Annotated in this window: 54 protein-coding genes and 1 tRNA gene (2 of these 55 cut by a window edge); 24 read left to right on the top strand and 31 right to left on the bottom strand. The window is 71.1% G+C overall.

What is annotated here, in order from left to right; translation table 11 throughout:
- Both ASD11_RS01885 and ASD11_RS01880 read right to left on the bottom strand, forming a co-directional pair.
- Positions 1–1,255, bottom strand: the 5' portion of a protein-coding gene (locus ASD11_RS01885) for an alpha/beta hydrolase (protein WP_056282545.1). It extends 269 nt beyond the left edge of the window; the window shows 1,255 of its 1,524 coding nt (coding positions 1–1,255); the start codon lies at positions 1,253–1,255; its stop codon lies beyond the left edge, outside the window.
- A gap of 96 nt (positions 1,256–1,351) precedes the next feature.
- Positions 1,352–2,167: an SDR family oxidoreductase gene (locus tag ASD11_RS01880; protein ID WP_056282542.1), complete on the bottom strand. Its 816-nt coding sequence runs from the start codon at positions 2,165–2,167 to the stop codon at positions 1,352–1,354.
- A gap of 58 nt (positions 2,168–2,225) precedes the next feature.
- Here ASD11_RS01880 and ASD11_RS01875 point away from each other — a divergent pair, with 58 nt between their 5' ends.
- Positions 2,226–2,687, top strand: a complete 462-nt coding sequence (locus tag ASD11_RS01875) for a winged helix-turn-helix transcriptional regulator (protein WP_056282538.1) — start codon at positions 2,226–2,228, stop codon at positions 2,685–2,687.
- A gap of 18 nt (positions 2,688–2,705) precedes the next feature.
- Here the strand turns inward: ASD11_RS01875 and ASD11_RS01870 are convergent, their stop codons facing one another.
- Positions 2,706–4,088, bottom strand: coding sequence for an NAD-dependent malic enzyme (locus ASD11_RS01870; protein ID WP_056282533.1), 1,383 nt, complete (start codon positions 4,086–4,088; stop codon positions 2,706–2,708).
- 153 nt (positions 4,089–4,241) lie between these two features.
- Between ASD11_RS01870 and ASD11_RS01865 the strand changes: the two genes are divergently transcribed.
- From ASD11_RS01865 to ASD11_RS01850, 4 genes are all read left to right on the top strand, one after another.
- Positions 4,242–5,018 carry an NAD(P)-binding domain-containing protein gene (locus ASD11_RS01865; RefSeq protein ID WP_056282529.1) on the top strand — a complete coding sequence of 259 codons (777 nt, stop codon included), beginning with the start codon at positions 4,242–4,244 and terminating at the stop codon, positions 5,016–5,018.
- Positions 5,019–5,136: 118 nt separating this feature from the next.
- Positions 5,137–5,427 carry a WhiB family transcriptional regulator gene (locus tag ASD11_RS01860; RefSeq protein WP_056282526.1) on the top strand — a complete coding sequence of 97 codons (291 nt, stop codon included), beginning with the start codon at positions 5,137–5,139 and terminating at the stop codon, positions 5,425–5,427.
- A 46-nt stretch (positions 5,428–5,473) separates the two neighbouring features.
- Positions 5,474–5,905 (top strand): ATP-binding protein, encoded by a 432-nt coding sequence (locus tag ASD11_RS01855; protein ID WP_056282521.1) that lies wholly within the window; start codon positions 5,474–5,476, stop codon positions 5,903–5,905.
- 28 nt (positions 5,906–5,933) lie between these two features.
- A complete protein-coding gene (locus ASD11_RS01850; RefSeq protein WP_056282518.1) occupies positions 5,934–7,586 on the top strand; it encodes an ABC-F family ATP-binding cassette domain-containing protein in 1,653 nt (550 codons plus the stop codon).
- On the opposite strand, the gene ASD11_RS01845 is transcribed toward ASD11_RS01850, so the two are convergent.
- Both ASD11_RS01845 and ASD11_RS01840 read right to left on the bottom strand, forming a co-directional pair.
- Positions 7,566–8,432 (bottom strand): alpha/beta fold hydrolase, encoded by an 867-nt coding sequence (locus ASD11_RS01845; RefSeq protein WP_056282516.1) that lies wholly within the window; start codon positions 8,430–8,432, stop codon positions 7,566–7,568. The genes ASD11_RS01850 and ASD11_RS01845 overlap by 21 nt on opposite strands.
- An 85-nt stretch (positions 8,433–8,517) precedes the next feature.
- Positions 8,518–8,590 (bottom strand) — tRNA-Thr (locus tag ASD11_RS01840).
- A 232-nt stretch (positions 8,591–8,822) separates the two neighbouring features.
- Between ASD11_RS01840 and ASD11_RS01835 the strand changes: the two genes are divergently transcribed.
- From ASD11_RS01835 to galE, 3 genes are all read left to right on the top strand, one after another.
- Positions 8,823–9,986 carry an amino acid deaminase/aldolase gene (locus tag ASD11_RS01835; RefSeq protein WP_056282511.1) on the top strand — a complete coding sequence of 388 codons (1,164 nt, stop codon included), beginning with the start codon at positions 8,823–8,825 and terminating at the stop codon, positions 9,984–9,986.
- Complete coding sequence (locus ASD11_RS01830) at positions 9,983–11,290, top strand: D-arabinono-1,4-lactone oxidase (protein ID WP_056282508.1); 1,308 nt, start codon at positions 9,983–9,985, stop codon at positions 11,288–11,290. Before ASD11_RS01835 ends, ASD11_RS01830 begins: the two co-directional genes overlap by 4 nt.
- A gap of 395 nt (positions 11,291–11,685) precedes the next feature.
- Positions 11,686–12,705 (top strand): UDP-glucose 4-epimerase GalE, encoded by a 1,020-nt coding sequence (galE, locus tag ASD11_RS01825; protein WP_200940032.1) that lies wholly within the window; start codon positions 11,686–11,688, stop codon positions 12,703–12,705.
- A 76-nt stretch (positions 12,706–12,781) separates the two neighbouring features.
- Here the strand turns inward: galE and rlmB are convergent, their stop codons facing one another.
- Both rlmB and cysS read right to left on the bottom strand, forming a co-directional pair.
- Entirely contained in the window at positions 12,782–13,729 is a 948-nt protein-coding gene (gene rlmB / locus ASD11_RS01820; protein WP_056282502.1) for a 23S rRNA (guanosine(2251)-2'-O)-methyltransferase RlmB, read from the bottom strand.
- The gene (gene cysS / locus ASD11_RS01815; protein ID WP_056282498.1) at positions 13,729–15,141 is read right to left on the bottom strand and encodes a cysteine--tRNA ligase; all 1,413 of its coding nucleotides are present in this window, start codon (positions 15,139–15,141) and stop codon (positions 13,729–13,731) included. The genes rlmB and cysS overlap by 1 nt, the downstream gene beginning before the upstream one ends.
- Positions 15,142–15,233: 92 nt before the next feature.
- Between cysS and ASD11_RS01810 the strand changes: the two genes are divergently transcribed.
- Positions 15,234–16,493: a C39 family peptidase gene (locus ASD11_RS01810; protein ID WP_056282495.1), complete on the top strand. Its 1,260-nt coding sequence runs from the start codon at positions 15,234–15,236 to the stop codon at positions 16,491–16,493.
- Here ASD11_RS01810 and ASD11_RS01805 read toward each other — a convergent pair.
- Positions 16,488–17,993, bottom strand: coding sequence for a molybdopterin-dependent oxidoreductase (locus ASD11_RS01805; protein ID WP_235503220.1), 1,506 nt, complete (start codon positions 17,991–17,993; stop codon positions 16,488–16,490). The genes ASD11_RS01810 and ASD11_RS01805 overlap by 6 nt on opposite strands.
- Positions 17,994–18,028: 35 nt before the next feature.
- On the opposite strand from ASD11_RS01805, the gene ispF reads away from it, so the two are divergent.
- Positions 18,029–18,505 carry a 2-C-methyl-D-erythritol 2,4-cyclodiphosphate synthase gene (gene ispF, locus ASD11_RS01800; protein WP_056282489.1) on the top strand — a complete coding sequence of 159 codons (477 nt, stop codon included), beginning with the start codon at positions 18,029–18,031 and terminating at the stop codon, positions 18,503–18,505.
- 69 nt (positions 18,506–18,574) lie between these two features.
- On the opposite strand, the gene ASD11_RS01795 is transcribed toward ispF, so the two are convergent.
- A complete protein-coding gene (locus ASD11_RS01795; protein ID WP_056282485.1) occupies positions 18,575–19,060 on the bottom strand; it encodes a CarD family transcriptional regulator in 486 nt (161 codons plus the stop codon).
- Between the two features lie 165 nt (positions 19,061–19,225).
- Between ASD11_RS01795 and ASD11_RS01790 the strand changes: the two genes are divergently transcribed.
- Entirely contained in the window at positions 19,226–19,819 is a 594-nt protein-coding gene (locus ASD11_RS01790; protein WP_056282482.1) for a hypothetical protein, read from the top strand.
- 76 nt (positions 19,820–19,895) lie between these two features.
- Here the strand turns inward: ASD11_RS01790 and phoU are convergent, their stop codons facing one another.
- Positions 19,896–20,540 carry a phosphate signaling complex protein PhoU gene (phoU, locus tag ASD11_RS01785; RefSeq protein ID WP_056282479.1) on the bottom strand — a complete coding sequence of 215 codons (645 nt, stop codon included), beginning with the start codon at positions 20,538–20,540 and terminating at the stop codon, positions 19,896–19,898.
- Positions 20,541–20,674: 134 nt separating this feature from the next.
- Between phoU and ASD11_RS01780 the strand changes: the two genes are divergently transcribed.
- The gene (locus tag ASD11_RS01780) at positions 20,675–21,814 is read left to right on the top strand and encodes a sensor histidine kinase (protein WP_056282478.1); all 1,140 of its coding nucleotides are present in this window, start codon (positions 20,675–20,677) and stop codon (positions 21,812–21,814) included.
- Positions 21,811–22,491, top strand: coding sequence for a response regulator transcription factor (locus ASD11_RS01775; RefSeq protein WP_056282475.1), 681 nt, complete (start codon positions 21,811–21,813; stop codon positions 22,489–22,491). Before ASD11_RS01780 ends, ASD11_RS01775 begins: the two co-directional genes overlap by 4 nt.
- A 93-nt stretch (positions 22,492–22,584) precedes the next feature.
- Here ASD11_RS01775 and ASD11_RS01770 read toward each other — a convergent pair whose 3' ends face one another.
- Both ASD11_RS01770 and ASD11_RS01765 read right to left on the bottom strand, forming a co-directional pair.
- Entirely contained in the window at positions 22,585–23,331 is a 747-nt protein-coding gene (locus ASD11_RS01770; protein WP_056282473.1) for a phosphoglyceromutase, read from the bottom strand.
- A gap of 13 nt (positions 23,332–23,344) precedes the next feature.
- A complete protein-coding gene (locus ASD11_RS01765) occupies positions 23,345–23,929 on the bottom strand; it encodes a DsbA family oxidoreductase (RefSeq protein ID WP_056282470.1) in 585 nt (194 codons plus the stop codon).
- Between the two features lie 144 nt (positions 23,930–24,073).
- Between ASD11_RS01765 and sfnG the strand changes: the two genes are divergently transcribed.
- The 3 genes from sfnG to ASD11_RS01750 all read left to right on the top strand — a co-directional run bounded on the left by sfnG (position 24,074) and on the right by ASD11_RS01750 (position 27,751).
- Complete coding sequence (gene sfnG, locus ASD11_RS01760) at positions 24,074–25,207, top strand: dimethylsulfone monooxygenase SfnG (RefSeq protein WP_056282466.1); 1,134 nt, start codon at positions 24,074–24,076, stop codon at positions 25,205–25,207.
- An 83-nt stretch (positions 25,208–25,290) separates the two neighbouring features.
- On the top strand, positions 25,291–26,553 hold the full coding sequence (locus ASD11_RS01755; protein WP_056282463.1) for an acyl-CoA dehydrogenase family protein: 1,263 nt from the start codon (positions 25,291–25,293) through the stop codon (positions 26,551–26,553).
- A 67-nt stretch (positions 26,554–26,620) separates the two neighbouring features.
- On the top strand, positions 26,621–27,751 hold the full coding sequence (locus ASD11_RS01750; RefSeq protein ID WP_056282460.1) for an LLM class flavin-dependent oxidoreductase: 1,131 nt from the start codon (positions 26,621–26,623) through the stop codon (positions 27,749–27,751).
- A 16-nt stretch (positions 27,752–27,767) separates the two neighbouring features.
- On the opposite strand, the gene ASD11_RS01745 is transcribed toward ASD11_RS01750, so the two are convergent.
- The 3 genes from ASD11_RS01745 to mshA form a co-directional block, all read right to left on the bottom strand.
- Positions 27,768–28,268, bottom strand: a complete 501-nt coding sequence (locus tag ASD11_RS01745; RefSeq protein WP_056282457.1) for a flavin reductase family protein — start codon at positions 28,266–28,268, stop codon at positions 27,768–27,770.
- Positions 28,269–28,426: 158 nt separating this feature from the next.
- Positions 28,427–28,939, bottom strand: coding sequence for a YbjN domain-containing protein (locus ASD11_RS01740; RefSeq protein ID WP_056282454.1), 513 nt, complete (start codon positions 28,937–28,939; stop codon positions 28,427–28,429).
- Positions 28,936–30,183 (bottom strand): D-inositol-3-phosphate glycosyltransferase, encoded by a 1,248-nt coding sequence (gene mshA / locus ASD11_RS01735; protein WP_056282451.1) that lies wholly within the window; start codon positions 30,181–30,183, stop codon positions 28,936–28,938. The genes ASD11_RS01740 and mshA overlap by 4 nt, the downstream gene beginning before the upstream one ends.
- Before the next feature lie 50 nt (positions 30,184–30,233).
- On the opposite strand from mshA, the gene ASD11_RS01730 reads away from it, so the two are divergent.
- A complete protein-coding gene (locus ASD11_RS01730; protein ID WP_056282446.1) occupies positions 30,234–30,977 on the top strand; it encodes an SDR family NAD(P)-dependent oxidoreductase in 744 nt (247 codons plus the stop codon).
- Between the two features lie 65 nt (positions 30,978–31,042).
- Here ASD11_RS01730 and ASD11_RS01725 read toward each other — a convergent pair whose 3' ends face one another.
- Complete coding sequence (locus ASD11_RS01725) at positions 31,043–32,632, bottom strand: DHA2 family efflux MFS transporter permease subunit (protein ID WP_056282441.1); 1,590 nt, start codon at positions 32,630–32,632, stop codon at positions 31,043–31,045.
- Positions 32,625–33,092, bottom strand: coding sequence for a MarR family winged helix-turn-helix transcriptional regulator (locus tag ASD11_RS01720; RefSeq protein ID WP_056282439.1), 468 nt, complete (start codon positions 33,090–33,092; stop codon positions 32,625–32,627). Before ASD11_RS01720 ends, ASD11_RS01725 begins: the two co-directional genes overlap by 8 nt.
- Positions 33,093–33,259: 167 nt before the next feature.
- Between ASD11_RS01720 and typA the strand changes: the two genes are divergently transcribed.
- Entirely contained in the window at positions 33,260–35,146 is a 1,887-nt protein-coding gene (typA, locus tag ASD11_RS01715; protein ID WP_056282434.1) for a translational GTPase TypA, read from the top strand.
- Positions 35,147–35,219: 73 nt separating this feature from the next.
- Here the strand turns inward: typA and ASD11_RS01710 are convergent, their stop codons facing one another.
- The 4 genes from ASD11_RS01710 to ASD11_RS01695 all read right to left on the bottom strand — a co-directional run bounded on the left by ASD11_RS01710 (position 35,220) and on the right by ASD11_RS01695 (position 38,452).
- Positions 35,220–35,624, bottom strand: a complete 405-nt coding sequence (locus ASD11_RS01710; protein ID WP_056282433.1) for a hypothetical protein — start codon at positions 35,622–35,624, stop codon at positions 35,220–35,222.
- Positions 35,621–36,361 (bottom strand): YqjF family protein, encoded by a 741-nt coding sequence (locus ASD11_RS01705; RefSeq protein ID WP_235503219.1) that lies wholly within the window; start codon positions 36,359–36,361, stop codon positions 35,621–35,623. Before ASD11_RS01705 ends, ASD11_RS01710 begins: the two co-directional genes overlap by 4 nt.
- Before the next feature lie 227 nt (positions 36,362–36,588).
- Positions 36,589–37,581, bottom strand: coding sequence for a hypothetical protein (locus ASD11_RS01700; RefSeq protein ID WP_056282430.1), 993 nt, complete (start codon positions 37,579–37,581; stop codon positions 36,589–36,591).
- 247 nt (positions 37,582–37,828) lie between these two features.
- Positions 37,829–38,452 (bottom strand): alpha-ketoglutarate-dependent dioxygenase AlkB, encoded by a 624-nt coding sequence (locus ASD11_RS01695; RefSeq protein WP_056282427.1) that lies wholly within the window; start codon positions 38,450–38,452, stop codon positions 37,829–37,831.
- A gap of 77 nt (positions 38,453–38,529) precedes the next feature.
- Between ASD11_RS01695 and ASD11_RS01690 the strand changes: the two genes are divergently transcribed.
- The gene (locus ASD11_RS01690; protein ID WP_056282424.1) at positions 38,530–38,811 is read left to right on the top strand and encodes a hypothetical protein; all 282 of its coding nucleotides are present in this window, start codon (positions 38,530–38,532) and stop codon (positions 38,809–38,811) included.
- Between the two features lie 78 nt (positions 38,812–38,889).
- On the opposite strand, the gene ASD11_RS01685 is transcribed toward ASD11_RS01690, so the two are convergent.
- The 5 genes from ASD11_RS01685 to ASD11_RS01665 form a co-directional block, all read right to left on the bottom strand.
- Entirely contained in the window at positions 38,890–40,602 is a 1,713-nt protein-coding gene (locus ASD11_RS01685) for a BCCT family transporter (protein ID WP_056282422.1), read from the bottom strand.
- Positions 40,603–40,747: 145 nt separating this feature from the next.
- On the bottom strand, positions 40,748–41,017 hold the full coding sequence (locus tag ASD11_RS01680) for a DUF2516 family protein (RefSeq protein ID WP_056282420.1): 270 nt from the start codon (positions 41,015–41,017) through the stop codon (positions 40,748–40,750).
- Between the two features lie 74 nt (positions 41,018–41,091).
- Positions 41,092–41,796, bottom strand: coding sequence for a hypothetical protein (locus tag ASD11_RS18445; RefSeq protein WP_200940030.1), 705 nt, complete (start codon positions 41,794–41,796; stop codon positions 41,092–41,094).
- The gene (locus ASD11_RS01670) at positions 41,793–42,203 is read right to left on the bottom strand and encodes a helix-turn-helix domain-containing protein (RefSeq protein ID WP_056282417.1); all 411 of its coding nucleotides are present in this window, start codon (positions 42,201–42,203) and stop codon (positions 41,793–41,795) included. The genes ASD11_RS18445 and ASD11_RS01670 overlap by 4 nt, the downstream gene beginning before the upstream one ends.
- 97 nt (positions 42,204–42,300) lie before the next feature.
- Positions 42,301–43,230 (bottom strand): asparaginase, encoded by a 930-nt coding sequence (locus ASD11_RS01665; RefSeq protein ID WP_056282414.1) that lies wholly within the window; start codon positions 43,228–43,230, stop codon positions 42,301–42,303.
- A 167-nt stretch (positions 43,231–43,397) separates the two neighbouring features.
- On the opposite strand from ASD11_RS01665, the gene ASD11_RS01660 reads away from it, so the two are divergent.
- The 4 genes from ASD11_RS01660 to ASD11_RS01645 all read left to right on the top strand — a co-directional run bounded on the left by ASD11_RS01660 (position 43,398) and on the right by ASD11_RS01645 (position 49,171).
- Positions 43,398–45,161 (top strand): fibronectin type III domain-containing protein, encoded by a 1,764-nt coding sequence (locus ASD11_RS01660; protein WP_056282413.1) that lies wholly within the window; start codon positions 43,398–43,400, stop codon positions 45,159–45,161.
- Positions 45,158–46,405 carry an endonuclease/exonuclease/phosphatase family protein gene (locus tag ASD11_RS01655; RefSeq protein WP_056282410.1) on the top strand — a complete coding sequence of 416 codons (1,248 nt, stop codon included), beginning with the start codon at positions 45,158–45,160 and terminating at the stop codon, positions 46,403–46,405. The genes ASD11_RS01660 and ASD11_RS01655 overlap by 4 nt, the downstream gene beginning before the upstream one ends.
- A gap of 89 nt (positions 46,406–46,494) precedes the next feature.
- A complete protein-coding gene (locus ASD11_RS01650) occupies positions 46,495–48,093 on the top strand; it encodes an endonuclease/exonuclease/phosphatase family protein (protein WP_156464543.1) in 1,599 nt (532 codons plus the stop codon).
- A gap of 13 nt (positions 48,094–48,106) precedes the next feature.
- Complete coding sequence (locus ASD11_RS01645; protein WP_056282406.1) at positions 48,107–49,171, top strand: mannose-1-phosphate guanylyltransferase; 1,065 nt, start codon at positions 48,107–48,109, stop codon at positions 49,169–49,171.
- A 15-nt stretch (positions 49,172–49,186) separates the two neighbouring features.
- On the opposite strand, the gene manA is transcribed toward ASD11_RS01645, so the two are convergent.
- Positions 49,187–50,371 carry a mannose-6-phosphate isomerase, class I gene (gene manA, locus ASD11_RS01640; RefSeq protein WP_056282403.1) on the bottom strand — a complete coding sequence of 395 codons (1,185 nt, stop codon included), beginning with the start codon at positions 50,369–50,371 and terminating at the stop codon, positions 49,187–49,189.
- 79 nt (positions 50,372–50,450) lie between these two features.
- Positions 50,451–52,313: a DEAD/DEAH box helicase gene (locus tag ASD11_RS01635; RefSeq protein WP_056282400.1), complete on the bottom strand. Its 1,863-nt coding sequence runs from the start codon at positions 52,311–52,313 to the stop codon at positions 50,451–50,453.
- Between the two features lie 124 nt (positions 52,314–52,437).
- On the opposite strand from ASD11_RS01635, the gene ASD11_RS01630 reads away from it, so the two are divergent.
- Positions 52,438–53,796, top strand: coding sequence for a polysaccharide biosynthesis tyrosine autokinase (locus ASD11_RS01630; protein ID WP_056282398.1), 1,359 nt, complete (start codon positions 52,438–52,440; stop codon positions 53,794–53,796).
- Positions 53,797–53,802: 6 nt separating this feature from the next.
- Here ASD11_RS01630 and ASD11_RS01625 read toward each other — a convergent pair whose 3' ends face one another.
- The 3 genes in view from ASD11_RS01625 to ASD11_RS01615 are tightly spaced (each overlapping or abutting the next) and all read right to left on the bottom strand, a layout consistent with a single transcriptional unit that may run on beyond the window.
- Positions 53,803–54,342: an arsenate reductase/protein-tyrosine-phosphatase family protein gene (locus tag ASD11_RS01625; RefSeq protein WP_082554094.1), complete on the bottom strand. Its 540-nt coding sequence runs from the start codon at positions 54,340–54,342 to the stop codon at positions 53,803–53,805.
- Entirely contained in the window at positions 54,339–55,313 is a 975-nt protein-coding gene (gene ygfZ / locus ASD11_RS01620; protein WP_082554093.1) for a CAF17-like 4Fe-4S cluster assembly/insertion protein YgfZ, read from the bottom strand. The genes ASD11_RS01625 and ygfZ overlap by 4 nt, the downstream gene beginning before the upstream one ends.
- Positions 55,306–55,529, bottom strand: partial view of an FABP family protein gene (locus ASD11_RS01615; RefSeq protein ID WP_056282392.1) — the 3' end only. Its footprint extends 304 nt past the window's final position; only the last 224 of its 528 coding nucleotides appear in the window; its start codon lies beyond the right edge, outside the window; the stop codon is at positions 55,306–55,308. Before ASD11_RS01615 ends, ygfZ begins: the two co-directional genes overlap by 8 nt.

Below are 55,529 nucleotides of genomic sequence, written 5' to 3'. Positions count from 1 at the left end.
CCAGCGGGATGTCGGTGTACTCCAGGTGGGTCGACGAGCGCGGGACCACCACCATGCTGTCCACGCCTGCGGCCCGCCACGCGTCGAACCCGGTGGCCCGCTCGCGCCCGGGGTCGGGCGCAGCGCCGGGCGAGCTCGGAGCGGGAAGGATGCTGGACCCGCCGCTCAGCACGTACGGAGCCACCGTGAACCCGTACTCGGACTGGATCCCGAGGCCCGGCACCGTGGGGGCGACGGGACCCACGTCGACCGTGGGCAGACCCGGGCCCGTGCCGCCCTGGAGCTTGTCGAGGGCGATGACCGTGGCGACGCGCGGGTCGGTGCCCTGCACCTTGGACACCGCGGCCGCGCCGAGCGAGTGCCCCATGATCGCGAGCCGCGTCGTGCGACCGGGAGTGAACGGCGCCGGGTCCGGGGACCGGTCGAACGAGGCGTGCACGGGGTTGAACGCGTCGACCTCGGTGCCCGCGGCCCCCGGGTTCTTGTAGGGCCGGTCCGGCGTGGAGAGGAAGAAGTCGATCGCGTCCTGCGTGCCGTACACGAAGTTCGAGGGCTGCTGGAACGGGACGCCGGGGCAGCCGGTCATCTCCCCCTCGACCGGTGAGGCGAGCAGGTTGCAGAACGGGAGGGCCGACCCCGTGGTGTGGGGCAGCGTCTCACTCGTCCCCTGGCCCTGGACGTCGAAGACGAAGGTGACGTAGCCGCGCTCCGCGAGGTCCTGGGCGGCCCAGTGGTACATCGGTGCCGAGCCCTGGACCGACCCCGGCGTGATGACGACGCCCGGGAACGGGCCGCGCAGCGTGGCCCCGGTGTACGGGTCCTTGGCGCCGGGCCTCGGCGTGAACATCGTGCCGCGCAGCAGGGCGCCGTAGCGGTTGGTGAAGGCGACCGGCGTCATGACGCCCCGCTTGCCGTTCCAGGAGGAGCGCAGGGGGTTGCCCGCGTTCCAGCCCGGAACCAGCTGGCCCGCGGTGGCCACGACCCGGGTGGGGTTGGCCACCTGTGTGAGCAGCTGGGCGACGGTCACGAGGCTCGAGGTCCGGACGAGCGCCGGCAGGTAGGCCGGGTTGCTCAGCTGTCCGCCCGGCCCCGTGATGCGCCCGTAGGCGTCGAGGACGTTCTTGGCGTCGCGCGCGACGAACTCCACGGATCCGGGCCGGGGCGGATCGGTGGCGGCCTCGGCGCCGGCGGGCAGCAGGACGGCGGTGAGGGCTGCCGCCGCGACGAGGACGGGCGTGAGGCGCGAGCGAGGCATGGGAGCAGACCTTCGGTCGGGAGGTGTGAGTGCGGTCACACCCTACCGACGATCGGGCATTTCTTGTCCGATCGTCCAGGATCTCCTCGAAGCACTTCAGCGCATGCTGCGCAGCTTGGCCCGGTCCGAGGCCTTGTCCGGGAGCGCGTTGAGCAGGGCGATGAGTCCGGCGAAACGGCGCGGGACGAGGTAGCGCGTGCCCGGCGACCGGGCCTCGACCACGCGGACCATGACGTCGGCGACCCGCTCGGGAGAGATCGCCTTCTTCATCTCCCGCTCGACGTACTCGGCGGCCATGGTCTCCACCTCGGCGTAGTCGGGGATCGTCGAGCTCCCCTCGCTCCGACCCGTGTCGAGGTCGGTGTCGGTGAAGCCGGGCTCCACGAGCACCACGTCGATGCCGAGGTGGGCCAGCTCCAGGCGCAGGGCGTCGGAGAGCGCCTCGACCGCGTACTTGGTGCCGCCGTAGACACCGGTCCCCACGACCGTCATGCGGCCGAGCACCGAGCTCACGTTGACGACGGTCCCCGAGCGCCGGGCCCGCATGGCCGGGAGGAAGGCACGCGTCACCTCCACGAGGCCGAGCACGTTGGTGTCGAACTGGTCGCGGATCTCGTCGGCCGAGAGGGTCTCCACCGGGCCGAGGAGCGAGTAGCCGGCGTTGTTGACCAGGACGTCGATGCCCTGGGGGTGGGTCTGCTCCACCGTCCTGACGGCCTGCGCGATGGAGTCGGCGTCGCGGACGTCGAGCTGCACGGGGATCACCGTGCCGGTCGCCTCGGCGGCGAGCGACTCGAGGCGCTCCAGACGGCGGGCCGCGGCGAAGACGGTGTGGCCCCGAGCGGCCAGCCGCAGGGCCGTGGCGCGGCCGATCCCGCTGCTGGCGCCGGTGACGAGGACGGACTTGCTCATGAGCTCTCCTGGTGGATCTGGTTTTCAGACTTACTGGTGGTCCGCTACCGTAGAGCACGTGAGTCCGAAAAGCCAACCCACGGTCGGCCCAGCCGGGCCGGACGACGTCCGGGGCTGCTCCGTCGAGGCCGCACTGTCGGCCTTCGGCGACAAGTGGTCGCTCCTGGCCGTGCGCGAGATCGCCCGCGGCACCACCCGGTTCGACGCCATGCTGCGCGAGACCGGGGCGAGCCGCGACATGCTCACCAACCGCCTGCGCCGGCTCGAGGACGTGGGCGTGGTGCACCGGGTGGCCTACCAGGACCGCCCCCCGCGGCACGACTACCTCCTCACCGCGAGCGGGGCCGACCTCCTGCCCGTGCTGGTGGCCCTGCGCGCCTGGGGCGACAAGCACGTCCCCGGCGTCGCGCCCGACCTGCTCGTGCACGACTGCGGCGCAACGGTCGACCCGGTCACGGCGTGCCGGGCGTGCGGCGAGGAGCTCACGCCGCAGGCCGTCACCTTCGTCGAACGGTCCTGAAGGGCGCTTCGGCTCCGCTCAGCGCTCGGCCACCTGGCGGACCGCGGCGGCCACGCGCTCGTGGACCTCGGGGTGGAACACGCTCGGGATGATGTAGTTCGGGCCGAGCTCCTCCGGCAGGACCGAGGAGGCGATGGCCTCGGCGGCAGCCACCAGGACGTCTATGTCGATGCCACGGCTCTGGGCGTCCAGCAGTCCGCGGAAGATGCCGGGGAACGCCAGCACGTTGTTGATCTGGTTGGGGTGGTCCGACCGGCCGGTCGCCACGACGGCTGCGTGCCGGCGGGCCAGGCCGGGGTCGATCTCGGGGTCCGGGTTGGCCAGTGCGAAGACGATCGAGTCCTCCGCCATGGCCTCCACGTCGGACGCGTCGATCAGGTTGGGGGCCGAGACGCCGATGAAGACGTCGGCGCCCGGCAGGACGTCGCGCAGCGACCCGGTGAGGCCGCCCCGGTTCGTGTGCTCGGCCGTCCACGTGAGGGACGGGGCGAGCCCGGGGCGGCCTGTGTGCACGACGCCCTCGACGTCGCAGACCACCACGTCCGCGGCCCCGGCATGGAGCAGGGTCTTGAGCACTGCGGTGCCGGCCGCACCGGCCCCGACCAGGACGATCCGGGCGGTGCCGAGCTCCTTGCCCACGACCCGCAGGGCGTTCTCCAGGGCGGCCAGGACCACGATGGCGGTGCCGTGCTGGTCGTCGTGGAAGACCGGGATGTCGAGCCGCTCCCGGAGGCGGGCCTCGATCTCGAAGCAGCGCGGTGCCGAGATGTCCTCCAGGTTGATGCCGGCGAACCCGGGCGAGATGGCCGCGACGGTCTCGATGATCTGCTCGACGTCCTGGGTGTCCAGGCACAGGGGCCAGGCGTCGATGTCGGCGAAGGACTTGAACAGCGCCGCCTTGCCCTCCATGACCGGCAGCGCGGCGTGCGGACCGATGTTGCCCAGGCCCAGCACCGCGGAGCCGTCGGTCACGACGGCGACGCTGTTGCGCTTGATGGTCAGCCGCCGGGCGTCCTCCTTGTCCTTCGCGATCGCCTGGGAGATGCGCGCCACGCCCGGCGTGTAGATCATCGACAGGTCGTCACGGTTGCGGAGCGGGTGCTTGGAGGCCACCTCGATGACACCACCGAGGTGCATCAGGAACGTGCGGTCGGAGACCTTCTTCACCACGACGTCGCTGACCGCGGCCAGCGCCTCGACGATCACGTCGGCGTGCTCGGGGTCCGACGTCGCCGCGGTGAGGTCGATGCGCAGGTGATCGATCCCCGACGGCGCCACGTCGAGCGCCGTCACCATCCCGCCCGCGGTCTCCACAGCCGAGGTCAGGCCGCCCACGGCCGCCCCGCCGGCAGGGACCTCCAGACGGACGGTGATGGAGTTCGAGATGCTGGGCGTCTTCATGAGGATCTCCGGGGTCGGCGACTGGGCAACCTCTCCATCCAAGGCCGCTCGGCCCGCCCGCTCCACCTACCTCTGGGTATACCGGCTGGTTGTGAGCGACCTCACCCGGAGGGTGCCTCGTCGCCCCGTCCGACCGGACGTCAGGCTGGAGCCATGACGGACACCAGGAGCACGGACCTCGCGGTCATCGGCGTCGGGTCGCTGGCCGAGGCCGTGGTCGAGGGGCTGTGCGCCGATCCGGTCGGGGCGCCCACGATCGCGCTCTCGCCCAGGAACGCCGGGCGGTCCCGCCGCCTCGCCGAGCGCCACTCGTCGTGCCGGGTCGCCGGCTCCAACCAGGACGCCGTCGACGCGGCCGGCACGGTTCTCCTGGCGGTCCGTCCACAGGACGCGCCGGAGGTCCTGGCCGACCTCACGTTCGGCCCCGACCACGCCGTCGTGAGCCTCATGGCGTCGGTGCCGCTCGCGCAGCTGGCCCGGCTCGTGGCTCCCGCCACCGACGTGAGTCGGGCCCTGCCCATGACGGCCGTCGCCGGTCGGGATGCCACCACGCCGGTGTTCCCCGCAGGGTCCCGCGCGGAGCAGCTGTTCGCGGGACTGGGCGAGGCCCTCCCCTGCCCCGACGAGCGGGCCATCGACGCCGCGTCGGCCGCCTCGGCCACCGTCGCGGCCTACTTCTCCTACGTCGACACCGTCGGCCGGTGGCTCGCCGACCAAGGCGTCGAGCCCGAGGCGGCCGGCCGCTACGTCGCGCGGATCTTCGCGAGCGTCTCGGCCGAGCTGGGCCAGGACGAGGACCTGGCCACGCTCCTGGTCGCGCACGCGACGCCCGGCGGGCTCAACGAACGCATCGAGCGCACGCTGCGCGACACCGGCTTCTACGCCCGGCTGGAGACCACGATCGACGACGTCTTCCACTCACTGCACTGAGGCGGAGGCACCGGCGGAGGCACCGGCGGACGCGAAACTTGTTCATTCAACTTGTCACATGCACAAGTTCTCCCTAACTTGAGCACAACCTGTTCACTGCTCATCGTTCGGAGATCTCATGGCCAATCTCACCCGCCTGCCCAAGGCCATCATCGAGTCCTACGAGTGGCAGTACGACGGCGCCTGCACGTCCTACTCCGTCGAGGAGTTCTTCCTCCCCGAGAACGCCCGGGGGGCGGACAAGCTGGCCATGGAGACCGCCGCCAAGCGCGTCTGCGGCACGTGTCCCGTGGTCAAGCAGTGCCTCGAGCACGCCCTCTCCGCCCAGGAGCCGTACGGCGTCTGGGGCGGCACCAGCCCCACCGAGCGCCAGCGCATCCTGGCAGGCCGGGACGTCCAGGCGGCGTGAGCAGCGCCGCAGAGCGCGGCGCGCCTGCTCGTGCGAGAGTGGCGGCATGACCATGGAGTGGGAGCACCTGGTGGACGACACCTGCACCACCGTCCGCCTGCCCTTCGGGCTGAGCGCCCCACGGGAGGCACGTCTCGCGATGGCCGCCGAGCTGAGTGCCGCGCGGGTCCGACCCGCCGTGATCGAGGACGCGTCCCTCGTGCTCAGCGAGATCGTGTCCAACGGCATCGAGCACGGGCAGGCCAACGACTCCGGCGAGCTCGAGGTGTCCTGGTGCCTGCGCGAGGACCACGTCCTGCTCAGCGTCGTCGACTCCGGTCAGGCCATCACCTTCGGACCGCGCGAGTGGTCGGACCACGCGCTCGGCGGTCGAGGGCTCGCCATCGTCGACGCCATCTGCCGCAACTGGGCGGTCGAGACCAAGAAGGGCCTGCGCGTCACGGCCCAGCTCGACTTCGCCGACGCCGGCCGGACCTGACCCCGAGGTCCTTCACTACGATCGCCTGATGAGCGCTCACCTGGTCACGAAGAACCTGACCGGCGGGCACGCACACCGGGTCCTCTTCGAGGGGCTCGACCTCACGGTCGCGCCGGGCGACGTCGTGGGCGTCGTGGGAGTCAACGGCGCAGGCAAGTCCACCCTGCTCCGGATCCTCGCCGGTGACCTCGAGCCGCTCGACGGCACCGCCACGACGGCCCCGGCCGACGCCTTCGTCGGCTGGCTCCCCCAGGAGCACGAACGTGTGCCGGGCGAGACGGTCGCGCAGTACGTCGGACGTCGGACCGGCGCCACGGCGGCCTCGCTCGCCATGGAGACCGCGGCCGAGGCGCTCGGCCAGGACGACCCCACCGGAGACCTCGCCGACACCTACTCCCGCACCTTCGACCACTGGATGGCGAGCGGCGCGGCGGACCTCGACGAGCGGCTGCCGCCGATGCTGGCCGAGCTCGGCCTCGAGGTCGACCAGGACGCGCTCATGACCTCGCTCTCCGGCGGCCAGGCGGCGCGGGCGGCCCTCGCGTCGCTCCTGCTCAGCCGGTTCGACCTCGTGCTGCTCGACGAGCCCACGAACGACCTCGACCTCGACGGGCTGGAGCGCCTGGAGTCGTTCGTCCGGGGACTGCGGTCCGGTGTCGTGCTGGTGTCCCACGACCGGGAGTTCCTGTCGCGCGTCGTCACGCGCATCGTCGAGCTCGACCTGGCGCAGAGCAGCATCTCGGTCTACGACGGCGGCTACGACGCCTTCCTGGAGGAGCGGGAGGTGGCCCGGCGACACGCCCGCGAGGCCTACGAGCAGTTCGCCGACACCAAGGCCGACCTCGTCGGACGGGCCCGCACGCAGCGCGAGTGGAGCTCCCAGGGCGTCCGCAACGCCATGAAGAAGTCGCCCGACAACGACAAGATCCGCAGGCGCGCGCAGAGCGAGTCGTCGGAGAAGCAGGCCCAGAAGGTTCGTCAGATGGAGTCCCGGATCGCCCGGCTCGACGAGGTCGAGGAGCCCCGCAAGGAGTGGGCACTGCAGTTCTCGATCGGCAGCGCACCGCGGTCGAGCTCGGTGGTCGCGACCCTCGACCAGGCCACGGCCACGCTCGGCACCTTCACCTTCGGGCCGGCGTCGCTGCAGGTGAGCGCGGGCGACCGGATCGGCGTCACGGGGCCCAACGGAGCCGGCAAGACCACCCTGCTGGGCCTCCTCCTCGGTCGGCTCCAGGCCGCCACGGGCCGGTCGAGCCTGGGGGCGTCCGTCGCGATCGGCGAGATCGACCAGGCGCGCACGGGACTCGCGGAGGACCTCGGGCTGGGCCACGCGTTCGAGGCCGCGGTGCCGGAGATGTCACCCGCCGACGTGCGCACGCTCCTGGCCAAGTTCGGGCTCAAGGCCGACCAGGTCACGAGCCGCGTGGGTGACCTCTCCCCCGGCGAGCGGACGCGGGCCGCGATGGCCCTGCTCCAGGCCCGTGGCGTGAACCTGCTGGTGCTCGACGAGCCCACCAACCACCTCGACCTGCCGGCCATCGAGCAGCTCGAGGAGGCGCTGGAGTCCTATGACGGGGCCCTGCTCCTCGTGACCCACGACCGCCGCCTGCTCGACAACGTCCGTCTCGACGAGCGGTGGCACGTCGAGGGCGGGCAGGTATCAGTCCTGAACGTCGGCTGAGCCCGCCTCGTCGACGAACTCGCGCAGCACCCGGGCGAAGCGCTCCGGGTCGTCGAGGTGCGGGAAGTGCCCGGCGCCCTCGAAGATCTCGACCCGGCAGTCGGGCAGCTCCTTCTCCACGCTCAAGGCGTGCGACGCCGGGATCATGTGGTCCTTCGAGCCCCACACGATCATCGTCGGGACGGGCAGCGAGCCCTCGAGGTGGTCGTGGGCGCTGATGCTCTGACCGCCGATGTCGATGACCGCGCGCGTGGTCTTCAGGAACGCGCGCCGGCTCTCCCGGTCCTCCAGCGAGCTGAAGCCCTTCCAGATCGCACCCACGTCGGCGCCCGGCCTCCAGCCCAGCCGCGAGGCCCGACGCCCGAGTGCCTCGATGCCCGAGAGCACCGGACCGGAGGCCACGACCCCCAGCACCTGGTCGGCGCCGGGCAGCGCCGCGGCGCGCAGCAGCAGGCTGACCTCGCGGCCGAGCCCGCCGCTGGAGACGAGCACGAGACGCTCGACCCGCTCGGGGAAGAGATAGAAGAACTGCATCGCGATGCCGCCGCCGAGGCTGTGTCCCACGAGCGTCACACGGTCGACCCCCAGGTGGTCGAGCAGGTCGCGCATCGCGGCGGCGTGCGCGCTGAGCGAGTAGTCGCCGAGCGGCTTGGCCGAGTCGCCGTGCCCGAAGAGGTCGGGCAGGACCACGCGGTGGTCGTCGTCCATCGTGTCGATGAGGTGCTCGAACTGACGCTGCGACCCCAGGATCCCGTGGATGAAGAGCACGACGGGGCCGGAGCCGCTGTCGACGTACGAGAGCTCGTGGCCGTGCAGCACGACCGTCTGCGGAGTCATGCGCGCCATGGTGGCCATCCTCGGGTGGTGGGGCGGGACGAGCCGCCGGACGGCGGGTCGGCACGAGCACCGGCTCTGCCATCCGTCAGCACGGAGCCTCCGACAGGATTCGAACCCGCGACATCCTTATTACAAGTAAGGCGCTCTACCGACTGAGCTACAGAGGCGTGCGACCGAGGCCGCACGAACATCGTAGCCACGTCCGGACGAGGCGCAGGGTGGAGGCTTCGACGAGACCGAGGGGCCCTTCGACGGCTGACGAGGACATCAGCGGGACCGGTGGGCATCTCGCTGAACGGCGCCGCGACCATCGTGGCCGGCGTGGCACTCGAGTGGCTCGTCGGCACCGTCGCGTCCGACCCCTGACGCGAGGCCCCCGGTCTCGGCATACTTGACCGGGTGACCTCACGCCCTGAGACGTTGCTCGCTGCCACCGCCGACCTCGAGACGCCGCTCGCCATCATCGACGAGGTCGCCCTCGAGGCCAACGCCCAGGACCTCCTGCGTCGGGCCGCCGGTGTGCCCGTCCGCGTGGCCAGCAAGTCGGTCCGCGTCCGCAGCATCATCGAGGGCACGCTCGCCCTCGACGGCTTCCGCGGCGTCATGTCGTACTCGCTCGCGGAGTCCTGCTGGCTCGTCGACCACGGCATCGACGACGTCCTGCTCGCCTACCCCACCACCAGCGCCGCAGGCCTGCGCGAGCTCGTGGCCGACGAGCGTCGTCTCGCCGCCATCACCGTCATGGTCGACTCGTCGGAGTCCCTCGACCACATCGACCGTGTGCTGGGGCTCGACCACCCCACGATCCGGGTCTGCCTCGACGTCGACTCCTCGCTCCGCCTCGGCCCCATCCACCTGGGTGTGCGCCGCTCCCCCGTGCACACCGCCAAGGAGGCCGGCCGGGTGGCGCGGGCCATCGCCGGCCGACCGGGCTTCCGCCTCGTCGGGGTCATGTTCTACGACGCCCAGATCGCCGGGCTCCAGGACACCTCGCGCGCCGTGCGTCTGGTCAAGAAGAAGTCGGCCGAGGACCTGGGACGACGCCGCTCGGCCGTGGTGGCAGCGGTCCGCGAGCACGCCGACCTCGAGATCGTGAACGCCGGCGGGACCGGGAGCCTGGAGGTGACGGGGACCGACCCCTCCATCACCGAGCTCACCGCCGGGTCCGGCCTCTTCACCCCCACCCTCTTCGACGGCTACGACGCCTTCGAGGCCAACCCGGCCGCGTTCTACGCGCTGTCGGTCGTGCGCCGACCCACCCGCGGCATCGCCACCCTGTTCTCCGGGGGCTACATCGCATCCGGTCCGGCCGGGGACTCCCGCCGTCCCACCCCGGTCTGGCCCGAGGGGCTGGAGCTCATCGGCACCGAGGGGGCCGGCGAGGTGCAGACGCCCGTCAAGGGCAAGGGCGCCCGCGACCTGCGGGTCGGCGACCGCGTGCTCATGCGGCACGCCAAGGCCGGCGAGATGTGCGAGCGGTTCGACACCGTCGCCCTCGTGGCGGCCGACGGCAGCGTCACGACCACACCCACCTACCGCGGCGAGGGGAAGAACTTCGGATGAGCGCCCGCACCGAGAGGCACTGGACCAACTGGGGCCGCAGCGTCACCACCACGCCGGTCAGCTTCGCCCACCCGGCCAGCACCGCCGAGGTCGTCGCGATCGTCGCCCAGGCCAAGGCCCAGGGCCTGCCCGTCAAGGCCTACGGCGCCGCCCACTCCTTCACGCCCATCGCCGCCACCGACGGCATCTGCGTGCGGCTCGACCGGATGAACGCCGTCCTTGCGCACGACCCCGATACCCAGCGGGTCCGCGTCCAGGCCGGCATCTCCCTGCGCGAGCTCAACCCGCGGCTCGACGCGCTGGGACTGGCCCTGCCCAACCTCGGCGACGTCGACCCACAGTCCGTCGCCGGCGCCGTCTCCACCGGCACGCACGGAACGGGCGACAGGCTCCACGGCATCAGCGCGGCCGTCGTGGGCATCCAGCTCGTCACGGCGTCCGGCGACGTCCTCGACATCGACGAGCAGCACCCGTGGTTCGGCGCCTCCCGCGTGACGCTCGGTGCCCTCGGCATCGTCACCGAGGTGACGCTGCAGTGCGTCCCGGCCTTCCTCCTCCGCGCACGCGAGGAGCCCATGGCGCTGCCCGAGGTGCTCGATCGCCTCCCGGAGCTGGTGACCGGCCACGACCACTTCGAGTTCTACTGGTTCCCCCACACCGAGAAGGCGCTGGTCAAGCAGAACGACCGTGTCCCGCCGGGCACAGCGCCCCGACCGCTCAGCCGCCTGCGCCACACGCTCGATGACGAGGTGCTCAGCAACGGCCTGTTCGAGGCGGTCAACCGCGTCGCGCAGCGCCGCCCGTCGTGGATCCCCCGGATCAACGCCGTCAGCGGCTCGGCGCTCTCGGCGCGGGAGTACACCGCGCCGTCGCACGAGGTGTTCGTGTCGCCGCGGCGCGTGCGGTTCCGCGAGTCCGAGTTCGCCATGCCGCGCGAGGCGCTCAGCGAGGTCATCGCCGGCCTCCAGTCCTGGTTCGCGACGAGCGGCGAGCACGTCAGCTTCCCCATCGAGGTGCGCTTCACCGCTGCCGACGACGTCTGGATGTCGACCGGGCACGAGCGGGACAACTGCTACGTCGCCGTGCACCAGTACCACCGGGTCGACCCGACGGCGTACTTCTCGGCCGCGCAGGACATCTTCACGGCGCACGAGGGCCGCCCGCACTGGGGCAAGATGCACACGCTCGACGCCTCGTACCTCTCCGAGCGCTACAGCCGGTTCGACGAGTTCGTCGCCGTTCGCGACGAGCTCGACCCCGACCGCCGTTTCTCCAACCCCTACCTCGACCGCGTCCTCGGCTGACCCGCCCCCCTGGCCTGGGGACGGTGACTCTGCGTCCGTCTGGACAGGGCCTGGCCTGGGGGCGGTGACTCTGCGTCCGTTCAGACAGGGCCTGGCCTGGGGGCGGTGACTCTGCGTCCGTTTGGAACCCTCGGCGGGCCCGAAACGGACGCCCCGTCACCGCCCCACCGGCCGACCCGCCCAGACGGCCGCCCCGTCACCGCCCCACCGGCCGACCCGCCCAGACGGCCGCCACGTCACCGCCCCACCGGCCGACCCGCCCAAACGGACGCCACGTCACCGCCCCACCGGCCGATCCGCCCAGACGGACGCCACGTCACCGCCCCACCGGCCGACCCGCCCAGACGGACGCCACGTCACCGCCCCACAGGGCGGGCGTCGGTAGGTTGGACCTCATGCGTGTCCTCGTCACCGGCGGCGCCGGCTACATCGGCTCCCACACCGTCGTGTCCCTCCTCGCGTCCGGCCACGAGGTGGAGGTCGTCGACAGCTTCGTGAACAGCAAGCCCACCGCCATCGCCCGTATCGAGGAGATCACCGGGGCCACCGTCCCGCTGCACCACGTCGACCTGCGCGACCGTGCCGCGCTCGGCCGGCTGTTCGGCGAGAGGACCTTCGACGCCGTCATCCACTTCGCCGCGCTCAAGGCGGTAGGCGAGAGCGTGGCCCAGCCCCTGCGGTACTACGAGAACAACCTCGGCTCCACCTACACGCTGCTCGACGCCATGGCCGAGCACGGCGTCCGCACGATCGTGTTCTCGTCGTCGGCCACGGTCTACGGCGCCGAGGCTCCTGTGCCGTACACCGAGGACTTCGACCGGCTCGACTCCTCGAGCCCCTACGGCCAGACCAAGGTCATGGTCGAGCGCATCCTCACCGACGTCGCGGTGGCCGACCCCACGTGGCGCATCGCCCTGCTCCGGTACTTCAACCCCGTGGGCGCGCACCCGTCGGGCCTCATCGGCGAGGACCCGCAGGGCATCCCCAACAACCTCGTCCCCTTCATCGCCCAGGTGGCCGTGGGCCGGCGCGAGAAGCTCTCGATCTTCGGCGGCGACTACCCGACGAAGGACGGCACGTGCGAGCGCGACTTCATCCACGTCGACGACGTCGCCGAGGGACACGTCGCCGCCCTGCAGGCCATCACCGCGGGCGACCCGCTCGTGCGGGCCTGGAACCTCGGTTCCGGCGAGGGCACGTCGGTGCTGGAGATGCTGCACGCGTTCGAGCGTGCCGTCGGGCACGAGCTGCCGCACGAGATCGTGGAGCGCCGCTCGGGCGATCTCCCGGCCTTCTGGGCCGACCCCACCCGGGCCGCCGAGGAGCTGGGCTGGCGTACCTCACGCACCATCGACGACATGTGCGTCGACACGTGGCGCTGGCAGTCGGGCAACCCCGAGGGCTTCCCCGACTGACCCCACCGCGAGATTCGCGGCCCCATGCACCGATGCGTCAGCGCAGACGGTGCATGGACCCGCGAATCTCGGACTGCTAGCGGCGGGCCTGGCTGATGGAGTAGAGCGCGACGCCTGCCGCGACGCCGGCGTTGAGCGACTCCAGCCCGGTGCTCATGGGGATGCTCACGAGCTGGTCGCACGTCTCCCCGACGAGGCGGGAGATGCCCTTACCCTCGCTGCCGATCACGACGACGAGCGGACCGTCGGCGATGTCGAGGTCGGGCAGCTCGACGTCGCCGTCGGCGGCGAGGCCCACGACCATGCAGCCGGCCTCCTGGTACGCCTTCAGCTGACGCGTCAGGTTGGTGGCCCGGGCCACGCGGACCCGCGCCGCCGCACCGGCCGACGTCTTCCACGCCGAGGCCGTCATCTGCGCAGCGCGACGCTCGGCGATGACCACGCCGTGGGCGCCGAAGCCCGACGCCGACCGCACGACCGCACCGAGGTTCCGCGGGTCGGTCACGCCGTCAAGCATCATGATGAGCGGCGGCTCACCGAGGTCCTCGGCGATCTTGAGCAGGTCGTCGGGGTGCGCGTAGTCGTAGGCGTTGAGCTTGGCCGCGACGCCCTGGTGCACGGCGCCACCGGTGAGCTTGTCCATCTCCACGCGGCCGATCTCGAGCATGGAGACGTGCTGGTCCGCGGCGAGCTTGAAGATCTCCCGCACGCGGTCGTCGCGCTCGATGCCCTCGGCGATGTAGAGGCCCGCGACCGGCACGGTGGCCCGCAGCAGCTCGAGCACCGAGTTGCGTCCGGCCACCCACTCGGGTCCGCCGTCGTCCTTGTTGCGCTTGGGGCGGGCGGCCTCGCGCCGGTCGACCGCCCGGTTGATCTTGTACTTCTTGTGGTTGGGGCGCTCCTCGGCACGGGGCGTGGGGCCCTTGCCCTCGAGTCCCTGCCGACGCCGTCCACCGGAGCCGGCGGTGGGGTTGCCCTTGCCGGTCTTCTTGATCGCGCCTCGACGCTGGCTGTTGCCTGCCATCAGTTGTCCAACACCTTCCAGCGCGGTCCTTGCGCCGTGTCCTCGATCTCGACCCCGGCGGCTGCCAGCTGGTCGCGTGCTCGGTCCGCCGTGGCGAAGTCCTTGTTCGCCCGGGCCTCCTGGCGCTGCTCTAGCAGCGCCTCCACGAGGGTGCCGAGCGCCTCGTGCGTGCGGTCGTCGCCCCCGGACGACTGCGCCCAGTGCGCCGAGAGCGGGTCGACGCCCAGGACGTCGAGCATGGCGCGGACCGAGGCCAGCGCGAGCCGGAGGCCCTCGACGTCGTTCTCGGTGACCAGGCGGTTGCCCTCGGCCACCACACGGTGCACCTCGGCGAGTGCCGCCGGCACCGAGAGGTCGTCGTCCATCGCGTGGGCGAACGGGAGCGTCACCTCGCCCGGCTCCACCGGACCGGTGAGCGCGACGGCCCGCCGGACGAATCCCTCGATGCGCTCGTAGGCGGTGGCCGCCTCGGCGAGCGCCTCCTCGGAGAACTCGATGATGGAGCGGTAGTGGGCGGCGGCCAGGTAGTAGCGCAGCGCCGGGGCGGGGACCCGCTTCACGACCTCGCTCACCATGAGCGTGTTGCCGACGCTCTTGGCCATCTTGGAGCCGCCCAGGTTGAGCATGGCGTTGTGCATCCAGAGTCGGGCGAACGGCTGACCGGCCGCGCGCGACTGCGCGAGCTCGTTCTCGTGGTGCGGGAACCGTAGGTCGAGGCCGCCGCCGTGGATGTCGAACTCGTGGCCGAGGTACTTGGCCGCCATGGCCGAGCACTCCAGGTGCCAGCCGGGCCGGCCACGGCCCCACGGGGTGGGCCACGACGCCGACTCGGGGTCGCCGTCCTTGTGGCCCTTCCAGAGCGCGAAGTCGCGGGGGTCGCGCTTGCCCTCGGGCGGGGCGTCCGGCGCGGGCAGCATGTCGTCGACCTTCTGGTTGGACAGCTCGCCGTAGGAGGGCCAGGACCGGACGTCGAAGTAGACGTCGCCCGAGCCGTCGTCGGCCGCGTACGCGTGACCCTTCTCGATGAGGGTCTGCATCATCTCGATCATCTCCGGCACGTGACCGGTGGCGCGGGGCTCGTACGTGGGCGGGCGGCAGCCCAGCACCTCGTAGGCGGCGTGGAGGGCGCGCTCGTTCTCGTAGGCGACGGCGAACCAGGGCCGGCCCTGCTCCTCGCCCTTGGCCAGGATCTTGTCGTCGATGTCGGTCACGTTGGCCACGATGGTGACGTCGTAGCCGGCCCGCTCGAGCCAGCGCCGCAGGACGTCGAAGACGACCTCCTTGCGGATGTGCCCGATGTGCGGCGGCCCCTGCACCGTCAGGCCACAGTGGTAGATGCCGACATGACCCGGGATCACCGGGTCGAGCTCGCGCAGCTGCCGCGTGGCGGTGTCGTGGAGGCGGATCGTCACCCGCCGATCCTACCGGTCCGCGGGCACTGGTCCCGCAACGCGAGATCGTCACAGCAGTCCCACGAGCCCCAGAAGTCACCTATCATCGGGAGATGCCTCGCCTCTTCCCCGGCCGGGTCGGCCTCACGGCCGTCGTCGCCGCCACGCTCCTCGCCACGTCGCTGACGCCCGCCCAGGCCGCCTCGAGCGACAAGGCGCGCCTGGCCAAGTGGTCGAGCACGAGCCAGTTCTCGGCCGGGACCTCCGACGGTGTGAAGGCCAGCAACGGCTCGCTGCTCCTCACGACACCCAAGCGGTCGATGACCTACGACGACCCCTGGGGCACGCAGCGCACGTGGTCCTACGGCACCTGGACCTCGCCGTGGCGCAGCGCCGACTTCGGCACGAAGGACGCCACCCGGCTCATCCCCTCGTGGAACGCCACCACCGGCTCCGACACCTGGATCCGGGTGAGCGCCCGCGTCCGGTCGGGCTCCAAGACCGGCAGCTGGGACGTCGTCGCGCGGTGGTCCTTCACCGACGCCAGCATCCACAAGACCTCCAGCACGTCCCAGGCCGACGACCGGTCCGCCGTGAACGTCGACACCGTCACGGCGGCCCAGGGCACCACGTTCGACGGCTACCAGCTCAAGGTCGACCTCGTGCGCAGGCCCGGAGCCACCGCCTCCCCCGTCGTCACCTCGGTGGCCGCCGCGGTCTCGAGCTACTCCACGCGGTCCACCGCCACGAGCCGGACGTCCATGACGGCCGCCAAGACGCTCGCCGTGCCCACGTACTCGCAGATGGTCCACGAGGGCCATCACCCCGAGTGGGACAACGGTGGTGAGGCCTGGTGCTCCCCCACCTCCACCTCGATGGTGCTGAAGTACTTCAAGTCCGGCCCCACGGCCAAGGACCACGCCTGGGAGAAGGGCGTCGACGGCCAGGTCGACCACGCCGCGCGCTACACGTACGACCGGCGCTACCAGGGCACCGGCAACTGGCCGTTCAACACCGCGTACGCCGGCCGCTACGGCCTCGACTCCTACGTCACGCGCCTGTACGACCTGCGCGAGGCCGAGCAGTTCATCAAGGCGGGCATCCCGCTCGTCGCGTCGATCGCGTTCAGCAGGGGCGGCCTCACCGGCTCGCCGCTCACCTCCACCCCGGGCCACCTGCTGGTGATCGTCGGCTTCACGAAGTCCGGAGACGTCGTGGTGAACGACCCTGCGGGGCCCCGCAACACCTCGGTCCGGCGCACCTACAAGCGCGCCCAGCTGGAGAAGGCGTGGCTCGGGGGCAGCGGTGGCGTCGTGTACGTCATGCACCCGGCGACGAAGAAGCTCCCCACCCCGACCGCCCGGTGGTCATGACACCGAGACGCTGATCCGGTGCCAGCCGCTCGCCCCGTCGGGGATCGGCTCGGCCCGCACGGCCGTCTGCGGCTCGCCGCCCTTGTCGATGGCGCGCACCTCCACGACGTGGTCGCCCTCGGAGGCGTCCCAGTCCCACGACCACTGCACCCAGGTGTCGGTGGACGGGACCCTCGCGAGCGTGGCCTCCTGCCACCGTCCGCCGTCGACCCGCACCTCCACCCCCTCGATGCCGCGATGCGGAGCCCACGCGACGCCCGCGACCGGGACGCGCCCGGCCTTCACGTCACTGCGCGGGACGTCGATCCGTGACTCCGTCTTGATGGGGCCCTGCTCGGCCCAGCCCCGGTCGGTCCAGTAGGCGCTGACCTTCGAGAACTGCGTCAGCTCCCAGTCGACCACCCACTTGGTGCCCGAGACGTAGCCGTAGAGCCCCGGCACCACCTGGCGGACGGGGAAGCCGTGCTCGATCGGCAGCGGCACGCCGTCCATCTCGAGCGCCAGGAGCGCGTCGCGGCCGTCGGTGAGTGCCGAGACCGGGGTCCCGCAGGTCCAGCCGTCGTCGGACGTCGAGAACAGGCAGTCGGCGTCGGCCTGCACCCCCACCTCCTTCAGGATGTCGGCGATCGGGACGCCGCTGAAGACGGTGTTGGAGATGAGGTCGCCGCCCACCGGGTTGGAGACGCAGCACATCGTGATCCAGGCGTCCTTGAGACCGCGGTCCACGAGGTCCTTGTACGTCAGGGTCATGGGTCGGTCGACCATGCCGTGGATGCGCAGCGTCCAGTCGGCGGGGTCGATGAGCGGCACGGTGAGGGCCGTGTCGATCCGGTAGAACTCGCCGTTGGGCGTCTTCCAGCGGGGCTGGACCGCGATGCCCAGGTCGGTGCCGGCGGGGGCCGGCACCCGGCCGGGCGCGGAGGCCAGGACCGAGCGGGCCCGCTCGACGTCGGCCCGGCGCGCTGACCGCGCCGACAGCACCTCGCCGAGCCCCCCGGCCACCACCGCACCCAGGGCCAGCAGCCCGCTCAGGCGCAGGAAGCGTCGGCGTCCGTCGGCATCCTCGGCGTCGGGTCGGGCGTGGGTCGAAGGGGTCCGGATCAGGAGCCCCAGCACGCCGGCCAGGACGAGTCCGCCCGCGGCGCACGCCAGGAGCCCGCCGACGGTGGTGTTGGGGCGGGCGACCACGGCCGCTGCCGACAGCACGATGAGCACGACGACCAGCGCGTTGGCCTTGACCGACGGCCACCAGCGGCCGATCACGGCGCCCAGCGCGACGATGGCCAGCAGCGTCACGACGATGGCGATGGGCTTGTCGGCCCGGCCCACCGTGGCGATGACCGGCTCGGCGACCCCGCCCGGGGTGAGCTGGACGGCCAGCTGGGCCACCGCGAGCACCGGGCTCTCGACGACACCGAGCAGGGCGGCCACGAGCTGGCTCACGGCGATGGCGGCGGCAGCGGCCACGACGCCGGCCCAGGTCCTCATGGATCCACTCACCAGCCCATTCTCCGCGATCAGGCATCATCAGCGTTATGAACCTGCCTCGGGTCGGCGTCGGCACCGACGTCCACCGCCTCGTGCCCGGTCGACCCATGTGGATGGCCGGCCTCGAGTGGCCCGGTGAGGATGCCGGGCTCGAGGGCCACTCCGACGGCGACAGCGCCGCCCACGCCATCGTCGACGCCCTGCTGTCGGCCGCCGGCCTGGGCGACATCGGCTCGCACTTCGGCACGGCCGACCCGCAGTGGGCCGGCGCCCACGGCACCGCCTTTCTCGCCGAGGCGGCCCGGCTCGTGCGCGAGGCGGGCTTCGAGATCGCCAACGCCTCGGTGCAGGTCATCGGCAACACACCGCGCCTCGGCCCTCGACGCGAGGAGGCGCAGGCCGTGCTGAGCGAGGCGATCGGCGCTCCCGTGAGCGTGAGCGCCACGACCACCGACGGCCTCGGACTCACCGGCCGCGGCGAGGGCGTGGCCGCGAGCGCCGTGGCCCTCGTCGTGCCGCGCTGACCCCGCCCGGACGACGAAGAAGCCCTCGCCACCGGCGAGGGCTTCTTCAGTCGTGCGGTGTTCTGCGGATCAGGACGCGAGGACCTCGTCGAGCCTGATCTCTGCCTTGTCCTCGTTGGTCTTCTCAGCGAGCGCCAGCTCGGAGACGAGGATCTGACGGGCCTTGGCCAGCATGCGCTTCTCACCGGCGGAGAGTCCGCGCTCGTGATCGCGACGCCAGAGGTCGCGGACGACCTCGGAGACCTTGAGAACGTCTCCGGAGTGGAGCTTCTCGAGGTTGGCCTTGTAACGACGCGACCAGTTGGTGGGCTCCTCGACGTGCTCGGCGCGCAGGACCCCGAACACACGCTCGAGACCCTCCTCGTCCACCACGTCACGCACGCCCACGAGATCCAGGTTGCACGCAGGCACCCGGACGACCAGGTCGTTCTGTCCGACGATCCTCAGGACGAGGTATTCGCGCTCTTCCCCCTTGATGGTTCGGGTCTCGATGTCTTCGATGACGGCAGCCCCGTGATTGGGGTAAACAACTGTTTCGCCGACAGAGAAAGTCATATAAGGGACACCTTTCCTAGGTGACCATTCTAACATGCCTCGCGGGCACCTCTTCGGGCGTTCCAAGGTGCGCACCAGCCTCCCCTCAGCCTCGGATAGGATCGAGGCGGTCGAGCCTGTCCGCTCGCCCGCTGCCCCGCCCCTCGACGGAAGACAGGTGCCTCGGTGCTCTCGGCCCGCCCCCGCCGCCTCATGACGGCCTCGCTCCTCCTCGCCGCCGGCCTCTCGCTCAGCGCGTGCGGCACGGGTGGCGACGCCCAGACCAACGCGGTCTACCAGCCCGCCATCGGTGCCAACCTGCGCTCCGGCGACGTCCAGCTCTACAACGCGCTGCTCGTCTCCAACGACGACGACACGTACACGCTCTCGGCCGGCCTGCTCAACAAGACCAAGCAGCCCGAGCAGCTCACCGGCGCTTCCATCACGCCGCTCGACGGCGGCGCCCCGGCCACGGCCGAGCCCAGCAGCACGGTCGAGATCCCGAGCGACCGGCTCCTCACGATCGGCTCCGAGGGCGAGATCGTCCTGAGCGCCAGTGACCTCGTCGCCGGCAAGTACGTCAAGCTCACGCTGACCTTCGCCGGCGCCGGCGACGTCAGCATCGAGGCGCCCGTCGTCGAGCGCGGCGAGGAAGGCGTCTACGACGCCGTCGCCGAGACCGAGGGCGGCGCTGCCGCCGAGGAGAAGGCCGCCGAGGAAGAAGCGGCGGCCGGACCCAACGAGGTCGCCTCCCAGGGCGCCGAGGGCGCAGCAGAGTGACGTACCGCCCCTGAGACCACGACAGAGCCCCCGGCCGCTGGCCGGGGGCTTCGTCGTTCGGTGGGTGGGGCGGTGCTCAGCTGTTGAGCTCGCCGGTGACGAGGTACACGACGCGACGGGCCATGGAGACCGCGTGGTCGCCGATGCGCTCGTAGTAGCGACCGAGGAGTGCGAGGTCGATGGCCGGCTCGATGCCGTGCTCCCACGTGCCGCCGAGCAGCGAGCGGAACAGGTCCTGGCGCAGGCGGTCCATCTCGTCGTCGGTGCTCTCCAGCTTGGAGGCCGCGTCGACGTCGCGGTTGGCGACGATCCGCGACGCTGCGTGCACCATCTGGTCGGCCACGGAGGCCATCGCCATGATGGTGGGCTGCAGGTTCGGGGGCACCGCGACGTCCGGCATGCGCAGGCGAGCGACCTTGGCCACGTGCACGGCGAGGTCGCCCATGCGCTGGAGGTCGGTCAGCATGCGCAGCGTGGCCACGAGCTGTCGGAGGTCGGTGGCGACGGGCTGCTGCGTCGCGAGGAGCAGCAGTGCGCGCTCCTCGATCTCCTCGGTGGTGTCGTCGATGAGCTTGTCGCCGGCGATCACCGACTCGGCGAGCGGGCCATCGGCATTGAGCAGGGCAGCGGTGGACGCGGACACGGCCTTTCGGACGGTGCCGGTCAGCGACACGAGGTCGTCGACGATCGCATCGAGCTGTTCGTAGTACAGGTCACGCATGGCAATCAGGCTAGGGCGAGGCGGTGAACGGAGGGCGACCTGCGGTGAACGAGGGGTGAACAGCCGCAGAAAGCCGCACGTCAGAGCGCTTCCGAAGGCGACCGGGAGATGAAGAGGGGCCTACGATCACGAATGTGGAGACCAGTACCGGACTAGCGGTCGCAGGAGCGATCGGAGCCCTGATCGGCGCGCTGGTGACGTATGTGTGGCGCTTCAGCGAGCACCGCCAGACCACCGTGCCGCAGGAAGCAGCACCCCTCGTGCCCCCCGGGGCCGACGCGGTGCTGTCCGTCCTCTCGTCCTCCGTCGTGATCCTCGACGCCTCCGAGCACGTCATCCAGGCGTCGGCACCGGCCATGGTCCTCGGCATCGTGCGCGACGACCGGCTCGTCTCCGACGAGATCCTCGACCTGGTCCGGCTCGTCCGACGGGACGGGCAGGTGCGCGAGGCCGACCTCGCCCTGCTCCCCCAGCGCGGCACCACCGCCCACGTGCACGTGCGCGTCGCCCCCCTCACGTCGCGCCTCGTGGTGGTGCTGGCCGACGACCGCACGCGCGAGCAGCGGGTCGAGGCCATCCGCCGCGACTTCGTCGCCAACGTCAGTCACGAGCTCAAGACGCCGGTCGGCGCGCTCAACCTGCTCGCCGAGGCCGTGTCCGAGGCCAGCGAAGACCCCGAGGCCGTCATCCGATTCTCCGCGCGCATGCAGGTGGAGAGCGAGCGCCTCACCCGGCTCGTCCAGCAGATCATCGACCTGTCCCGTCTGCAGAACGACGTCGCGAGCGAGGACGCCCACCTCATCAAGGTCGAGGAGCTCGTGCGCGAGGCGTGCGAGCACTCCAGCACCGAGGCGGAGCGCAAGCGCATCGACATCGCCATGTCGATCGAGCCCGACCTCCTCGTGCACGGCGACCGCGCCCAGCTGCACGCCGCCGTGAGCAACCTGGTCGAGAACGCCGTGACCTACAGCCCGGAGAACACCCGCGTGGCGGTCACGGCCGAGAAGCTCGACGACGACGTGCGCATCACGGTGGCCGACAACGGCATCGGGATCCCGGGCGCCGACCTCGAGCGCATCTTCGAGCGGTTCTACCGGGTGGACCCCGCCCGGCACCGCTCGACCGGAGGGACAGGGCTCGGCCTGTCCATCGTCAAGCACGTGGCCGCGAGCAACGGCGGCACGGTCGACGTCTGGAGCGAGCCGGGTGCCGGCTCGACATTCACCCTGGTGCTGCCTTCGCGGTCCCAGGAATTCGATGAGGAGAACGCGTGACCAAGGTACTGGTCGTCGAGGACGAGCAAAGCTACAGCGAGGCTCTGTCGTACGTGCTGCGCAAGGAGGGCTTCGACGTCGCCATCGCCGAGACCGGCCCGGACGCCCTGACGGAGTTCGAGCGGGGCGGCGCCGACATCGTGCTGCTCGACCTCATGCTGCCCGGCCTGCCGGGCACCGAGGTGTGCCGCCAGCTGCGCCTGCAGTCGTCGGTGCCGATCATCATGGTGAGCGCCAAGGACACCGAGGTCGACAAGGTGGTGGGGCTCGAGCTGGGCGCCGACGACTACGTCACCAAGCCCTACTCACCCCGTGAGCTCGTGGCCCGCATCCGCGCCGTGCTGCGTCGCGGCGCGGTCGACGACGTCGACGACGACGCCTCGCTCGAGGCCGGCCGTATCCGCATGGACGTCGAGCGTCACCTCGTCACGGTCGACAGCACCACGGTGAAGCTGCCGCTGAAGGAGTTCGAGCTGCTCGAGTTCTTCCTGCGCAACCCCGGCCGGGTCCTGACCCGCGGCCAGCTCATCGACCGGGTGTGGGGCGCCGACTACGTGGGCGACACCAAGACCCTCGACGTCCACGTGAAGCGCCTGCGCGCCAAGATCGAGGAGGACCCCGCCACACCGATCGTCCTCACGACGGTCCGCGGCCTCGGCTACAAGCTCGACGCCTGACCCAGCCCCCGTTCGACCCGATTTGTGACGTTGTTGCTGTCCTGAGGCTCTTTTGACAGCAGCAACGTCACAAATCGCGGGGACGGGGGTGGGTCAGCGGCCCTGGTTGGCGACGGCGGCGATGGCCGCGGCTGCGGCGTCGGCGTCGAGGTACTGGCCGCCCTTCGTGACGGGCTTGAGGTTCTCGTCGAGCTCGTAGACGAGGGGGATGCCGGTGGGGATGTTGAGGCCGACGACCTCGTCCTCGCCCAGTCCGTCGAGGTGCTTCACGAGGGCCCGCAGCGAGTTGCCGTGGGCCGTGACCAGCACGGTCTTGCCGGCGAGCAGGTCGGGGACGATCGAGTCGTACCAGTACGGCAGCATGCGGTCGAGCACGTCGGCGAGGCACTCCGTGCGCGGGAGCAGCTCGTCGGGGAGGTCCGCGTAGCGCGGGTCGGAGGCCTGGCTGAACTCGCTGTCGTCGGCGAGCGCGGGCGGGGGCGTGTCGTACGACCGACGCCACTCCATGAACTGGTCCTCGCCGAACTCCTCGAGCGTGGCCTTCTTGTCCTTGCCCTGGAGCGCGCCGTAGTGACGCTCGTTGAGACGCCACGAGCGACGGACCGGGATCCAGTGCCGGTCGACGCCGTCGAGCACGATCTGCGCCGTCCGGATGGCGCGGCGCAGGAGCGAGGTGTGGAGCACGTCGGGCAGGACGTCCGCCTCGCGCAGGAGGTCGGAGCCGCGAGCGGCCTCCTCGAGTCCCTGCTCGTTGAGGTCGACGTCGACCCAGCCGGTGAACAGGTTCTTGGCGTTCCACTCGCTGTGCCCGTGGCGCAGCAGGACGAGCGTGTAGGTCATGGCGCGAGCCTACTCAGCCCTGCTCGGACCACTCGCGGTGGATCTGGTGGAGCGCCTGCACGTAGTCGTCCTGCGAGCGCAGGCCCGCCAGCGTCCAGGTGTTCTCGACGACGACGTGCGGCAGCTCGGAGACGCCCAGCGACTCCGCCGTCTCGCGCTGCAGGGCCACGGGCGCGGCGTACTCGTCGCTCGCCACGAGGGCCTCGGCGGTCTCCAGCTCCAGGCCCACGAGCGCAGCCCGGCTGCCCAGCACGAACGGGTCGGCGATGTCGGCGCCCTCCAGGAAGTGCGCCCGCCAGAGCTGGTGCAACAGGTCCCGCTGGACGCCGTCGCCGGACTCCGCGGCCCACGTGAGCAGGCGCCACGCGTCGGTGGGGTCGGCGGGGACGAGGTCCTCGACGTCGAGGTCGATGCCGCTGATGCGGGCCGCGGCGACGGCGTCGCGCACGTCGGCCCGCTCCCCCGGCACCGCCGCACGGAAGGCGATCTCGACGGGCTCGCCCACGAGGATCGTGAACGTGGCCGCAGCCCGCTCCAGACGGGTGACACCGACGTACGACCAGGGGTCGGTGACGTCGCAGAAGACCAGCACGCGCATACGTCAACGCTACGCGACGTCACGTAGCACGGCTCCGCGAGGCCGGGGCCCTCTGACCAGGATCTGAGCACGCCCCGATCGAGCCTCCGAGCCACCTACGTTCGAGGCGTTCCTGACACCAGACCCCGAAAGGACGTGGTCGCGATGAGCGCCACCGATCCACTGAAGTTCGCGTACTGGGTGCCCAACGTCTCCGGCGGCCTGGTCACCAGCACGATCGAGCAGCGCACCGACTGGAGCTTCGACTTCAACGTGAAGGTGGCCCAGCTCGCCGAGCAGGTCGGCTTCGAGTACGCCCTGAGCCAGGTGCGGTACACCGCCTCCTACGGCGCCGACCAGCAGCACGAGTCGACGAGCTTCTCCCTCGGTCTCCTCACGCAGACCGAGAAGCTCAAGGTCATCGCCGCCGTCCACCCCGGCTTGTGGAACCCCGCCGTGCTGGCCAAGCTCATCATCACCGCCGACCACATCTCGGGCGGCCGCGCCGCGGTCAACGTGGTCTCCGGCTGGTTCAAGGACGAGTTCACGGGCCTCGGCGAGCCGTGGCTCGAGCACGACGAGCGCTACCGCCGCAGCGAGGAGTTCATCAAGGTCCTGCGCGGCCTCTGGACGGCGAAGCAGGAGGACGGCGGCTTCACGCACCTGGGCGACTTCTACCGGATCCACGACTTCACCCTCCAGCCCGGACCCGTCGACGTGCCGGGCCGCCCGCACCCCGAGATCTTCCAGGGCGGCAACTCCACCGCCGCCCGGCGCAACGGTGGCACGGTCTCGGACTGGTACTTCTCCAACGGCAAGGACTTCGACGGCTTCACCGAGCAGTACCTCGAGGTCAACCAGAACGCGGCTCTCGCCGGCCGCGAGGGCCAGGTGAAGTTCGGCCTCAACGGCTTCGTCGTGGCCCGCGACTCCGAGGACGAGGCGCACGCCGTGCTCGAGGAGATCATCGCGAAGGCCAACCCCGACGCCGTCGAGGGCTTCCGCCAGGCCGTGCAGCAGGCCGGCAGCAGCACGGGCGACGGCAAGGGCATGTGGAGCGACTCCACCACCCGCGACCTCGTCCAGTACAACGACGGCTTCCGCACCGGGCTCATCGGCACACCGCTGCAGATCGCCACGCGGATCGTCGAGTACAAGAAGCTCGGCGTCGACCTGTTCCTGCTGGGCTTCCTGCACTACCTCGAGGACATCGCCTACTTCGGCGAGAAGGTCCTGCCCCTCGTGCGCGAGCTCGAGGCACAGGCCGTCCGCGACGGTGAGCTCGCACCCGCGCGCTGACCGCGACCGAAAGAAGTGCCTGCCGGGGCGGTCAAGGCCCCGACAGGCGTGTCATCCCACTGAAGAGAGACAAGGAAGAGACTATGACCATCGCAGAGAGCATCACCGTCCAGGAGGCGCTCGCCTCCTCCCCGTGGGCCGGGCAGTCCCGCCCCACCACGCCCCAGGGCTGGCTCGACCGTGCCGCCGACGTCGCCGCGATCCTCGCGACCGACGCCGTCGAGCGCGACCGGGCCCAGGCCGTCCCCACCGCCGAGGTCCAGCTCCTGAAGGACGCCGGCCTCGTCACGTTGCTCGGCCCTGTGGAGCACGGCGGCGCCGGGCTCACGTGGGAGACCGCCTACCTGGTCATCCGCGAGATCGCGTCGGGCGACGGCTCGATCGGCCAGCTCATCGGCTACCACTACCTGTGGGCCTGGGCCGTCCGCCTCGTCGGCACGCCGGAGCAGGTCGCCGCCGTGGAGGAGCTCTACACGACGCAGAACCTGTTCTTCGGCGGCGCCGTGAACCCGCGCGACCACGACCTGTCCATCCGCGACGAGGGCGACGAGATCGTCTACAACGGCCGAAAGTCGTTCTCGACGGGCTCCAAGGTCAGCGACCTCACGGTGCTCGAGGGCATCCTCGAGGGCACCGACCAGCACATCTTCGCCATCGTCCCGAGCCAGCAGGAGGGCATCGCCTTCCACGACGACTGGGACAACCTCGGTCAGCGCCTCACGGAGTCGGGAGGCGTCACCATCACCGACGTCCGCGTGCCGTGGGCGGCGGCAGCCGGCTACGTCGACAAGGAGTTCGCCCCCTTCGAGCCGCTGCACTACGCGACGCTCAACCTGCCGACCATCCAGCTGGTGTTCGCCAGCTTCTACCTCGGCATCGCCGAGGGTGCGTTGAAGACCGCGACGGCCTACACCCGTGACCACACCCGCGCGTGGCCCTACGGCGGCGACGACAAGGAGCAGGCCCGCGACGAGTGGTACCTCCTCGAGGGCTACGGACGGCTGCAGTCCCAGCTCTGGGCCGCCCAGGCGCTGGCCGACGACGCCGGCCGCGAGATCTCCGCGCTGCTGCACGCCGAGCGCGAGGCGCTCACCCCGGAGGCCCGCGGCCACGTCGCCGTGCGCATCGCCGCGGTGAAGCAGCTCGCGACCGACGTCGCGCTGGAGGTGGGCACCAAGATCTTCGAGCTCACGGGCGCTCGCGCCACGAGCAACGCGGTGGGTCTCGACATCTTCTGGCGCAACGCACGCACCCACACCCTGCACGACCCGGTCGCGTACAAGCGTCGCGAGGTCGGCGCCTTCGCGCTGCTCAACGAGCTGCCCGAGCCCACCTGGTACACGTGATCGGCGGCTCCGTCCGCGATGCAAGACGTGGCGTGCCCGCGGGTCTCGAGCGACGAGACTCGCGGGCATGACCTTGCGCTTCGACTGGTTCCTGCCCACCACCGGGGACAGCCGGGCCCTCGTCGGCGGCGGGCACAGCGTCCCCGCCGACCTGGGTCGCGCCGGCGGTTCGATCGACACCGCCGGCCGCTTCCGGGAGCCCGACCTACGCTACCTCAGCCAGGTGGCCCGCACCGCCGAGGACCTGGGCTTCGACGCCGTCCTCACGCCGACCGGCACGCCGTGCGAGGACGCGTGGGTCGTGGCGTCGGCGCTGATCCCCGAGACCACGCGCCTCAAGTTCCTCGTCGCCCTGCGGCCCGGACTCGTCACGCCCACCCTGCTCGCCCAGATGGCGTCGACCTACCAGCGGCTCTCCGACAACCGCCTGCTCCTCAACGTCGTGGTCGGCGGAGACCCCTCGGAGCAGCTGCGCTTCGGCGACCGCGTGCAGAAGGACGAGCGCTACGCCCGCGCCGCCGAGTTCCTCCAGGTGTTCCGTGAGTCGTTCACCGAGGCCGGCTCCAGCTTCACCGGCGAGTACTACGACGTGGAGGACGCCCGCACCCGTCGCCCCGTGCAGGTCCCCGAGATCTACCTCGGGGGCTCGTCGGCCGCCGCGGGTCCCGTCACCGCCCAGCACACCGACGTGTACCTCACGTGGGGCGAGCCGCCGTCCGCCGTGGCCCAGAAGGTCGCGTGGATCCGCGGGCTGGCCGAGGCCGAGGGGCGCACCGTCCGCTTCGGTGTCCGCCTCCACACCATCAGCCGCGACCGCTCCGAGGACGCCTGGGCGTTCGCCGACGCGATGCTCGCCCAGCTGGACCCGGCCGAGGTCGAGAAGGCGCAGGCCGTGATCGCGTCGAGCGAGTCCGAGGGCCAGCGCCGCATGCGCGAGCTGCACGGCGGCACGTTCGACCGCCACGACGCCCGCTCGCTCGAGGTGCACCCGGCCCTCTGGTCGGGCGTGGGCCTCATGCGCAGCGGCGCCGGCACTGCTCTCGTCGGGAGCCACACCGAGGTGGCCGACCTCGTCGAGGAGTACGCCGCGGTGGGCGTCGAGGAGTTCGTGATGTCGGGCTACCCGCACGTCGAGGAGGCGTACTGGTTCGCCGAGGGCGTCCTCCCGATCCTGCGTCGCCGCGGCGTGCTGGCCTGAGCCCGGCGCAGCTCGCTCAGAACGGCTGATGGGTGCCGAACGTCCGCTGCCAGTAGGTGAGCGGACGGTGGTCGGACGTGTTGGCGTCCAGCACGTCACCGAGGACCAGCACGTGGTCGCCGGCCTCCACCAACGAGGCGACGCGCAACGCCACCCAGGCGTGACGGTCGAGCAGGGCGGGAGCGCCGTTCTCCAGCTCCCACGGGACGTCCACGAACTTGTCGTCGCCCTTGCCCGCGAAGCGCAGCGCCACCTGGTCGTGGTGCGCGGCCAGGACGTTGACGCCCACGATGCTGCCCACCGACAGCCGGGACAGCAGGTTGGACGAGCGGTCCAGCGAGACGAGGAGCATCGGCGGCTCCATCGAGAGCGACGAGAACGCGCTCACCGTGGTGCCGTGCGGGACGCCGTCGTCGAGGGTCGTGACCACCGAGACCGCCGCGGCGACGTTGCCCATGGCCGAGCGGAACGACTTGCGCAGGACCTCGGGGTCCACGTCGAGGGACTGCTCGCTCATGCGCTGGCCACGGTGACGACGATGATCTCCATGCCCTCGACGGTAGGCAACGCGACGCGGGTCGAGGGCACGGTCTCACCGGCTGGGAAGGAGGACGACGAGTCCGTCCTGAGGCGTACGGTGCGCTGCGCCGGTGCTGCAGCCCGGGCGCCTGCGGGTCAGCGCGCTGGGTCGTCGGTGCTGGCGGGACGCAGGTTCTGGAAGGCGTCGAGGTTGCGCGTGGACTCACCGCGCGACTCGCGCCACTCCCACTCCTTGCGGATGGACGTCGCGAAGCCCAGCTGCAGGATGGTGTTGAACGACTCGTCGGAGTACGTGAGGACGGAACCGAGGATCCGGTCGACCTCCTCGGGCGTCACCGCGTGCAGCGGGATGCGGCCGTCGAGGTAGATGTCGCCCGCGGCGTCGATGGCGAAGGCCACCCCGAAGAGCTTGAGGTTCTTCTCCAGGAGCCAGCGATAGACGCCCTCGTGGTTCTCGTCGGGGTTGCGCGCGACGAACGCGTGGATGCCCACGGCGTGGCGACCGATCTCGAGCCGCACCGTCGTCTTGAGCTTGCGGACGCCCGGCAGGTCGACCTCGATGACGTTGCTGCCGTGCTCGACGTGGTCGAGCTCTGACTCGCGGACGACCTGGAGGATGGTCTCGCGGGGATCGCTGGTGCTGGTCATGGACGGCCTTCCTGGGCGCGGGCATAGACGTCGAGGGTGCGCTCGGCGGTGACGTCCCAGCCGAAGCCCGTGGCGTGGGCGACGGCCTTCAGCCCCATCTCGTGGCGGAGCGCCGGGTCGTCGAGGAGCCGGGCGAGGGCGTCGGCATAGTCGTGCGGGTCGTGACCGTCGACGAGCAGGCCGGTGACACCGTCGGCCACCGCCGTGCTGAGGCCTCCCACCCGCGCCGCGACCACCGGCGTGCCGCAGGCCTGGGCCTCGATGGCCACGAGCCCGAACGACTCGTTGTGCGAGGGCACCCCCACGACGTCGGCGGCGGCGTACCACTGGGCGAGCTGAGGCTGCGTGACGGTGGGGACGAACCGGACGACGTCGGAGAGACCGAGGTCGTGGACCAGGTCGGTGAGGGCGGTGGGCCGGTCGAAACCCGAGCCCGAGGCGCCGCCGACCACGGCGAGCTGGAGGCGGGACCGCCGGGCCGGGTCGCGTCGCACGAGCTCGGCCACCGCGCCGACCAGGACGTCGGGTGCCTTGAGGGGCTGGATGCGACCGGCGAACAGCACGAGGTGCGTCTCGGGGTCGATGCCCAGCGCGGCGCGGGAGGACTCGCGGCGGCCCGGCACGAAGACGTCGAGGTCGACACCCGGGTGCACCACCTCGACGTGCTGCGGATCGGCGCCGTAGAGCTGCACCAGCTCGCGGCGCTCCTCCTCGGTGTTGGCGATGAGGCGGTCGGCGAGACGCACGATCTCCTCCTCGCCCGCGATGCGTCCGGCGGGCTCGGCGCGATCGCCCTGCGCGAGCCGGGCGTTCTTGACCTTGGCCATGGTGTGCATGGAGTGCACGAGCGGCACGCCCCAGCGCTCGGCGGCCACGGTGCCGACCTGGCCGGAGAGCCAGTAGTGGCTGTGGACCAGGTCGAAGTAGCCGGGCCCGCGCTCCACCTCCACGCGCAGGACGTCGCGCACGAAGCCACAGAGCTGGGCGGGGAGGTCGTCCTTCGTGAGGCCCTCGAAGGGTCCCGCAGGAACGTGGTGCACCGTGATGCCGCCCTCGGCCACGACCGAGGCGGCCTGGTGCCGCGAGGTGGCCCGCGTGAAGACCTCGACCTCGATCCCGCGCAGCGCGAGCTGGCGCGAGAGCTCCAGGACGTAGACGTTCATCCCGCCGGCGTCGCCCACGCCGGGCTGCTCGAGCGGCGACGTGTGCGCCGAGAGCATGGCGATGCGGCGAACGGGACTCACGACCCCATCGTCTCACCCGCGCGGGAACCAGCACCTGGGAGCATGGAGACATGAACAACCCCACCGCCGTCGTCACCGGAGCGAGCAGCGGCATCGGTGCCGCGTCCGCCCGGTCCCTCGCCGCTGCCGGCTACACCGTCGTCTGCGCCGCCCGCCGGGCCGATCGCATCGAGGCGCTCGCTGCCGAGATCGGAGGACGGGCCGTCGTGTGCGACGTCACCGACGCCGCGCAGGTCGCCGCCCTGGCCGACGCCGTCGGCCCCACGCTCGACCTGCTGGTCAACAACGCCGGTGGCGCGGTGGGACTCGACCCGGTCGAGGACGCCGACCCCGACGACTGGCGCGACATGTTCGAGACCAACGTCCTGGGGACGCTGCGGGTGACCCGCGCCCTGCTGCCCGCCCTCGAGGCGAGCGGCGCCGGCACGATCCTCAACGTCGGGTCCACCGCCGGCCGCATCGCCTACGAGGGCGGCGGCGGCTACACGGCGGCCAAGCACGGCGTGGCCGTGATGACCGAGACCCTGCGCCTGGAGCTCGTCGGCCGACCGGTGCGGGTGTGCGAGGTGGCGCCCGGCATGGTGCGCACCGACGAGTTCGCGCTCACGCGCTTCGACGGCGACCAGGCGCGCGCCGACGCCGTCTACGCCGGGGTGAAGGAGCCGCTCGTGGCCGACGACGTCGCCGACGTCGTCACCTGGATCGCGACCCGGCCGCAGCACGTGAACGTCGACCTCGTGGTGGTGAAGCCGCTCGCCCAGGCGGCGCAGCACAAGGTCCACCGCGAGGGCTGATCCTCCCCCAGCACGACGAAGGCCCGCCGGAGAGATCCGGCGGGCCTTCGTGCGTGGGTGGAGCGTCAGTGCATGATGATCGGCGCTGCGTTGCCGTCCTGGTCGTCGAGCAGGTGCGACTCCTCGCGCTTGCGCGGCAGGAAGTACACCGGGACCAGGGCGACGACGAGCATCGCGAGGGCCACGAGGTACGTGCTGCCGAACCCGTCGGCCATGTCCGAGAGCACCGTGCTCTGGAACCGGTCGCCCAGGCCCTGCATGATCTCCAGGGCGCCGGCCGGAGCCGGGATGCCCCGGTCCTTGGCCGCCTCGATGGCCTGGGCCGCGGAGACCGCTGCCGAGTCCTTGAAGTGGTTCGTGAGGATCACCGTCATGATGGCAATGCCCGTGGCGCTGGCCACCTGCTGGACGACGTTCAGCAGGGTGGAGCCACGCGCGACCTCGTGGGACTTGAGGGTCTTGAGCGCCGACGTGAAGATGGGCATCATCGTGGAGCCCATGCCGAGGCCCATGATGAACAGCCACCCGATGATGTGCCAGTACGGCGTGCTCGGGTCGGTGGACTGGCTCAGGCCGAAGAGACCGACCAGGATCCCGACGAAGCCGAACGGCACGATCCGGCCGACCGGCATCTTGTCGGTGAGCGTTCCGGCGATGGGCATGGTGAGCATGGCGCCGAGGCCCTGGGGAGCGATGAGCAGACCGGCCTTGAGCACCGACTCGCCCCGCACCTGCTGGAAGTACGTGGGCACCAGGAGGAGCGCGCCGAAGAACGCGGCGGCGAACAGGAACATCACGATGAGCGAGACCGCGAGGTTGCGGTCCGCCAGCAGCCGAAGGTCGAGCAGCGGGTTGGTCTTGGCCAGCGCATGGAACACGAACGCCACGATGAGCAGCACGCCGATGACCGACGGGATGATGACCGTGGCCGACTGGACGGTGCCCTCGCCGGGGATGGACGAGACGCCGTAGAGCAGGGCGGCCAGACCGGGCGACATGAGCAGCACGCCCACGACGTCGAGCTTCTCGCTGGGCACCGGCTTGTCGGCGGCCAGCACGCGCTGGGCGTAGACGAGCGCGATGAGGCCGAGCGGCAGGTTGATCAGGAAGACCCAGTGCCACGAGGCGGAGTCGATCAGGACGCCACCGAGGATCGGGCCCATGATGGGGCCCAGGAGCATCGGGATGCCGAGGATGGCCATGAGGCGACCCATGCGGTGCGGTCCGGCGGCCTGGGTCATGATCGTCATGCCGAGAGGCATGAGCATGCCGCCGCCGAGGCCCTGCAGGACGCGGAAGGCGATGAGTGCCTCGATGTTCCACGCGGTGGCGCACAGCGCGGAGCCGAGCGTGAACAGCGCGATGGCCGTCATGTAGAGGCGCTTGGTGCCGAAGCGGTCGGCCGCCCAGCCCGTGAGCGGGATGACCGCGGCGAGCGCGAGCATGTAGCCGGTGGCGGTCCACGCGACGGTGGAGTACGCGATCTCCTGGCCGTCGCTGGAGAGCTCGGTCTGGAACGTCGGCAGCGCGACGTTGACGACGGTGACGTCGAGGATCGACATGATGGCGCCGAGGACGACGACGCCCGCGACCACGAGGATCTCCCGTGTGATCTTGTCGTCGTCGACCGGATTGGTCTTGACGGTGTCAGTCATGTGCTTCCTTCATGCAGATGCGCAGGGACTCCCCTGCGAGGATGGGCCGCAGCGCCTCGGTGAGCGCGACGGCTTGGTCTTCGGGGACGCGTTCCGTGAAGGCACGGACGGCGCGTCGTTTCTGCTCGAACTGCTGGTCGACGATCTCCCAGCCCCGCTTCGAGAGGGACACGAGCTTGACCCGTCGGTCGTCGGGACTCTCGTGCCGGTCGAGGATGCCGACCTTGACCATGTGGTCGATGTTGCGTCCCGCCGTGGCCACCGAGAGTCCGAGCCGCTTGGCGATCTCGTTGATGGGCGTCGGTCCGTCGGCGTGGCCCAGCACGAACAGCGTGCGGGCCTGGCTGAAGGACAGGTCGCTCTCCACGAGGAGGTCGGCGGCGTCGGCGCTCGCGAGGCTGAAGATCTTCTGGACGAAGGTCTCCAGGGTCTCGAAGAGCTCGGACGAGGTGGTGGTCACCGGAAGATCCTAACGCCGATGCAACCATTGTGAAAATGAAATCTTTGTGACATCGCAAACACTTTCCGGTGACGGGCGCCGTCGGATTTCATGGCGAGAGGCCTGGCCCCTAGACTGGCAAGGCTCGGACACCTTTGAGCATTCCCCACCGCAAGGACATTTTTCGCATGCCCACCTCCACTCGCGCGGACCTGCGCAACGTGGCGATCGTCGCCCACGTCGACCACGGCAAGACCACCCTGGTCGACGCCATGCTCCAGCAGCAGGGCAACTTCGACGAGCACCACCAGCTGACCGAGCGCGCGATGGACTCCGGAGACCTGGAGCGTGAGAAGGGGATCACGATCCTCGCGAAGAACACCGCGGTGCGCTACAACGGCCCCGGCGCCCCCGAGGGCGGTGTCACGATCAACATCATCGACACCCCCGGGCACGCCGACTTCGGTGGCGAGGTCGAGCGCGGCCTCTCCATGGTCGACGCCGTCGTCCTGCTCGTCGACGCCTCCGAGGGCCCGCTGCCCCAGACGCGCTTCGTGCTCCGCAAGGCGCTCGCGGCCAAGATGCCGGTCATCCTCGTGGTGAACAAGGTCGACCGTCCCGACTCGCGCATCGCCGAGGTCGTCGACGAGACCTACGAGCTCTTCCTCGACCTGCTGCCCGAGGACGCCGGCGACGACGCCCTCGACTTCCCCGTCGTCTACGCCTCGGCCAAGGCCGGTCGCGCCTCCACGACGCAGCCCGCCGACGGTGGCCTGCCCGAGGACGAGAACCTCATCCCGCTCTTCCAGACGATCATGGACGCCGTCCCGGCCCCGGTCTACACCGAGGGCGCGCCGCTCCAGGCCCACGTCACCAACCTCGACTCCTCGCCGTTCCTCGGCCGTCTCGCGCTCGTGCGCGTGAAGGAGGGCGAGCTCAAGAAGGGTCAGCAGGTCGCGTGGATCAAGCGTGACGGCTCGATCGAGCGCACCAAGATCACCGAGCTCCTCATCACCGAGGCCCTCGAGCGCAAGCCCGGCGAGAAGGCCGGCCCCGGCGACATCGTGGCCATCGCCGGCATGTCCACCATCACGATCGGCGAGACGCTGGCCGACCCCGAGAACCCGGTCGCGCTGCCGCTCATCCACGTCGACGAGCCCGCCATCTCCATGACCATCGGCACCAACACGTCGCCGCTGGCCGGTCGCGAGAAGGGCACCAAGGTCACCGCCCGCCTCGTGAAGGACCGCCTCGACGCCGAGCTCATCGGCAACGTCTCCATCAAGGTCCTGCCCACCGAGCGTCCCGACGCCTGGGAGGTCCACGGTCGTGGCGAGCTGGCGCTCGCGATCCTCGTGGAGCAGATGCGTCGTGAGGGCTACGAGCTCACCGTCGGCAAGCCGCAGGTCGTCACCAAGGAGGTCGACGGCAAGATCCATGAGCCCGTCGAGCGCCTCACGATCGACGCGCCCGAGGAGTACCTCGGCACCATCACGCAGCTGCTGGCCGTGCGCCGCGGCCGCATGGAGCAGATGGTCAACCACGGCACCGGCTGGGTCCGCATGGAGTTCCTCGTCCCGGCCCGTGGCCTCATCGGCTTCCGTACCGAGTTCCTCACCGACACGCGCGGCACGGGCATCGCCCACCACGTGTTCGAGGGCTACGAGCCGTGGGCCGGCGACATCTCGACGCGCCCCAGTGGCTCGCTCGTGGCCGACCGCGCCGGCGCCGTCACGTCGTTCGCCATGACCAACCTCCAGGAGCGCGGCACGCTGTTCGTCGAGCCCACCACCGAGGTGTACGAGGGCATGATCGTCGGCGAGAACTCGCGCGACGACGACATGGACGTCAACATCACCAAGGAGAAGGCGCAGACCAACATCCGGTCGGCCACGTCGGACAACTTCGAGAAGGTCATCCCCCCGAAGAAGCTGTCGCTCGAGCAGTCGCTCGAGTTCTGCCGCGAGGACGAGTGCGTCGAGCTCACGCCCACGCACGTGCGCATCCGCAAGGTCGTGCTGAACCAGTCCGAGCGCGCCCGCGCCGCCAAGGCGCGTCGCTCCGGCCGCAGCTGATCCGTCGCGACGGCCCCGCACGATCCTTGGATCGTGCGGGGCCTTCGTGCGTCCTGGGCCGGCCGCGCCCGGCCTAGGCGAGCAGCGCCCCGACCACGGACACCGCGGCAGCAGCCGTGCGGACCCGGTCGGCCGCCAGGAGCCGCTGCACCACGGCCGCCGTGCGAAGGCGCCCCAGCCGTCCGTGCGCGGGAGCCGCGACCAGGCCCGTCGTGACCAGGGCGACCGACGTCGCCACCACGGCCACGACCGTGCCGGTGCTCGGCGAGCGGTCCAGCAGGGCCCAGACGATCGTGCCCAGCAGAGCGGCGTACAGCGGCACGACCAGACGGACGATGCGTCGGGAGTGGGCCTCGTGGGCACTCGACCAGTCGTCGTCGCCCACCTCCGCCAGCGCGGGGTAGACCACGGCCGTGACGGTGAGCTGGAAGCCGAGGTGCACCGCCGTGACGGCCAGCAGCGCCTCGTGCGCGCTCAACGCCCGCTCCTCACCAGCCGCGGCAGGCCGAAGGCGGTCTGCACCTCGTCGGCCACGAGGACCGACGTCGGGGCGGCCCCGGTGATGCCGGGGAGCCCGGCCGCGGTGACGAGGTCGTCGTCGAGATGGAGCAGCTCGCCCTGGTTGAGCGACCACGGGACGTGGGTGTTGGGCACCCACCACGTGCGACCGAGGTGCCGGGTGTGCAGACCGAAGCGGGCACTGACGAAGACCGAGAGGTCGTCGGGCTCGGCGATCGGTGCACCGCGACGGACGACGATGCGTCCGCCGGCACCGCGCGGCGTCGGCCAGCGGCGGCTGGTGCGGTAGTCGAGGACGTCGCCGTCGCGCTCGAGCGACATCCGGGCCCAGGTGTAGGGCGTGGCGAAGGCGAGCCGGGCGCCCACGCTCACGCCGAGGCGGTCGGCCTCGAGCGACCGGAACACCACGCCGTGGCGGCCCTCGTCGTCGACGGAGTAGAGCCGCACGTTGGTCTCGAGGAAGGTGCCGAGCCACGGCACGGCGGGCCCGCGACCGAACCCCGCGCCGCGCATCGTGAAGGGGATGAGGCCGACGTACGTCGCGCCGTCGAGGACGTCGGGCCGGGTGCCGGCCGGCAGGAGCGGCGCGACCCGTTCCGGGTCCACCGCCCAGTGGACGAACGTGAGGTCGGCCCACGTCTGACGCATGATCCGCGGCCCCGTGAGCTCCGGCGCATGGGGGCTGAGGGTCGTCACCCCGCCATCCTCCCCGCCCCCACCCCATCCGGCCCCGCGACCTGAACAACCTCCCGGGCGGTGACCTGGCGTCCGTTCCGCCTGTGCCCAGCCGTGGGGCGGTGACTTAGCGTCCGTTCCGCTTGGGCCGGCCGTCGGGCGGTGACTCAGCGTCCGTTTCGCCCGTGCCCGGCCGCGGGGCGGTGACTTCGCGTCCGTTTCGCTTGGGCCGGCCGTCGGGTGGTGACTCAGCGTCCGTTTCGAACCCGATCGCGGCGCCAGACGGACGCGGGCTCACCGCTCGAGCGACGCGTGGGACCGGCGACGGCGGTCGGGATCGGCTCCTGGAGCTGGCGCCACGTCGCACCGAAGCTGGGGGCAGGGCCGTCATAGCCGCACCGCACGAGCATCGTGTGGATCGCGACCACCATGCTGATGGGTCGTCTTGCCAGCTCCTTGGTGATCTGGACGTACTCGATGTCGAGGTCGCGGAGGTCGGCGAAGCGCGTGATGTCGCGCAGGTACTGCGACCGTTCGGTCTGGTGGTGCCCGCCCTCGTACTCCGCCGCGGCGTTCCAGCGCGGGAAGGCCAGGTCGAGGATCGCGACGACCACTCCGTCGGCCCGCAGCTCGAGGTTGGCCACCGGCCACGGAAGGCCCGCGAAGACGATCCTGGCCCGGCACGTCGACTCCTGAGGTGACGCAGACCGCGGATCGAGGTACCGACTCACCCATCGCGCCTGCGCGGCACCCTCTCGCCAGCTCTCCGTTGTCACCAGCTCCCTGAGCTCGAGCAACGTCATGTGCTCCTGGTGCAGGAGCTCGTCCCCGATGCGGATCGCCGCCATCACGGTGGCGTAGCGGCAGAGCTCCACGTACGCGGCGGCCGGCGAGACGCCCTCGGCGGTGCAGGGAGGCAGGCGGTCGGTGCGGTGCAGGTCGATTCCGTCGAGGTCGAGGTGCAGGTCCCGCCCCACCACGAACTGGAGGCGCTCCGCCGGGACGTCGATGCCGAGCTGCCTCAGCCGCGTCGCCCCGGTGACACGGGCGTCCGACGGCATCGCGAGGCGGGCGGCAGCGATCCAGTCGGCCTCCGTCATCTCGTGGTCGACGTGCACCCACACCCGTGGGAACAACCTGCGGAACCGGCGGCCCCGCAGGACCTTCTCCGAGTAGCCGGCGGTCAGCAGGGCCTCGCGATGGAAGGGGCCGGTCCGGAACTGCTCGTCGATGATGCGCACAGGACCATCCCACGACCGCCCTGGGTGGTCGAGCCACCGCTGTCATCGAGCTTGTGGAGGGCCGTACGGACGCGCGAGACCTGTGGACGACCTCGGGGCGGTGGGTCAGCGTCCGTTTCAGGGCCCGAAGGGGTTGCAAACGGACGCCAACTCACCGCCCACACGGCAGGGCCGGGCGAAACGGACGCCAAGTCACCGCCCCCACGCTCGGGCCAGGCGGAACGGACGCCACGTCACCGCTCGGGGGTCAGGCGACGCCGGCGGGGCGGAGCTGGATGGAGATGCGGGGGCCGACGGGCTTGGCCGTCTTGAGGACGGCGTGGTCCCACGTGCGCTGGCAGGAGCCGCCCATCACCAGGAGGTCGCCGTGACCGACGACGAAGCCGATCTGCTCGCCGCCGCCTCGGGGACGCAGGCTCAGGCGGCGTGGAGCGCCGAGCGACACGATGGCCACCATGGTGTCCTCCTCGCGCCCCCGACCGATGCGGTCGCCGTGCCAGGCCACGCTGTCGCGACCGTCGCGGTAGTAGCAGAGCCCCGCCGACACGAAGTCCTCCCCCAGCTCCTCGCGGTAGTGATCGTTCAGCGCGGAGCGCATCCCCTCGAGCGACGGGTCGGGCCACTCCTGGCGCGGCCCGAAGTGGGCGAGCAGCCGGGGCACCTCGACGACCGAGTCGTACATCTCCCGACGCTCGGCCCGCCACCTCACGGAGGTCTGCAGCGACAAGAACAAGGGGTCGGCACCGTCGACCCACCCGGGCCGGACGTCGACCCAGGCCCCGTCGCCGAGCTGGCGCCGCTGGAGCCGGGCGTCGAGCGGCCCGAGCGTGGGCTCGTCGGCCGTGTCGAGCAGCGACGCCTGGAAGTACACGCCTGCAGACTACGCGCATTCGAACGGATGTTCACCCCCGGCCGGACCTCTTCTGCCGGAGCACTACCCTGGCGACCATGGACGTCAGCGCGTGGGACCAGGTGCTCGACCACGTCGATCGCGTCGTCGCCGGGCACACCGGCACCACCGGGGCGCTCGAGGCCGACGTCGCCGGCCTCCTCGCCCAGGCCCAGGCCGACGGCTTCGTCGACCGCGAGCTCGACCCCCTCGACTCGGCCCGCTGGCTCGTGCGGCTCCTGCAGGTCGAGGAGCAGGTCCACACGGGTGACGACGCCACCCTCAGCACGGTCCGCGTCATCATCACGCGCTGGCTCCACCCCGGCCGCCTCGACGTCTGACCGGCCGGGCCGCCCAGCGCCGCGACGCACGACGGCCCCGCCCACCCGGAGATGTGACGGGGCCGTCGAGGCGATCGGTCAGTCGCGCGGGGCGTCGCGCACGGGCCGCTCGGTCAGGGTGACCTCGGAACCGGCGTGCTCGGTGTCGGTGGCCTCGGACGGCTCCACGACGAGCGCGAAGTCACCGTCGTGCTCCTGCACACCGGTGGCCACGGCTTCCTCGATGGCCACGACGCCGAGGCGGTGCTGCACCACCACGGGGTCGGTCTGCAGGTCCCGGTACAGCGAGAAGGTGAGCAGCGCCATCACCAGCACGAAGGGCAACGACGCCACGATCGTGATGGCTTGCAAGCCGTTCAACGCCTCGTCGCCGCCGATCACCAGCATGATGGCCGCGACGGCGCCGGTGAGCGCGCCCCAGAACACCACGGTCGGCTTGCTGGGCTCGGTGGAGCCGCGCTCGCTGAGCGTCCCCATGACGATGGAGGCGGCGTCGGCACCGGACACGAAGAAGATGCCCACGAGGACCATGACCAGGATCGTGGTGATCGAGGCCAGCGGGTAGTGGTCGAGCAGCGCGAACAGTGCGGAGTTCGAGTCGACCGAGCCGTCCTGCGCGACGAGGTCGCTGGAGGCACGCTGCTGGGCGATGCCCGCACCGCCGAAGACGGCGAACCACACGAGGCTCACGAGGGTGGGGACGAGCAGGACGCCCGTCACGAACTCGCGGATCGTGCGACCACGGCTGATGCGCGCGATGAACATGCCGACGAACGGCGTCCAGGAGACCCACCACGCCCAGTAGAAGATGGTCCAGCCCGAGAGCCAGGCCTCCATCTCGTCGCTGCCGCTCGCGGCGGTCCGCGAGGCCATGGTGGTCATCTGCGTGGCGTAGTCGCCGAGGATCGTGGGCAGCAGGTTGAGGGTCAGCAGCGTCGGTCCGGCGACGAACACGAAGAAGGCCAAGGCCAGCGCCAGCACCATGTTGATGTTGGACAGCCACTGGATGCCCTTCTCGATACCGGAGATCGCCGACGCGATGAAGGCGATGGTCAGCAGCACGATGATGCCGACCAGCACGGCCTTGCCGACGCCGTCGACCCACCCGTTGAACTTGAACCCACTCGCGATCTGCAGCGCGCCGAGACCGAGCGAGGCCGCCGAGCCGAAGAGCGTCGCGAAGATGGCGAGGATGTCGATGGCGCGTCCGGCCGGACCCTCGGTGCGACGACCGAAGAGCGGCTTGAACACCGACGAGATGAGCTGAGGACGTCCCTTGCGGAACGTGCTGTAGGCGATGGCGATCCCCACGACGGCGTAGATGGCCCAGGGGTGGAGGCCCCAGTGGAACATCGTCGTGGCCATGGCCGTCTGGAGCGCCTCTTCCGTCTGCGGCTTCGACGTGCCGGGCGGCGGCGAGGCGTAGTGCGTCAGCGGCTCGGCCACGCCCCAGAACATGAGCCCGATGCCCATGCCGGCGCTGAACATCATGGCGATCCAGGAGACGGTGGAGAACTCGGGCTTCTCGCCGTCCGCGCCCAGCGGGATGCGGCCGTACTTGGAGGCTGCCAGGAAGAGCACGAACAGGACGAAGAACGAGGACGAGAGCACGAAGAACCAGCCGGTGTTCGTGGTCACCCAGCTCTGCGCCGACGACGACGCCGACCCCAGGTTCTTGGAGCTCACGAGCCCCCAGACCACGAATCCGATGGCGAAGAGTCCGGTGACCCCGAACACCACCGGATCGATGCGGCTCCGCCAGGTGGCGGGCCGTGCAGATGTGTCGGTCATGGTGAGAAGCCCCCGTCTCGTCAGTGCAGTCGTGTCTCTCGCAACGTCAGGTCGCTCCCGGAGCGCCGGGAAACAACCTTTCGACCATAGTCGGGATCAGACCGTTTCGCACATCGTCGACGGGGTAGCGCCCCGACGGAACGCCTCAGTACTGGCTGCCTCGCAGCTGGGCGAGGTAGACGAGCGCTGCCACGGTGCCCGCGAGCGCGAAGATCCCGATGGGGTTGCCGCGCGAGACGAAGGCGTCGGCGAGCAGCGCCAGGGCCAGGATGCCGAGCCAGGCCGGCTTCTGGAGCGTCTGGGCCCGCTGGAAGTCGTCCGAGCGACGGACCGCGCAGTCGACGAAGGCCAACCCCTTCACGGCGAAGAGTCCCAGCCAGATCACGAAGAGGAGGTTGGGCAGCACGGCAGACATGTGCGAAGGCTACCGGGACACACGACAACGGGCCCTCCCGTCAGGGAGGACCCGTTGTGGTGGTGCTGGGGCGATCAGGCCTTCTTGGCGGCCGGAGCCTTCTTCGCAGCCGGAGCCTTCTTGGCCGCGGGGGCCTTCTTGGCGGCCGGAGCCTTCTTCGCAGCCGGAGCCTTCTTGGCCGCGGGAGCCTTCTTCGCAGCCGGAGCCTTCTTGGCCGGAGTGGTGGCGGCCTTGACGGTGGCCTTCTCGGCGGCGGCCGTCTTGTTCTCGGCGACCTTCTTGGCGGTCGAGGTCTTGGCCGTCACGGTCTTCTTCGCGGCCGAGGCCTTCTTGGCCGGCGACTTCTTGGCCGCGGGAGCCTTCTTGGCCGCGGGGGCCTTGGGGGCGGCCGGAGCCTTCTTCGACGCCTTGCTGACCGTGGCCTGGGCCTCGGCGACAGCCTCCTCGGCGGCCTTGCGCGCCTCGGCGATGTTCTTCTTGGCGTCCTTGCGCAGGCTCGCCACGAGACCCTCGGCGGTCTTCTGGACGTCGTCCAGCTTCAGCGCCTTGGCCTGGGCGACGAAGTCCTCGCCCTTCTTGACGAGGTCGTCGTAGGACGACTTGGCCTTGGAGGTGTAGTCGTCGTAGGACGCCTTGGCCTTGGACTGCACGTCCTCGACGAGGCCGGTGGCCTTCTTCTGGACGTCGTCGACGTCGAACTTCTTGAGCGTCTCGCTGAGGTTCTTGACCTCGTCGAGCAGCGACTTGATCTGGGCGTTGACCTGATCGGTGATCGTCATGCTTCCTCCTGGTTGGCTTCGGTGACTACTTCGGTGAGCTCTGCGTCCGAGACGCTCTCAACGCCCACGAACGAGCGGTAGATGTCGAGCAGAGCCGTCTTCTGCCGCTCCGTGAGACGGGCGTCGAGCGCGATGGCGTCCTCCACCATCCGAGCCCCCGACTCGTCGACGTCGAGGATTCCGGCCCTGACGTACAGCGACTCGGCCGAGATGCGCAGCGCCTTGGCGATCTGCTGCAGGACCTCTGCCGAAGGACGGCGCACGCCTCGCTCGATCTGGCTGAGGTAGGGGTTCGAGACCTCCGAGACCTCGGCCAGCTGTCGCAAGGACATCTGCGCCTGACGTCGCTGCTCGCGCAGGTAGTCGCCGAGTGCTCCGGCGGTCTTCTGCACGTCCAGCTTGGCCATGTCTCCACTCTGCTTGCATTTGCAAGCAGATGCAAGCAGGAGAGCATGCGAACTGCCTCACATTGCTACGCCTGCGTGTCACACCAGGGGGTGACGCCTAGAACGCCGGGCGGACCTCGCCGACGGGCTGCCCCCCGCCGAGCACCACGGGAGGGCGGACCAGGCCGGGGGCGCCGACACCGTGCAGCTCGAGGATCCGCCGCATCACCACGAAGAGCGGTCGCTCCGCTCCGTCCTCGATCTTGAGCGCGAAGGCCCGTCCGTCCGGCAGGCCCACCACCAGGACGCTCTCGGCCCCGGACTTCACGAGTGCGCCGGGGACGTCCCGCACGAGGGCCAGGTCGTCGCGGCGGGTCCCGCTGACCCACTGGGGGTGCTCGGTCATGGCACTCACGAGACGCGCCTCCGCCGACCCCGGCGCGCCGCGCCGCAGCGCGCCGATCCCCCGCGCGAGGTGGGACAGCGGCGTGGCGAGGAGCGGAGCGCCGCAGCCGTCGGTCCCCACGGCGTCGGGCGGACCGCCCACCAGCTCGGTGAAGGTCTCGGTGATGCCGACCTGGAGCGGGTGCTCGGGGTCGAGGTAGTCGTGCGTGGACCAGCCGTTCGTCACGCAGGTCAGCAGCATGGCCGCGTGCTTGCCCGAGCAGTCCATGAAGAGCGGGTCGCGGGTGCCCCCGCGACGCAGGACCTCGGCGTGCTCGTGGCCGTCGAGAGGGTAGGAGGGTGGCGTCTGGAGGGCCGACTCGTCCAGCCCGGCCCGCACGAGGATGCTGCGGACGCCGTCCACGTGGAACGGCTCGGCGGAGTGGCTGGCCGATGCCAGGGCGAGGTCGGCGCCGTCGAGCGGCAGACCGAGGCGCAGCATCCCCAAGGCCTGGAAGGGCTTGTTGGCCGAGCGCGGGAAGACCACCGTGCTGGGGTCCCCGAGCGACCAGGTGACCTCTCCGTCGGCGTCGACCCCCACAGCCACGCCGCGGTGGCGGCTCTCGACGAGTCCTGAGCGCACGACCTCTGCCACGACGTCCATCGGGCCAGCCTACGGAGCCCGGGACCCACCGGGAAGGACCCCGTCACTTCACTCACTCTTCTCACTCGCTTCACTTCTGTCCCATCGTTGCCTACCCTGGGCGGACCTGGTTTCGCGCACTCGGGCGCGCTTCCCTCGACCAGCCCCGGAATGAGCAAGGTGTCTCCATGCCCCGACGTGCGCCGTCCCACGGCCGTCTGTCCGCCCTCGCCGCGTGCGTGGCGGGCCTCGTCGCCGCCACCCTCCTGGTCCCCGCGCCGGCAGCCTCGGCGGCCGCTCCTTCGCGTCCGGTCCTGACGCACGTCACGCCGCGGACCACCAGCGTCGTCTTCTCGTGGGCCCCCGTGAAGGGCGCCACGAGCTACGTGGTGTGCCTGCGACGCACCGCGAAGGACGCCGCGTGCGCGGCCCGCACCCCGCGGCTCACCACCACCCGGGCCCGTCTCGACGACCTCACCCGGCGCACGGGCACCGACTACGTCGCCACGCTCGTCGCCTACAACCGCAGCGGCCACCGCACCTCCGCCGTCCGTTCCGTCGAGCTCGCCCCTCTCCCCACGCCGGCCCGCTCGGTGAAGCACACCCAGACCCTCTCGAGCGCCACGTTCACCTGGTCGCCCGCCACGCACGCCACCGCGTACGTCCTGTGCCTGCGCTCCGCACCCACCGACACCGGCTGCCTGCGGACGTCGGCCAAGGGACCCGCGCTCAAGGCGACGATCAGCGGTCTCACCTCGCGCCCCGGCACCGACTACTACGCCTACGTCATCTCCTACAACAGCGACGCCCGCACGCGATCGGTCGTCTACAAGCTCGACCTCGCGGTCGCGCCGGTCACCACGACGACGCTCGGCACGGCCACGACGACCTCGATCCCCCTGAGCTGGACCACGGCGCGCAACGCCGAGCGCTACCTCGTGGAGGCCTTCACCTCCTCCGACCTCCGGAGCGGACGACGCACCGTCGCCACGACGTCGCCCCGCGCCCGGATCTCAGGGCTCGTGCCCGGGCAGCGCTACTGGATCCGGGTCCGGGGCAGGAACGGCACCACCGCGGGCCCGACCTCGCCCGTCGTCACCCGGTCGCTGCCCACGTTCGCCGCGACGGTCCAGCTCGCCACCTACAACCTGTGCGGCCAGGACAAGTGCCGCGACGCCGCGAACGAGCGGTACGTCAAGGCGTGGCCCTACCGCAAGAAGCTCGCCGGGGCGGCCGCCCGCGCCACGCGCGCGGACATCCTCTCCACGCAGGAGTCCGGCGACAAGGACACCAACTTCATCACCCAGCTGCCCGGTTTCAAGCGGGCCGCCTACCTGCACGCCAAGTCGCTCTTCTACCGCACGTCCAGGTACACGATGCTGAGGTCCGGCGGCCTGACGCTCGACGCCAAGCGCAAGCGCTACGCCGTGTGGGCCGAGCTGCGCGACCGCACCACCCGCACGCCCTTCATCGTCGTCGACCCGCACCTGGAGCCGGCCAAGGGCCGCACGGGAGACACCCGACGCGAGGCCCAGATGCGCACGCTGCTGCGCCAGGTCTCGGCGCTCAACCCGGACGACCTGCCCGTCGTCTACGCCGGCGACTTCAACTCCAACGGCGACAACGCCGACCAGCGCAAGTACTCCGGCGGCTACGACGCCGTGGCCAAGGTCTTCGGGCTCCGGAAGCTCCCCAACGCCCTCACGGTGGCCCGCCGCACCGACGGCGACGTGCAGAACACGGAGTACAACTCCGCCAACCAGGGCATCGTGCGGCCCATCAAGAACGGCGACCACGTCGACCAGGTCTGGGTGTCGCGCTCCGTCGCGGTCAAGGTCTGGCAGCTGCGTCCCGACATGAAAACGGCGAAAAGCTACAGAACCCCGTTCGCGAGCGACCATAATCCTCTGAGAGTCGTCCTGGTCGTGCCAGGGCTGAGGGAGAAGTCATGAAGCGACGCACCATCATGCTGTGCGCGCTCGTGGGGGTGGTCGTGACGACGACCATGCTCGCCGGCGTGCCGTCACAGGCAGCCACCAAGCCCGGACAGGTCGGGCTGGTCTGGTTCACCAAGGCGAGCAGGACCTCGCTCACGATCACGTGGGGCAAGGTCTCCGCAGCCACGCGGTACGAGGTCTTCGTGGGCCGCTCCAGGGCGGCCGTCGCCGACTCCCGTACCCCGCGGGTCCGCACCACCTCCGCCGCCGCCAAGATCACCGGGCTCGCCCCCGGCGCCGACTACTGGGTCCAGGTCCGCGGCATCAACAGCGGGGCCAAGGGGTCACGCTCGGCCCGTCAGGCGCATCGCACGATCGCCGCCCAGACCACGGCACGGCCGCCGTCGTTCAAGCTCATGACCTACAACGTCTGCTCCGACGCGGGCCCGTGCGACAAGACGTGGGCCCAGCGCCGACCCCATGTGCTCGACCGGGTCAAGACGTACGTCCCCGACGTGATCACGTTCCAGGAGGCCGCCAGCAACTTCGCCGACCCGAGCGAGCTGCCGACCCTCCTCCCCGGCTACACCCAGGTCGAGTACAAGTCGGCCAAGCGCCTCTTCGTGCGGTCGTCGCGCTTCTCGGTCGCTCCGGGCAGGACCACGCTGCCCGACCAGCCGGACGTCTTCGACTGCGAGTCCCGGGTGCGCTCGTGCTGGATGAAGATCGGCCCCAGCCCCGCCTCGGTCACGCCGGGCAAGTCCCGCTACGCCGTGTGGGCCGAGCTCATCGACCTCCGGACCCAGAAGCACCTCATCATCGTCGACGTCCACACCACCACGACGGTGAGCGGCAGGGAGGCGGAGTCGGCGCTCTCACGCGGTCGCGAGACCAAGGCCGTCCTCGAGAAGGTCAAGCAGTACAACACCGAGGACCTGCCGGTCGTCTACGCGGGCGACTTCAACTCGCACCGCAACCGACCCGACGACTTCGTCCGCACCGAGATGGCCAAGAAGGGCTACGCCGACTCCTTCGAGCTGGCCCAGGAGCTCGTCGGGCAGCACCGCAACAGCTACAACGACTGGCAGACCACGCCCAAGACGAGCGTCCAGTGGGGCGACCACGTCGATCACGTGTGGGCCGTCCCGCAGCAGGTCCGCGTGCTCTGGTGGCACCAGGCCGAGCGCATCACCGACGGCCGCTACGCGAACCTCGGGTCGGACCACAGCCCCCTCGTCGTGAGGATGCAGGTCGAGTAGGCGCGATCCTCGCGTAAACTTCGGCCACGGCCTGTCACGCTCAGCGTGCCGGCCGTCCCCGATCCTTCGAGCACCATCCAGGGAGCACCGTGGTCACCCGCAGAGGCACGCCCGCGCGACGTCGCGTGGCCACGCGCCCAGCCGGTCCGCCGCCGCCTCCCTCAGGTGGTCGTCGCCGCACCACGTCCGGCGGAGGCCGGCGCCGACCGCGGCGCTTCTCCGCCGCCTGGCTGGTCGTGGCCGGCGTGGCCGGTGTCGCCGTGCTGGCGGGGGGTCTCTGGGCCACCCGCACGCTCGCCGACGCCGACGACGCCCCTCCCACGGCGCTGCGGGCCACCAAGGTCTCCACCACGAGCGCCGAGCTCGACTGGAAGGTCGCCGACGACGCCGACCACTACGTCGTCCGCGTCGGTGCCGACCGCTCCCTGACCAAGAACACCGTCAAGGTCGAGTCCCGGACCACGAAGGTGGTCGTCGAGGACCTCAAGGCCTCGGTGCCGGGCAAGGAGCAGTTCTTCCGTGTCGACGCCGTGCGCGACGGAACCGTCACCTCCTCGCGCACCGGGCGCTTCAGCCTCGCCCCCGCCCGCATGGCCAAGGTCTCGGTCGACAAGCGCTCGGCCGGTGGCGTACGGCTCGACTGGAAGGCCGTCGCCAACGCCCGCCAGTACGACGTGCAGGTGGCGCGCGACAAGAAGTTCACGAAGAACCTCACCACTGTGCGGACGCTCGGCCCCGGCTCGGGCTTCGTGCAGCAGGGACTCTCGGCCGACTCGCGGTACTGGTTCCGCATCCGACCCGTCGGTGGCGACTCCGTGGGTGCCTTCGGCGCACCGGTGGCGGTCACCACCCGTCCGCGCGAGGTGGCGTTCAACATCGCCACGTGGAACGTCTGCTCCGAGAAGTGCTCGGGCTACGCGGGGCGTGCCCGCGTCATGGCCGACTACCTCAACGAGAACCAGGCCGACGTCTTCGTCCTCCAGGAGTCCGGCGGCAAGCGGGTCGGCGCCACCACCAACGCCATCTTCAGCGGCGGCAAGCGGCAGTTCGTGCGGGCCACCGGCGGAGCCAAGGCGCGCTACGTCTTCTACCGTCCCGAGCTGTTCCGTCAGCTGTCCGGCGGCAACTTCGACATCGGCGACGGTCGCAACACCACGTGGGCCGAGCTGGCCCTGCGCGAGACGGGTCGGCGCTTCATCGTGGTCGACGTCCACCTCGAGAACGGTCACGGCAACGACGGCAAGCGCCGGCGCGAGGCCAACCGGATGGTGGCCCGGATGGAGGCCATCAACACGGCCGACCTGCCCATCATCTACGCCGGCGACTTCAACTCGGGGCGTCACCGTCCCTCGGACTCGCCCGGCGCCATCATGCGCCAGGTCGGCCAGACCGACGCGGTCGACCTCGCCGACGAGCCCGTCAACCGCGACATCAACACCGGCCACACGTTCGCCACCACCGTGCTGCGGTCTGGGGCCCACGTCGACCACATCTTCGTGTCCAAGGAGTTCGAGGTGCTGGGCTGGAAGCAGCTCGCCCGTCTCGCCGGAGGCCGGTACGCCTCGCCCGTCGTGTCCGACCACAACGCGCTCCGGGCCACCGTGGCCCTCGATGCCCGGAAGGTCGACGTGGGCGAGCCCACGCCCACCACCTTGGTCTCGGGGCTCACGTCGGACGGCCTGCAGTGACATCCTGGTCCGCATGACCGAGCTCCACGCCGTGATCCCCGCCGGCGGCGCCGGCACCCGCCTCTGGCCGCTCTCTCGCAGCTCGCACCCCAAGTTCCTGCTCGACCTCACCGGGTCGGGTCGGAGCCTCCTGCAGGAGACGTGGGACCGGCTCAGCACCTTCGTGCCGCCCGAGCACATCCACGTGGTCACCGGCCCGGCCCACGCCGCGCTCGTGCAGGAGCAGCTGCCGGGGCTCACGAGCCTCTTCGTGGAGCCGGCGCCACGCGACTCCATGCCCGCCATCGGCCTCGCCGCCGCCGTCATCGAGGAGCGCAGCCCGGGTGCCGTGATCGCGTCGTTCGCCGCCGACCACGTCATCGCCGACGTCGCCGCCTTCGAGGACGCCGTCCGCCAGGCCGAGGCCGTGGCGCGCAGCGGTCTCGTCACCACGATCGGCATCGCGCCCCGCTCCCCCTCCACGGCGTTCGGCTACGTCGAGGCCGGTGACGCCCTCGGCGTCGACGGCGCGCCCGACGGCCGTGCGGTCGTCCGGTTCGTCGAGAAGCCCGACGCCCAGACCGCGCAGTCGTACCTCGACGCCGGCACGTTCAGCTGGAACGCGGGGATGTTCGTGACCCGCACCGACGTCCTGCTCGACCACCTCGCCCGCCTGCAACCAGGGCTCCACGCCGGCCTGCGCACCATCGCGGCCGCCTGGGACGGGCCCGACCGCTCCGCGGTCCTCGCCGACGCCTGGCCCACGCTCACCAAGATCGCCATCGACCACGCCGTCGCCGAGCCCGTCTCCCTCGAGGGCGGCATCGCCGTGGTGCCGGGCGGCTTCGACTGGGACGACATCGGCGACTTCGCCGCTCTCCAGGAGCTGGGCGGCGCCTCGAGCGACGGCGTCGTGTGGGTCGACGCCGACGGCCTGGCCCGGGCCGAGGACGGCACCACGATCGCCGTCGTGGGGCTGCGCGACGTCGTGGTGGTCCGCACGTCCGACGCGCTGCTCGTCACCACGCTCGACCTCGCGCAGCGGGTCAAGGAGGTCCCGGCCCTCCTCAAGGAGACCGGGCGCGACCACCTGGTCTGACCCGAGACGGTGGGGTCAGACGAGGTCGGTGAGCTCGGTGACGGGGGCGTCGACGTCGGGCGTGAAGGCCTGGGCCACCTCGCCGGTGCCGAAGGCGCGCAGGGGCCCGTCCTCCTCGTCGGCGTAGACGGCGTCGCCGCGCTGCAGCGACACCCGCTCGCCGTGCCGGTTGACGAGCTCCACCTCGCCGCCGCAGCAGACGAGGATGCGCCGGCCCTCGTCGGGCAGCAGTGCTCCGTCGGGCTCGGCGGGTGAGCTCTGCGTGACCGACAGCGCGAACTCGTGGAGCCCGGGCGCGTAGACGTCGGTGGAGAACCCGAACTGCCGCGGCGTGACGCGGGCGAGCCGGGACATGCCTCGGTCGAGGCAGCGGATGAGGCCCTCGGGATCCAGGTGCTTGCTCGTGAGGCCGGCGCGCAGGACGTTGTCCGAGGACACCATCACCTCGAGACACATGCCGCTCAGGTGGGCGTGGATGATGCCCGCGCCCAGGTAGGCCGCCTCGCCGGGCTGCAGCGTGAGGCGGTTCAGCAGGAGGGACAGGACGATGCCCGCGTCACCGGGGTGGTGCCGCTGGATCTCCACCGCGGTGGCGTACGCCCGCTTGACGTCGATCCCCTGCGCGAGTGCCTCGGCGCACGCGTCCACGACCGCCGCGACGTCCTCGGCCGACGGCGGCTCGGTGACGACCTGCTCCACGAGACGCACGATGCCGGCGAAGCCGGGCTTGAGCCGGAGCTCGTCGGCGAGCGCCTGCACGTAAGGGACCGGCAGCGGCGCGAGGACCCGCAGGATCTCCGCCGTGGGGCGGAACCCCACGAGGGTGTCGAAGGTGGTGAGCGCGTAGACCATCTCGGGCTTGGGGTGGGGGTCCTTGTAGACCCGTTCCGGTGCGTCGAACGGGACGCCCGCCGCCTCCTCCGCCGCGAACCCGGCCTGCGCGAGGGCGCTGCTCGGGTGGACCTGGATGGAGAGCGGACGGGAGGCCGCGAGGATCTTGAGCATGAAGGGCAGCTCGCCCACCGCGTCGCGCAGTGACACGGGTCCGTCGGGGCCCGGGACCATGGCCGGCCCGAGCGGGTGGGTGCCCATCCAGACCTCGGCCATGGGCCGGTCGCCCGACGCGGTGCGCAGGAATGCGGGGATGTCGTCAGTCGATCCCCAGTCGTAGTCCTGGGACGGACAGTCGAGCGGCCTCATGGCCTCAGCCTAGGCTGCGGGGCCGGCGTGCCGGGCGCCGACGTGGGGTGACGTCGGGCACCGGCCGACAACGACCGGGTCAGTCGCGCGGACCCTTGCTGTGCCGCGGCTTGCGATCGAAGCCGCCGGCGTCGCCGCCACCCTTGTAGCCGCCGCCGGACGGCTTGTTGCCCTTGTAGCCACCACCGGAGGGCTTGCCGCCCTTCTTGTAGCCGCCCTGCTTGCCGGCGGGACGGCCCTGGGGCGGCCCGTCGTCGGGCTTGAGGTCGATGAGCCGGCCCGAGATGCGGGTGTTGGCCAGCGCCTCGAACACGGCGTCGGGCAGGTCGGCCGGCAGCTCCACGATGGTGTGGGTCATGCCGATCGTGATGCGACCGAAGTCGGCCCGACGCAGCCCGCCCTCGTTGGCGAGCGCGCCCACGACGGACGACGGCCCGATCTTGTGGCGCTTGCCCACCGCGATGCGGTAGGCGGCCATGCCCTCGGAGGTGGGCCGGGGGGCCCGGTCGGCGCGGTCGCCGCGATCGGGACGCTCGCCACGGTCGGGACGCTCCTCGCGGGAGCGCTTGCTCTGCGGCGGGTCGGGACGCAGGAAGAACTCCCGGTCGTCGACGCCCATGACGGCGAGCGCCGCCGCGACGTCGAGCATGGCGACGTCGTTCTCCTGGGCGTACTCCTCGACGAGGCTGCGGAAGACGTGGAACTGCGGCGAGCCCATGCTCGACGTGATGGCCTGCGCGAAGCGGCCGGCCCGACGGGCGTTGACCTCCTCGACGCTCGGCACGCCCATCTCCTCGATGGGACGCCCGGACACCCGCTCGATGGCCGACAGCATGCGGCGCTCGCGCGGGGTGACGAACAGGATGGCCTCGCCGCTGCGCCCGGCCCGGCCCGTACGACCGATGCGGTGGACGTAGGCCTCGGTGTCGTGCGGGATGTCGTAGTTGACGACGTAGGAGATGCGGTCGACGTCGAGGCCACGGGCGGCGACGTCGGTGGCCACGAGGATGTCGATGGCGCCGGACTTGAGCGCGGAGACGGTGCGCTCGCGCTGGGCCTGGACGAGGTCGCCGTTGATGGCGGCGGCCGAGAAGCCCCGCGAGCGCAGCTTGTCGGCGAGCTCCTCGGTGGCCTGCTTGGTGCGCACGAAGACGATCATGGCGCCGCCGGGGCCCGCGCCCTCCTGCGTCTTCTCACCCACGGGCTCGACCTCGAGGATGCGGGTGAGCGCGTCGATCTTGCCGTGGTGGGCCACAGGGATCCAGCGCTGGCGCACCGTGGTGGTGGTGGTCCGCGAGGCCTTGGTGGCGATGTCGAGCGGGTCGTGCAGGTAGCGCTTGGCGAGCGAGCGGATCTGCGGCGGCATGGTGGCCGAGAAGAGCGCGACCTGCTTGTACTCGGGGGTGTCGGCCAGGATGCGCTCGACGTCCTCCGCGAAGCCCATGGCCAGCATCTCGTCGGCCTCGTCGAGCACGAGGTGCTCGAGCGAGGAGACGTCGAGGCTCTTGCGCTCGAGGTGGTCGATGACACGACCGGGCGTGCCGACCACGACGTGGGCACCGCGGCTCAGGCCCGAGAGCTGGGCGCCGTAGGAGGCTCCGCCGTAGACGGGGAGGATCCGCAGGCCGCGACCCTTGGCGTACGTGGTCATGGCCTCGCACACCTGGAGGGCGAGCTCGCGCGTGGGCGCGAGCACGAGGGCCTGCGTCTGCGAGCGCGACGGATCGATCTTCTCGAGGATGGGCAGGGCGAAGGCGGCGGTCTTGCCCGTCCCGGTCTGCGCCAGCCCCACGACGTCGCGACCCTGCAGCAGGGCCGGCACGGCGAGTGCTTGGATGGGAGTGGGTGACTCGTAGCCGAGTCCCGACAACAGCTCGACCGTGGAATCGGTCAGGCCGAGGTCGGCGAAGGTGGTGGTACCGGCGTCGGACGGCTCGGTCATGATGAAAAGCTCCTGAAGAAAAGGGCACGGTCCACGGGCGGGGATACGGCTCCGGGCATCGTGCGCATCCCGTATTCTTCCGTACCGGTATCGACTTCACCAAAACGTTGCAGAGGAGCCCGCGATGACCTCGAGGTCCGGCTGGACCGCCGTGGCACGCCGGTGGCCCCTCGTCGTGCTTCTGGGCGCCCTCGGTCTGGGGGCCGCCGCCCTCGTCCTGTCGGGCCAGACCACGCGCTACGACGGCAGCGCGGAGGTGCTCATCCAGCCCACCTCGCCCGCCACGTCGTTGTCGGGACGGGCCGTCGAGTCCTACGCCCACGTGCTGGGTGGGACGGCGCTGGAGCAGCGCGCCGTGAAGGCCCTCGGGCTCGAGGACGCCGGCGACGCCGAGGTCCGGGGGGAGGTCGTCGGGAACAGCTCCGTCGTCCGCGTCGTCGTGCGCACCACCGACCCCGAGCGGGCCGCGCAGCTCGCCGGCCAGGTGGCCGAGGAGCTCGTGAGCTGGATCGCCTCGTACCAGGACCGGGCCGCCGAGCGCGCCGGCGAGGACGCGCCGGACCTCCCCACGCTCTCCCCCATCGTCATCCAGGAGGGCACGGCGTCCTCGCAGCCCGTCGAGCCCGACGCACGTCGCACCTACGTCCTGTTCGGCCTGGCCGGCCTGCTGCTCGGCCTGCTCCTCGCGGCGCTGCGCAACCTGGCCACCGCCACGGTCACGTCCAGCGACGCCCTCACGGAGCAGGTCAAGGCGCCGGTCATCGGCGCCGTCGCGCAGGACCGTCACGTCGCCGACCACCCGCTCATCTCCACGCTGAGCAACCAGCACCCGCGGGCCGAGGCCATGCGGATCATCCGGACCAACCTCCAGTTCCTCGACGTCGACCGCGTGAGCAACGTCTACGTCGTCACCAGCAGCGTCGCCGGCGAGGGCAAGACCACCACCGCGTCCAACCTCGCCATCTCGCTCGCCCAGTCCGGCCAGAACGTCGTGCTCGTCGACGGCGACCTGCGCCGCCCCCGGTTGCACGAGGTGTTCGGGGCGGAGCAGAACGTGGGGCTCACCAGCGTGCTCGTGGGCAAGGTCCCGCTCGACTCCGCCGTGCAGGGGACCGACGTCCCCGGCCTCGACGTCCTCACGAGCGGCACGCGTCCGCCCAACCCCTCGGAGATCATCCAGACCGCGGCCATGGAGACGGTCCTCATCGAGCTGGGCCGCCGCTACGACATCGTCCTGGTCGACGCTCCTCCGCTGCTCCCGGTGGCCGACGCCGCGCTGCTCTCGGTCATCTCCGACGGAGCCATCCTCGTGGTGCGGCACGGGCGCACCGGCCACGACCAGGTGCGCGCGGCCTCGGAGCGCATCACCACGGTCGGCGGCCGTCTCCTCGGCACGATCATCTCGATGTCGCCCAAGAAGGAGACCGCCCGGTACGGCTACGGGTACGGCTACGACGACGGCAAGGGGCGCCGGCGCCGCTGACGCGGGTCAGCGCGGGGGCAGTGCGTCGAGCGTCTTGGCGATCGACGTGACGGTCTCGACGATGAGGTCGGCCACCGCACGGTGGACCTTGGGCGCACGGCCGAAGGGGTCGGGCACGTCCTGGTCCGAGGGCGCGCTGCCGCGCCGGCGCGCGGCGTCGGCGCACAGCTCCTCGAGCGACGCGGCCGAGACGCCCTGGGTGAGCGCGTCGAACTCGCGCAGCGTGAAGGTGCGCCGCAACGCCTGGGGCTCCATGGCGAGCACGGCGGAGCGGTGCTCGCGCGTGGCGGTGAGCACGAGGTCGGCGCCCTCGAGGTGACGCTCGGTGAGGGGACGGGACAAGAAACCTTCAGGGTCGAGGTCGAGGCGGGCCATCTCGAGGCGCACCATGCTGTCGACAGGCTTGGCGTCCCAGCCACGGACCCCGGCACTGCCGATCTCCAGCTGCGTGGCGTCGGTCATGCTGCGCAGGGCGATCTCCATGAGCGGCGACCGGCAGATGTTGGCCGTGCAGACCATGAGGACCGAGGCGCGCGAGACTCTCATGCCCTGAGCTCTCGGCGCACGTGCAGGCCGGCCTCGGGGTCGACGACGACCTCCTGGGCCGCAGGCACGCCGTCGGCCAGCAGGGTGAGGCCGGGGTCGACGTTGCGCTTGACGAGCGCGAGCGCGATGGGGCCGAGCTCGTGGTGACGGGCGCTGGAGCCCACGAAGCCGACCCGGCGTCCCTCGTCGGTGACGACGTCGGTGCCGTGGGGCGGGAGGTGCTCCATGGATCCGTCGAGGTGCAGCAGCACGAGCCGGCGCGGGGGGCGACCCAGCGTGTGGACCCGCGCGACCGTCTCCTGGCCGCGGTAGCAGCCCTTCTCCAGGTGCACAGCGCTGCCGAGCAGCCCGAGCTCGTTGGGGATGGCGAGGTCGTCGGTGTCGAGACCGAGGCGCGGCTCGCCGTCGGCGATGCGCAGGGCCTCCCAGGCCCACGTCCCGGCCGGGGGGCCGAACCGCTCGGGGAGCGACGGCAGCTCGGTGCGGGCGACGAGCTCGTACCGACGGGTGCCGTCGACCACGCGGCCGATCACGGCGTGCTGGTCCGACGTCTCGCGCACCTCGACGCGCGACATGAAGCGCATGCGGTCGAGGAAGGCCACGAGGGCGGCCGCGGCGCCGGGCTCGGTGTGGGCGCGGAAGGTCTCGCCGTCGTCGACGCCGGTGAAGGCGTGCTCGACGCGGCCCTGCGGGCTCAGCAGGAGGACGTCGGTGACGACCCCCGGCGCCAGGGACTCCAGGTGCTGGGTGGTGAGCGCGTGCAGCCACGTGAGGCGGTCGGGGCCCGTCACGTCGATGACGTCGCGGTGGGAGAGGTCGACGAAGCCACGACCCGTGAGCAGGTCTCGCTGCTCGGGCCCGATGGCGCCGTAGTGGGCGGCGACCCCCGTGTCGGGCGCGTCGCCCTCCACCGCGCCGTGGAGCTGGAGCAGCGGGCTGGTGCGAGCGGTCGCGCCGTCGAGGTCAGGCACGGGCGAGACGCCCCCAGAGGTGGGACTGCAGCTCCTGGCCCTCGGCAGCCATGTCGTAGGCGTACATGAGGTCGCCCTCGACCAGCCCGTACATGCGCTGGCCGGCGGTGTACTCCTTGGCGGTGACGGTGCGGGCCACGACGTCGGTGGCCAGCGTGATGCGGGGGCCGTCGGCCACGCCGTACCAGATCTCGGCGTAGCCCGTGGGGTGCGCCA

Source organism: Aeromicrobium sp. Root495 (assembly GCF_001426755.1).
Lineage (GTDB): Bacteria > Actinomycetota > Actinomycetes > Propionibacteriales > Nocardioidaceae > Aeromicrobium.
The sequence above is the reverse complement of the archived record's forward strand: the minus strand, read 5'-3'. Positions and strand labels throughout refer to the sequence as shown.

Coding starts and splice junctions, on each gene's coding strand:
- ASD11_RS01860 (WP_056282526.1), top strand. CDS start 5,137: ATGGCCAATCTCACCCGCCTGCCCAAGGCCATCATCGAGTCCTACGAG.
- galE (WP_200940032.1), top strand. CDS start 11,686: ATGCGTGTCCTCGTCACCGGCGGCGCCGGCTACATCGGCTCCCACACC.
- ASD11_RS01680 (WP_056282420.1), bottom strand. CDS start 41,017: ATGTCTGCCGTGCTGCCCAACCTCCTCTTCGTGATCTGGCTGGGACTC.
- ASD11_RS01660 (WP_056282413.1), top strand. CDS start 43,398: ATGCCCCGACGTGCGCCGTCCCACGGCCGTCTGTCCGCCCTCGCCGCG.
- ASD11_RS01750 (WP_056282460.1), top strand. CDS start 26,621: ATGACCTTGCGCTTCGACTGGTTCCTGCCCACCACCGGGGACAGCCGG.
- ASD11_RS01865 (WP_056282529.1), top strand. CDS start 4,242: ATGACGGACACCAGGAGCACGGACCTCGCGGTCATCGGCGTCGGGTCG.
- ASD11_RS01755 (WP_056282463.1), top strand. CDS start 25,291: ATGACCATCGCAGAGAGCATCACCGTCCAGGAGGCGCTCGCCTCCTCC.
- ASD11_RS01850 (WP_056282518.1), top strand. CDS start 5,934: ATGAGCGCTCACCTGGTCACGAAGAACCTGACCGGCGGGCACGCACAC.
- ASD11_RS01765 (WP_056282470.1), bottom strand. CDS start 23,929: ATGCGCGTGCTGGTCTTCTGCGACGTCACCGACCCCTGGTCGTACGTC.
- ASD11_RS01795 (WP_056282485.1), bottom strand. CDS start 19,060: ATGACTTTCTCTGTCGGCGAAACAGTTGTTTACCCCAATCACGGGGCT.
- ASD11_RS01745 (WP_056282457.1), bottom strand. CDS start 28,268: ATGAGCGAGCAGTCCCTCGACGTGGACCCCGAGGTCCTGCGCAAGTCG.
- ASD11_RS01685 (WP_056282422.1), bottom strand. CDS start 40,602: ATGACCGACACATCTGCACGGCCCGCCACCTGGCGGAGCCGCATCGAT.
- ASD11_RS01635 (WP_056282400.1), bottom strand. CDS start 52,313: ATGACCGAGCCGTCCGACGCCGGTACCACCACCTTCGCCGACCTCGGC.
- ASD11_RS01645 (WP_056282406.1), top strand. CDS start 48,107: ATGACCGAGCTCCACGCCGTGATCCCCGCCGGCGGCGCCGGCACCCGC.
- ASD11_RS01740 (WP_056282454.1), bottom strand. CDS start 28,939: ATGACCAGCACCAGCGATCCCCGCGAGACCATCCTCCAGGTCGTCCGC.
- typA (WP_056282434.1), top strand. CDS start 33,260: ATGCCCACCTCCACTCGCGCGGACCTGCGCAACGTGGCGATCGTCGCC.
- ASD11_RS18445 (WP_200940030.1), bottom strand. CDS start 41,796: ATGACGATCACCGATCAGGTCAACGCCCAGATCAAGTCGCTGCTCGAC.
- ASD11_RS01830 (WP_056282508.1), top strand. CDS start 9,983: ATGAGCGCCCGCACCGAGAGGCACTGGACCAACTGGGGCCGCAGCGTC.
- ASD11_RS01690 (WP_056282424.1), top strand. CDS start 38,530: ATGGACGTCAGCGCGTGGGACCAGGTGCTCGACCACGTCGATCGCGTC.
- phoU (WP_056282479.1), bottom strand. CDS start 20,540: ATGCGTGACCTGTACTACGAACAGCTCGATGCGATCGTCGACGACCTC.
- ASD11_RS01725 (WP_056282441.1), bottom strand. CDS start 32,632: ATGACTGACACCGTCAAGACCAATCCGGTCGACGACGACAAGATCACA.
- ASD11_RS01845 (WP_056282516.1), bottom strand. CDS start 8,432: ATGGCGCGCATGACTCCGCAGACGGTCGTGCTGCACGGCCACGAGCTC.
- manA (WP_056282403.1), bottom strand. CDS start 50,371: ATGAGGCCGCTCGACTGTCCGTCCCAGGACTACGACTGGGGATCGACT.
- ASD11_RS01730 (WP_056282446.1), top strand. CDS start 30,234: ATGAACAACCCCACCGCCGTCGTCACCGGAGCGAGCAGCGGCATCGGT.
- ASD11_RS01880 (WP_056282542.1), bottom strand. CDS start 2,167: ATGAGCAAGTCCGTCCTCGTCACCGGCGCCAGCAGCGGGATCGGCCGC.
- ASD11_RS01625 (WP_082554094.1), bottom strand. CDS start 54,342: ATGAGAGTCTCGCGCGCCTCGGTCCTCATGGTCTGCACGGCCAACATC.
- ASD11_RS01665 (WP_056282414.1), bottom strand. CDS start 43,230: ATGGACGTCGTGGCAGAGGTCGTGCGCTCAGGACTCGTCGAGAGCCGC.
- ASD11_RS01630 (WP_056282398.1), top strand. CDS start 52,438: ATGACCTCGAGGTCCGGCTGGACCGCCGTGGCACGCCGGTGGCCCCTC.
- ASD11_RS01855 (WP_056282521.1), top strand. CDS start 5,474: ATGACCATGGAGTGGGAGCACCTGGTGGACGACACCTGCACCACCGTC.
- ASD11_RS01670 (WP_056282417.1), bottom strand. CDS start 42,203: ATGGCCAAGCTGGACGTGCAGAAGACCGCCGGAGCACTCGGCGACTAC.
- rlmB (WP_056282502.1), bottom strand. CDS start 13,729: ATGGCAGGCAACAGCCAGCGTCGAGGCGCGATCAAGAAGACCGGCAAG.
- ASD11_RS01655 (WP_056282410.1), top strand. CDS start 45,158: ATGAAGCGACGCACCATCATGCTGTGCGCGCTCGTGGGGGTGGTCGTG.
- ASD11_RS01870 (WP_056282533.1), bottom strand. CDS start 4,088: ATGAAGACGCCCAGCATCTCGAACTCCATCACCGTCCGTCTGGAGGTC.
- ispF (WP_056282489.1), top strand. CDS start 18,029: ATGAACCTGCCTCGGGTCGGCGTCGGCACCGACGTCCACCGCCTCGTG.
- ASD11_RS01810 (WP_056282495.1), top strand. CDS start 15,234: ATGCCTCGCCTCTTCCCCGGCCGGGTCGGCCTCACGGCCGTCGTCGCC.
- sfnG (WP_056282466.1), top strand. CDS start 24,074: ATGAGCGCCACCGATCCACTGAAGTTCGCGTACTGGGTGCCCAACGTC.
- ASD11_RS01770 (WP_056282473.1), bottom strand. CDS start 23,331: ATGACCTACACGCTCGTCCTGCTGCGCCACGGGCACAGCGAGTGGAAC.